This is a genomic window from Microtetraspora sp. AC03309 (assembly GCF_020826795.1).
GTDB lineage: Bacteria > Actinomycetota > Actinomycetes > Streptosporangiales > Streptosporangiaceae > Microtetraspora > Microtetraspora glauca.
Window position 1 is genome coordinate 1 of the sequence record NZ_JADDIL010000070.1, and the last position, 49895, is coordinate 49895.

Annotated in this window: 45 protein-coding genes and 1 pseudogene; 14 read left to right on the forward strand and 32 right to left on the reverse strand. The window is 70.2% G+C overall.

The annotated features are described in order from the left end of the window. Positions 1-114 precede the first annotated feature (114 nt). Positions 115-333, forward strand: coding sequence for a transposase (locus tag IMZ11_RS32370; protein WP_374463075.1), 219 nt, complete (start codon positions 115-117; stop codon positions 331-333). A gap of 149 nt (positions 334-482) precedes the next feature. Then, a pseudogene (locus IMZ11_RS32375) lies at positions 483-683 on the forward strand (hypothetical protein); the annotation flags it as partial. On the opposite strand, the gene IMZ11_RS32380 reads toward IMZ11_RS32375, so the two are convergent. From IMZ11_RS32380 to IMZ11_RS32400, 5 genes are all read right to left on the reverse strand, one after another. After that, positions 605-1135, reverse strand: a complete 531-nt coding sequence (locus IMZ11_RS32380; RefSeq protein ID WP_228646210.1) for a hypothetical protein — start codon at positions 1133-1135, stop codon at positions 605-607. The pseudogene IMZ11_RS32375 and the gene IMZ11_RS32380 overlap by 79 nt on opposite strands. Positions 1136-1219: 84 nt before the next feature. Next, the gene (locus IMZ11_RS32385; protein WP_228646211.1) at positions 1220-2521 is read right to left on the reverse strand and encodes an MFS transporter; all 1302 of its coding nucleotides are present in this window, start codon (positions 2519-2521) and stop codon (positions 1220-1222) included. 35 nt (positions 2522-2556) lie between these two features. After that, a complete protein-coding gene (locus IMZ11_RS32390; protein WP_228646212.1) occupies positions 2557-3504 on the reverse strand; it encodes a threonine/serine dehydratase in 948 nt (315 codons plus the stop codon). Then, a complete protein-coding gene (locus IMZ11_RS32395) occupies positions 3501-4337 on the reverse strand; it encodes a fumarylacetoacetate hydrolase family protein (RefSeq protein ID WP_228646213.1) in 837 nt (278 codons plus the stop codon). Before IMZ11_RS32395 ends, IMZ11_RS32390 begins: the two co-directional genes overlap by 4 nt. Continuing rightward, positions 4334-5104, reverse strand: coding sequence for a hypothetical protein (locus IMZ11_RS32400; RefSeq protein ID WP_228646214.1), 771 nt, complete (start codon positions 5102-5104; stop codon positions 4334-4336). Before IMZ11_RS32400 ends, IMZ11_RS32395 begins: the two co-directional genes overlap by 4 nt. 119 nt (positions 5105-5223) lie before the next feature. On the opposite strand from IMZ11_RS32400, the gene IMZ11_RS32405 reads away from it, so the two are divergent. After that, positions 5224-6192, forward strand: a complete 969-nt coding sequence (locus IMZ11_RS32405; protein ID WP_228646216.1) for a LysR family transcriptional regulator — start codon at positions 5224-5226, stop codon at positions 6190-6192. Positions 6193-6444: 252 nt separating this feature from the next. Here IMZ11_RS32405 and IMZ11_RS32410 read toward each other — a convergent pair whose 3' ends face one another. Further along, complete coding sequence (locus IMZ11_RS32410; RefSeq protein WP_228646217.1) at positions 6445-7776, reverse strand: NAD(P)/FAD-dependent oxidoreductase; 1332 nt, start codon at positions 7774-7776, stop codon at positions 6445-6447. A gap of 156 nt (positions 7777-7932) precedes the next feature. Between IMZ11_RS32410 and IMZ11_RS32415 the strand changes: the two genes are divergently transcribed. Further along, positions 7933-8736 (forward strand): DUF1838 family protein, encoded by an 804-nt coding sequence (locus IMZ11_RS32415; protein WP_228646218.1) that lies wholly within the window; start codon positions 7933-7935, stop codon positions 8734-8736. Between the two features lie 119 nt (positions 8737-8855). On the opposite strand, the gene IMZ11_RS32420 is transcribed toward IMZ11_RS32415, so the two are convergent. Genes IMZ11_RS32420 through IMZ11_RS32435 form a run of 4 tightly spaced genes read right to left on the reverse strand, consistent with a single transcriptional unit; the run spans position 8856 to position 12282 of the window. Further along, a complete protein-coding gene (locus IMZ11_RS32420) occupies positions 8856-9917 on the reverse strand; it encodes a nitronate monooxygenase family protein (protein ID WP_228646251.1) in 1062 nt (353 codons plus the stop codon). After that, on the reverse strand, positions 9917-10669 hold the full coding sequence (locus IMZ11_RS32425; RefSeq protein WP_228646219.1) for a CoA-transferase subunit beta: 753 nt from the start codon (positions 10667-10669) through the stop codon (positions 9917-9919). The genes IMZ11_RS32420 and IMZ11_RS32425 overlap by 1 nt, the downstream gene beginning before the upstream one ends. Further along, positions 10666-11535, reverse strand: a complete 870-nt coding sequence (locus IMZ11_RS32430) for a CoA transferase subunit A (RefSeq protein WP_061259980.1) — start codon at positions 11533-11535, stop codon at positions 10666-10668. The genes IMZ11_RS32425 and IMZ11_RS32430 overlap by 4 nt, the downstream gene beginning before the upstream one ends. After that, positions 11536-12282 (reverse strand): enoyl-CoA hydratase family protein, encoded by a 747-nt coding sequence (locus IMZ11_RS32435; protein ID WP_061259979.1) that lies wholly within the window; start codon positions 12280-12282, stop codon positions 11536-11538. A gap of 108 nt (positions 12283-12390) precedes the next feature. On the opposite strand from IMZ11_RS32435, the gene IMZ11_RS32440 reads away from it, so the two are divergent. Then, entirely contained in the window at positions 12391-13293 is a 903-nt protein-coding gene (locus IMZ11_RS32440; RefSeq protein ID WP_228646220.1) for an SDR family oxidoreductase, read from the forward strand. Here IMZ11_RS32440 and IMZ11_RS32445 read toward each other — a convergent pair. Then, positions 13281-14723, reverse strand: a complete 1443-nt coding sequence (locus IMZ11_RS32445; RefSeq protein ID WP_228646221.1) for a glycosyltransferase family 39 protein — start codon at positions 14721-14723, stop codon at positions 13281-13283. The genes IMZ11_RS32440 and IMZ11_RS32445 overlap by 13 nt on opposite strands. Positions 14724-14907: 184 nt before the next feature. On the opposite strand from IMZ11_RS32445, the gene IMZ11_RS32450 reads away from it, so the two are divergent. Together IMZ11_RS32450 and IMZ11_RS32455 are read left to right on the forward strand one after the other, a co-directional pair. Continuing rightward, positions 14908-15564: a response regulator transcription factor gene (locus IMZ11_RS32450; protein WP_228646222.1), complete on the forward strand. Its 657-nt coding sequence runs from the start codon at positions 14908-14910 to the stop codon at positions 15562-15564. Further along, a complete protein-coding gene (locus IMZ11_RS32455; protein ID WP_228646223.1) occupies positions 15561-16715 on the forward strand; it encodes a HAMP domain-containing sensor histidine kinase in 1155 nt (384 codons plus the stop codon). The genes IMZ11_RS32450 and IMZ11_RS32455 overlap by 4 nt, the downstream gene beginning before the upstream one ends. 63 nt (positions 16716-16778) lie before the next feature. Here IMZ11_RS32455 and IMZ11_RS32460 read toward each other — a convergent pair whose 3' ends face one another. Beyond that, complete coding sequence (locus IMZ11_RS32460) at positions 16779-18128, reverse strand: sensor histidine kinase (RefSeq protein ID WP_374463068.1); 1350 nt, start codon at positions 18126-18128, stop codon at positions 16779-16781. Positions 18129-18514: 386 nt separating this feature from the next. Continuing rightward, positions 18515-20095 carry a FadD3 family acyl-CoA ligase gene (locus IMZ11_RS32465; RefSeq protein ID WP_228646225.1) on the reverse strand — a complete coding sequence of 527 codons (1581 nt, stop codon included), beginning with the start codon at positions 20093-20095 and terminating at the stop codon, positions 18515-18517. A 179-nt stretch (positions 20096-20274) separates the two neighbouring features. Here IMZ11_RS32465 and IMZ11_RS32470 point away from each other — a divergent pair, with 179 nt between their 5' ends. After that, entirely contained in the window at positions 20275-21051 is a 777-nt protein-coding gene (locus IMZ11_RS32470; RefSeq protein ID WP_228646226.1) for an SDR family oxidoreductase, read from the forward strand. A 63-nt stretch (positions 21052-21114) separates the two neighbouring features. On the opposite strand, the gene IMZ11_RS32475 is transcribed toward IMZ11_RS32470, so the two are convergent. The 15 genes from IMZ11_RS32475 to IMZ11_RS32545 all read right to left on the reverse strand — a co-directional run bounded on the left by IMZ11_RS32475 (position 21115) and on the right by IMZ11_RS32545 (position 38867). Beyond that, positions 21115-21966 (reverse strand): MaoC/PaaZ C-terminal domain-containing protein, encoded by an 852-nt coding sequence (locus IMZ11_RS32475; RefSeq protein ID WP_228646227.1) that lies wholly within the window; start codon positions 21964-21966, stop codon positions 21115-21117. Next, positions 21963-23150: a lipid-transfer protein gene (locus tag IMZ11_RS32480; RefSeq protein WP_228646228.1), complete on the reverse strand. Its 1188-nt coding sequence runs from the start codon at positions 23148-23150 to the stop codon at positions 21963-21965. Before IMZ11_RS32480 ends, IMZ11_RS32475 begins: the two co-directional genes overlap by 4 nt. Continuing rightward, complete coding sequence (locus IMZ11_RS32485) at positions 23147-23605, reverse strand: MaoC family dehydratase (protein ID WP_228646229.1); 459 nt, start codon at positions 23603-23605, stop codon at positions 23147-23149. The genes IMZ11_RS32480 and IMZ11_RS32485 overlap by 4 nt, the downstream gene beginning before the upstream one ends. After that, positions 23602-24723, reverse strand: coding sequence for an acyl-CoA dehydrogenase family protein (locus IMZ11_RS32490; RefSeq protein ID WP_228646230.1), 1122 nt, complete (start codon positions 24721-24723; stop codon positions 23602-23604). Before IMZ11_RS32490 ends, IMZ11_RS32485 begins: the two co-directional genes overlap by 4 nt. Continuing rightward, on the reverse strand, positions 24723-25715 hold the full coding sequence (locus IMZ11_RS32495; RefSeq protein WP_228646231.1) for a bifunctional MaoC family dehydratase N-terminal/OB-fold nucleic acid binding domain-containing protein: 993 nt from the start codon (positions 25713-25715) through the stop codon (positions 24723-24725). The genes IMZ11_RS32490 and IMZ11_RS32495 overlap by 1 nt, the downstream gene beginning before the upstream one ends. Then, on the reverse strand, positions 25712-26878 hold the full coding sequence (locus tag IMZ11_RS32500; protein ID WP_228646232.1) for an acyl-CoA dehydrogenase family protein: 1167 nt from the start codon (positions 26876-26878) through the stop codon (positions 25712-25714). The genes IMZ11_RS32495 and IMZ11_RS32500 overlap by 4 nt, the downstream gene beginning before the upstream one ends. A 38-nt stretch (positions 26879-26916) precedes the next feature. After that, the gene (locus IMZ11_RS32505) at positions 26917-28581 is read right to left on the reverse strand and encodes an AMP-binding protein (protein WP_228646233.1); all 1665 of its coding nucleotides are present in this window, start codon (positions 28579-28581) and stop codon (positions 26917-26919) included. A 16-nt stretch (positions 28582-28597) separates the two neighbouring features. Continuing rightward, positions 28598-29836, reverse strand: a complete 1239-nt coding sequence (locus tag IMZ11_RS32510; RefSeq protein ID WP_228646234.1) for an NADH:flavin oxidoreductase — start codon at positions 29834-29836, stop codon at positions 28598-28600. Positions 29837-30017: 181 nt separating this feature from the next. Further along, positions 30018-30374, reverse strand: coding sequence for a hypothetical protein (locus tag IMZ11_RS32515; protein ID WP_061259964.1), 357 nt, complete (start codon positions 30372-30374; stop codon positions 30018-30020). 3 nt (positions 30375-30377) lie between these two features. After that, positions 30378-31124 carry an ABC transporter ATP-binding protein gene (locus tag IMZ11_RS32520; RefSeq protein WP_228646235.1) on the reverse strand — a complete coding sequence of 249 codons (747 nt, stop codon included), beginning with the start codon at positions 31122-31124 and terminating at the stop codon, positions 30378-30380. Then, positions 31121-31855 (reverse strand): ABC transporter ATP-binding protein, encoded by a 735-nt coding sequence (locus tag IMZ11_RS32525; RefSeq protein ID WP_228646236.1) that lies wholly within the window; start codon positions 31853-31855, stop codon positions 31121-31123. Before IMZ11_RS32525 ends, IMZ11_RS32520 begins: the two co-directional genes overlap by 4 nt. After that, positions 31842-34130 carry an ABC transporter permease gene (locus IMZ11_RS32530; RefSeq protein ID WP_228646237.1) on the reverse strand — a complete coding sequence of 763 codons (2289 nt, stop codon included), beginning with the start codon at positions 34128-34130 and terminating at the stop codon, positions 31842-31844. Before IMZ11_RS32530 ends, IMZ11_RS32525 begins: the two co-directional genes overlap by 14 nt. 72 nt (positions 34131-34202) lie before the next feature. Next, entirely contained in the window at positions 34203-35624 is a 1422-nt protein-coding gene (locus IMZ11_RS32535; RefSeq protein ID WP_228646238.1) for an ABC transporter substrate-binding protein, read from the reverse strand. 79 nt (positions 35625-35703) lie between these two features. Next, the gene (locus IMZ11_RS32540) at positions 35704-36465 is read right to left on the reverse strand and encodes an SDR family NAD(P)-dependent oxidoreductase (RefSeq protein ID WP_228646239.1); all 762 of its coding nucleotides are present in this window, start codon (positions 36463-36465) and stop codon (positions 35704-35706) included. 191 nt (positions 36466-36656) lie between these two features. Further along, a complete protein-coding gene (locus IMZ11_RS32545) occupies positions 36657-38867 on the reverse strand; it encodes an arylsulfatase (RefSeq protein ID WP_228646240.1) in 2211 nt (736 codons plus the stop codon). Positions 38868-38961: 94 nt separating this feature from the next. On the opposite strand from IMZ11_RS32545, the gene IMZ11_RS32550 reads away from it, so the two are divergent. From IMZ11_RS32550 to IMZ11_RS32565, 4 genes are all read left to right on the forward strand, one after another. Continuing rightward, positions 38962-39627 (forward strand): TetR/AcrR family transcriptional regulator, encoded by a 666-nt coding sequence (locus IMZ11_RS32550; protein ID WP_228646241.1) that lies wholly within the window; start codon positions 38962-38964, stop codon positions 39625-39627. A gap of 154 nt (positions 39628-39781) precedes the next feature. After that, on the forward strand, positions 39782-41401 hold the full coding sequence (locus IMZ11_RS32555; protein ID WP_228646242.1) for a class I adenylate-forming enzyme family protein: 1620 nt from the start codon (positions 39782-39784) through the stop codon (positions 41399-41401). Positions 41402-41508: 107 nt separating this feature from the next. Further along, positions 41509-41985, forward strand: a complete 477-nt coding sequence (locus IMZ11_RS32560; protein WP_228646243.1) for an ADP-ribosylglycohydrolase family protein — start codon at positions 41509-41511, stop codon at positions 41983-41985. Further along, positions 41982-42806: an SIR2 family protein gene (locus tag IMZ11_RS32565; protein ID WP_228646244.1), complete on the forward strand. Its 825-nt coding sequence runs from the start codon at positions 41982-41984 to the stop codon at positions 42804-42806. Before IMZ11_RS32560 ends, IMZ11_RS32565 begins: the two co-directional genes overlap by 4 nt. On the opposite strand, the gene nadD is transcribed toward IMZ11_RS32565, so the two are convergent. From nadD to IMZ11_RS32585, 4 genes are all read right to left on the reverse strand, one after another. Further along, positions 42715-43314 (reverse strand): nicotinate-nucleotide adenylyltransferase, encoded by a 600-nt coding sequence (gene nadD, locus IMZ11_RS32570; RefSeq protein WP_228646245.1) that lies wholly within the window; start codon positions 43312-43314, stop codon positions 42715-42717. The genes IMZ11_RS32565 and nadD overlap by 92 nt on opposite strands. Positions 43315-43470: 156 nt before the next feature. Next, complete coding sequence (locus IMZ11_RS32575; protein WP_228646246.1) at positions 43471-44238, reverse strand: permease-like cell division protein FtsX; 768 nt, start codon at positions 44236-44238, stop codon at positions 43471-43473. Positions 44239-44509: 271 nt separating this feature from the next. Beyond that, on the reverse strand, positions 44510-45130 hold the full coding sequence (locus tag IMZ11_RS32580; protein WP_228646247.1) for a hypothetical protein: 621 nt from the start codon (positions 45128-45130) through the stop codon (positions 44510-44512). A 378-nt stretch (positions 45131-45508) separates the two neighbouring features. After that, complete coding sequence (locus IMZ11_RS32585) at positions 45509-46354, reverse strand: alpha/beta fold hydrolase (RefSeq protein ID WP_228646248.1); 846 nt, start codon at positions 46352-46354, stop codon at positions 45509-45511. A gap of 230 nt (positions 46355-46584) precedes the next feature. Between IMZ11_RS32585 and IMZ11_RS32590 the strand changes: the two genes are divergently transcribed. Together IMZ11_RS32590 and IMZ11_RS32595 are read left to right on the forward strand one after the other, a co-directional pair. Then, positions 46585-48636 (forward strand): VOC family protein, encoded by a 2052-nt coding sequence (locus IMZ11_RS32590; RefSeq protein ID WP_228646249.1) that lies wholly within the window; start codon positions 46585-46587, stop codon positions 48634-48636. A gap of 60 nt (positions 48637-48696) precedes the next feature. Next, positions 48697-49215 (forward strand): hypothetical protein, encoded by a 519-nt coding sequence (locus IMZ11_RS32595; RefSeq protein WP_228646250.1) that lies wholly within the window; start codon positions 48697-48699, stop codon positions 49213-49215. Positions 49216-49895 lie beyond the last annotated feature (680 nt).

The following is a 49895-nucleotide window of genomic DNA, read 5'->3' on the forward strand; positions in this document are numbered from 1 at the left end:
ACCGGCGGCGTCTGGACCCTTGAGTCGACCACCGCCTAACCGCAGGGCACCCACCCATGCACGACAGGCTCAGACCAAGATCTTCAGTGATCTTCTAGGCAGAAGATCGTCGCACTGGCCTGCGAACTCCTCGCCTGGATGCAGATGCTCGCGCTGGAGGGGAAGGCCCGCTGCTACGAGCCGAAACGGCTGCGGCTGCGCCTATTCGCTGTTGCCGCCCGTCTGGTCCGCGGCGGCCGGCGCCTGCGCCTACGCATCGCCGCACGCTGGCCCCGGGCCGGCCAACTCGTCGCCGCCATTACCCGGCTGCAAGCGTTCCCGACACCGACCTGACCAGCGCAATCTCATCGGTGCGATCAGGAAGGGACACCCGCGGGCCCGTGGAACCCCGCCCACCCGGCGCGACAGCCGGGCCGGCAAGCTGACCAGAGCCGCGAAACCAACACCCAGCCGAACGCCTCAGCCGACCAGACGAATGTCGCGAAAGATCGAGGCTAGAGCCGTCGATCCAGGACGCCCGCGCCTTCTGCCAGACCTTCTACACCTGGTACAACAACGACCACTACCACTCCGGGATTGGCTACCACCACCCGGTCGATGTGCACTATGGCCGCGCCACCGCCGTCCGCGACCGACGCGCCCGCGTTCTGGCCGCCGCTCGGGCGTTGCGCCAGCGCACGTAGGCACCGATCGCCGCGTTCTGCTCGTCATGACTGCGGTGGTCGGTGCCGTTCAGGGCGTAATAGCGCAACGCGGCGAACTCCGACTCGATCCAGTTCAACCAGGAGCCGTAGGTCGGCAGGAACACCAGCTCAACATCGTTGTCAGCCGCCCAGGCCCGGACCCGGGGATGCTCCACCAGACCTTCGGCAGCCCAGAGGCCGCGCAGTTTGCCGCCAACGCTCTGCGCATCCATGTGCGGCACCCGGCTTGACAGCGCGATCGGCCACGCCGACGCGCGCAGCGGGCGCCGCGACGCCGTCCCAGACCGAAAGATGCCATGTCCCATCCCAACGCTGCCCCCACACCGCATCATCGTCTGAAGATTGCCCAGCTCCTCGTCGAGGAAGGCCGGCCGATCAGTGAGGGCCCTCGCGAAGCTGGCACAGGACGAGAACCGCGTCGTCGCGCTCACCGCGGCGTACATCCTCGGCCTGCGCGACGGCTGGGCGCATCGGCGCACGTCCGGAGACCCGGACGCGGGACGGTGGTCGCCGCCCTATCGGTTCACCTCCGCGGCGGGAAGGCGGTGGATGATCACCATGCTGGCGGCCAGGAGCACGATCGCGGCGATGAAGCCGCTTGCCGCGTTCCCGGTCAGGTCCTTCATCCAGGCAAGCGCGTAGGTGGCGACGAACCCGCCCAGGTTGCCGATCGACGAGATGAGCGCCATGCCCGCCGCGGCGGCGGCCCCTTGCAGGAAGACGCCGGGCAGGCACCAGAAGACGGGGTAACTGGCGACGATCCCGATGTTGGCCAGGGTGATCGCCAGCGTGACGAGCACGACCGAGGCGTCCGTCACGACGGTCACTGCCAGCCCTGCGACGGCCAGGGCGAACGGCACGATAATGTGCCATCGGCGCTCTCGCGCCCGGTCCGACAGGAACCCGTTCACCAGCAGGGCCACGATGCCGCACCCGCTGGGGACGGCGGTCAGCCAGCCGATGGCGCCGGGTCCGCCCGCTCCCGCCTCCTGCAGGATGGTCGGCAGCCAGAAGCTGATCGTGTAGGTGGCGGTCAGGAAGCTGAAGGCGACCAGTCCCAGCCGCCATACGCGACCCGACCTGAACGCGGCGCCGATGTCGTGCCCCTGAGCGGGAAGCGCGTCCCGATCGGCCTTGAGCACCGCTTCGAGCAGGTCCTTTTCGGCGTCGGAGAGCCAGCCAGCCGTCCGCACGCCGGAGGAGAGCACGAGCGGCAGCAGCAGCCCGAGCAGGACGGCGGGCACGGCTTCGAGCAGGAACAGCCACTGCCACCCCGCCCAGCCCCCGGCCCCGTCGAAGTGCGACATGATCCATCCCGACAGCGGCCCGCCCAGCAGCGAGGCGGCGGGCAAGCCGATCAGGAAGAGCCCGATGACGCGAGCGCGCCGCTGCGAGGGATACCACTGCGTGAGATAGAGCAGCACACCCGGAACGAAGCCTGCCTCCGCCAGGCCCAGCAGGAACCTGAGGAGGTAAAACTGCCAGACATCGGTCACGAACACCATAAGACCGGACAGGATCCCCCAGGTGATCATGATTCTGGCCAGCCACCAGCGGGCGCCGACCCTCTGCAGGAGGACGTTGCTCGGCACCTCGAAGACGATGTAGGCCACGAAGAACAGGCCGCCGCCGAGCCCGTAGACGAGATCGTCGAATCCGAGCGCGTCAAGCATCTTCAGTTTGGCGAACCCGAGATTGATGCGATCGAGGTAGGCGAACAGATAGCCGAGAAGGATCAGCGGCACGATCCGCATCGAGACCTTGCGGAAGAGCGCGGCGGTCGCCGCCGGTGAGGTGGAGACGGAGGCAGGGGGCATGTGAGCCTCTCAGGGGACAGCAGACGAAGGTCGGCTCAGGTGGCCAGCAGACGGGGATCGGTGTTGCCGCCGCACACCAGCACGCCGACGCGCTCACCGGGGCGCGGCCGGTAGGCGCCGCTGAGCAGGGCGGCCAGCGCGGTGGCGCCGCCGGCCTCCGCCGGGAGCCGCAGGGCACGCCACAGCGCGGCCTGGGCGCGGACGATGTCGCCGTCGTCCACGAGGACGACACGGGAGACGGCTTGCGCGCAGATCCGGTGCACGAGGTCTCCGACGTTGCGCGGCCCCAGGGAGTCGGCGGCGACGGAGTCGACGGTCACGTCCACGGGGCCTCCGGCTTCGAGCGCCGCGTGCAGAGCCCGGGAGCCGCGCGGCTCGACTCCCACGACGTCGACCCGGCTGCCGTGCCACCACGAGGCGAGCCCCGAGATCAGCCCGCCGCCGCCCACGGCGACCAGGACGGTGTCGAGTCCCGGTGTCTGCTCGTCCCACTCCACGGCGATGGTGCCCTGGCCGGCGACCGTCGAGGGCACGCCGTAGGGGTGCACCTCGTGCGCCCCGGAGTCGCGTACGTGATCCGCGCAGGCTCGCTGCGCCTCGTCGTAGTCGCCGCCGGTCACGATCACGTGTCTGGTCAGCTCGTTGAGCGCGGCCAGTTTCACGGGACTGACCGTGGCCGGGACGAAGATCGTCGCGTGCAGACCGAGACTGCGGGCCGCGTACGCGACGGCGATGCCGTGGTTCCCGCCCGAGGCCGCCGCGACTCCGGCCTTCCCGACGTCGGCGGGGGCGGACAACAGGTTGTTGAAGGCGCCGCGCGGTTTGAAGGAGCCGGTGTGCTGCAGCAACTCCAATTTCATGGTCACGCCGGTCGTGAGGCCGAAGTCCTCCCCGCGGACCTGGATGACCGGCGTCCGGCGGCAGTGGCCGGAGATCCGCGCCCGCGCCGCCCTGATGTCCGCGGCGGTCACTGGAAGGCTCACCTGACGACCTGCCGCTGATGGCCGAGACCTTCGATGTCCAGGCGCATGGCGTCGCCGGGTCGCAGATAACGGCCGTGCGCCATCCCGACCCCGGCGGGCGTGCCGGTCGTCACCACGTCCCCCGGCTCCAGCGTCATGAATCGCGAGATGTAGGAGATGAGGAAAACCGGCGGGAAGATCATCTCCGCGGTGCTGCTCTGCTGCATGACCTCGCCGTTGAGGGTCAGTGACATCGCGAGCGCGGACACGTCGCCGACCTCGTCGGGGGTGACCAGCCAGGGCCCGAGCGGGCCGAACGTCGGCGCGCTCTTGCCCTTCAGCCACTGGCCCGTGCCACCCATCTGCCAGTGGCGTTCGGAGACGTCGTTGCAGATGCAGTAGCCGGCGACAGCCCGCGCCGCCTCGGCCTCGTCGGCGCGGTGGACGCGCTCGCCGATGACGACGGCCAGTTCGAGCTCCCAGTCGACCTGGGTGGCGCCCTCCGGGATGACCACGTCGTCGTACGGGCCGGCGAGGGCGCCGGCGGCCTTGCTGAACAGGACGGGCTCGGCGGGTACGGCCATGCCCGTCTCCCGGGCGTGGTCGCGGTAGTTCAGCCCCACGGCGATGAAGTTTCGGGTGCCCGCGACGGGTGGCGCGAGCCGGGCCTGGCCGGGGACCGGCGGCAGCGACTCCACGTCGAGGGCGGCCAGGCGTTCGACGGCCGCCCGCCCCAGCGCCTCGCCCGCCAGGTCGGGGATGTGGCCGGACAGATCCCTGAGCCGGCCCGCGCCGTCGATGAGACCGGGCATGGCCGCCTCGCCCGCGGCCGGCCGGTAGCGAACGAGCTTCATCGGGCGATCCCTCCTGATCCGGCGAGGTATTCGGCTCCCACCGTGCGGCAGTCCATCTCGTACTCGAGGTCGAGCACGGGAGGGCGGTGCGGATGCCAGGTCAGGCCGTCCGTGCAGCGCAGAGGGCTCATCACCTCGTCCCACAGCACGGACTGGACGTCGTGGACCGTGTAGACCTGCACGACCCGCGGCGGGTGGCCGGACACACCCAGCCCTTCCATCCGGCTCTTCATGGCGCTCGTCACGAACCGCACCTTGGCCAGCAGGCCGCCGGCGGACACGTCCCGGTAGGCGACCATGTGATCCCGGTAGTCGCCGAGGCCCTCGGGAGACTCCGCGCTGCCCGACACCACGTACTGCACGGTGCCGGTGTCCGCCGGCACGGTGAAGGCGAACGCGTGCGCGCTCGGCTCCGGAACCGGGGCGGCGGCCGGGCAGACATTGCTGCGCGCCACCGGATTGGCGCCGTCCGGCCCGATCACCCCCCACGTGTCCAGCAGGGCGATGTACTCGGCGTTGAACGCGGTGAACGACGACTCCGTGAACGGCCGGGGCGAGCGCAACTCCCACGAGCACAGGGCGGTCAGCGGCCGGCCCGCCCCGCCGATGATCTTCTCCGCCGCGCCGAAGGCGGCGCGGAGCGGCACGGGCACCGGGAAGCGGACACGGACGATCCCGTGCCCGGGGTCCGCCACGACGCCCGCCGAGTACTGCCCGACGCCCGGCAGGTATTGGTAACCCGATCCCGCACCGGCTGCATACACCATTTTCGGTCCTCTCTTTTTCGACGCAGGAAGCATCCCATTCGCGAGGAAAGATGGCCATTAGCTGATTTCGCCGACAGCGTGCTAATTTTTCGCATGCTCCGAGCCTGCGAGGAGGCGGCATGCTCGAAACCGCGGCGATGCGCTACTTCCGGGAGGTGGCGCATACCGGCTCCATCGCCCGAGCCGCCGACAGCCTATTCATCGCGCCCAGCGCAATCAGTCGGCAGTTGCGCCTGCTGGAGGAGCATCTCGGCGCCGAGCTGTTCAGCCGCGGGCCCAAGGGCATGACGCTCACCTCCGCGGGGGAACTGTTGCTCGGGTTCGCCGACGAACAACTGACGACGGCCGAGCGGCTGCACGCGAACCTGGGCTCGGGCCGTCACAAGACCAGTGGCCAGGTCACCGTGGCGACGGTCGAGGCGCCACTCAGCAGCTTCGTCCCGCAGGCGCTGACCGAGGTCGCCGCCACGCATCCGGACATCGTGGTCAATGTCCTCGCGGCCGGGTCCAATGACGTGGCGGCCCACGTCGCCGAGAACCGGGCCGATCTCGGCCTGGTCTTCGGCCCTGTTCCCCGCTCCGATGTGACGGAGCTGGTGACCCGGCCCTTGCCGCTGTTCGTCATGGTCGCGCCCGGCCATCCGCTTTCGGCCCGGCCACGATGCGACCTGAGCGATCTCCCCGGCGTACGGCTCGCGCTCCCGGACCGGTCCTTCGGCATCCGCCAGGAGGTCGAGCGGGCCGCCGCCGAACACCGCGTCCGCCTGAGCATCGCTTACGAGACCAACTCGCTGGCCCTGCTACGAGAGCTCGCCGTTCGGACCGGAGTGGCGATCTTCATGCCGGTCGACGGCGCCCGCCCCGAACTGGACGCGGGCCTGCTCACCGCGGTCGCCATCGACGACCGGCGGCTGACGAGCACCCGGATCACCTTGATCAGCAGGCTGGCGGCGACCGGCTCGCCTGCGCTGACAGTGGTGCGCGACGCACTGGCGGTCGCGCTGCGTCAAGCGGACGCGACCGCCCCGCGGACCACCCTCGACCCCAGCGCCCGCGGGGCCGGCGTCTCCTCCGGCCGCGTCTGCTGAGCTGCGCCCTCTCGGCACTCGTCGAGGAAGGCCAGGACGGCGACCACCCGCCGCAGGTCCTTGACGAACAGGCTCACCGGGCTGACCCTGCCCTTGAGCAGGTGGCTCACTCCTCCGGAGCCGGTCGCGGCTGGAGTCCGACAACCGGCGAGATCGTCGCTCTCGGGCTGTGGCCTGTCCATGCCGCCACCGAGTTGTTGCGGGGGGCATGAGGCTGTGGCAGCCGCGCAGGCGCGGCGCCCCCGCCGGCGCTCAGGCCACGCCTAGCTTGGCGAGGATGCGGGCGGCGGCGCGCTCGCCGGACTCCAGGGCGCCCTCCATGCCGCTGTCCTCGACGCTCAGGTGCTCGCCGGCGAGCTGGAGCCGCCCGGTGTCGGTCTCGACGGCGGCCGCGAGCGTGGCCATCTGGCCGGGCAGCGGCATGGCCCACGCGCCTCCGGCCCACGGGTCACGTCCCCACGAGACGATCCGCGTGATCTCGACCGCCCCCGCGGTCGCGGGCCGTACGCGTGCGAGTTCGTCGAGGACGATCCGCCGCTGCTCGCGCTCGCCGAGCGCGTCGAGCACGCGTGCGTCGCGGCCGGTGACCCAGACGGCCAACGCGCTCGGTCCGTCGTCAGCCAGCCGCCAGGGCAGCAGCCGCTGGATCCGGTTCGTCGTCCACATCGCGGGCGGCAGGCCGTCCTCCTCCCAGAAGGGACGGTCGGCCACGAGGTGGTACTTCGTCAGCGCCGGATAGGGCAGCTCGGCGACCAGACGCGCCACCGGCTCGGGCAGCGCGGGCTCCACGGCGATCGAGCGCAGGCTCGTGAACGGGACGGCGAGGACGACGTGCCCTGCGGCGATCCGCTCACCGTCGCCGAGTTCGGCCACCATCAGGTTCCCGCTCTCGCGCACCGCGGTGACGGCGCTTCCGAGCCGTACCGGGGTGCGCAGGCGGGCGGCCATCGACTCGGGCAGGCGCGTGTTCCCGCCGACGATGTTCGACGTCTGCGGCGCGTGCCGCGTCGCCCGCTGCGCGGCCCGGAGCGCGGCCAGCGCCGACGTGCTCTCCAGGGTCTCGAAGGTACCCGCGCGGTCGGCCAGTGCGATCGCCGCGTCCGAGACGCCCGTCGAGCGGAGGTGGTCCGTCAGCGGGACGTCCCACCTGGCCGCACCGGGCGACATCCAGTCGCGGGCACCGGTCAGCGGGTTCCCGCGGGCGAGGGCGCCCGCGACGATCAGAGCGGGCGGGAGCGCCCGCTCTGCTCCGGCGAGCGGGTTGCCCTCGCTCTCCGCCCAGGTCGCCGCGGTGCCGGTGTGCCCGCCCGTGACGATGACGTGGTCCCGCATGGACACGGTGACCGGCTCCTGTTCGAGGCCGGCGGCGCGGACGTGCGCGAGCAGCCGGGCATACCCGTCGCCGATGTTGACCGCTCCGGCCTCCTCCACGCCGGTGGGCCCGTCCAGCGACCTGACCCGGCCGCCGACCCGGTCGCCGGCCTCCAGGACGAGGACGTCCAGGCCGGCGTCCTGCAGCGTGAGCGCCGCGTGCAATCCGGCGAGCCCGGCTCCGACGACCACCACATCGTGGCTGCTCCGCAAGGTCGGTCCTTTCACCGCGACGCTGTGGCGGCGCCGGAACGGACACCACCTTGACTCGAATTCCGCTTGGCGGAATGCTGTTCCGGAACATAGTTCGCCGGAGTCATCAACGTCAATATCTCGCGATCATCCGTCACCGCCGTGAAGGAGAACCCCATGACGACCGAAGCCCCCCGTATCGCGGAACTCGACGACCCGGCCCGCAACCTGGAGGCGCTGGTGCGCACTCGGGCCGGCACCGACGGCGGCGAGTACACCATCTGGTGGACCGGCGACGTCTACAGCCAGGTGCCCGGCGCCGACACCCGCAGGCTCTTCGGTTTCGTCGGCTTCAACGTGGCCCGCGCCGTGGCGGTGGACGGCGGCTACGACCTGCTCACGCGGGAGGCGGCCTTCTATCTCGACCCGGTGACCCGCGAGATCATCGAGAGCTGGCACAACCCGTTCACCGGCGAGGACGTCGAGGTCCTGCACGTCTGGAACGACCCGGTCAACCAGCGGTTCCGGGTGCAGTCGCCGTACGGGCCGTGGCACGCGCCGTACACCGATCTGGGCGAGACCGTGGTGTTCAACCTGGACATCCCGATCAGCGCCCCGTCGGCACTGCCGGTCGCGGAGTGGCCGAAGAACTCCGCCGACGACGTCTACCGCGCGGTGGAGCTCTTCCAGTTCTACACGCCGCGCGCGGAGGTGCTCGACCGGGGCGCCGCCAGCGCGCGGTGCGACGTGTCGTGGATGCGCCTGTCGGCCTGGCTGCCGTGGATGGAGATGGCGCAGCGCCCCGGCGGGCTGGTCTTCCATTGCCGCGGCACCAAGCTGGACGACTACGACGACCTGCCGTCCGGCGTGCGGGCCTACGTGGAGAAGCACCACCCCGAGTACGCCCACGCCCCTGAGGAGTTCAGCTCCCCGAACGAGACCAGCTGGACGTATTTCAAGAAGACGCGCCGACCTGCCTGAGACCGTCGCGCGGCGCGGCCAGGCCGCGCCGCTCGCGACGAAGGCCGGTACGCCCAGGGAGGATGGGGCGAACCGGCCTTCGCGTGCCCCGGCGAGGCGGGGCGGCCCGCCCCGCCGGGTCAGCCCGCCAGGTTGGCGCCGAGGCCGCGCAGCACCCCGGCGGCCTGGGTGACGATCCCGTCGATCAGCTCCTCGCAGGAGGGCAGGTCGTCGATGAGCGCCACGACCTGGCCGGAGGCCATCACGCCGAGGTCCGGGCGGCCGTCGACCATGGCCGCCTTGAGCAGCATGGGCGTGTTGGCGGCCATCAGGACCTGGGACCAGGTGAGCTCCTTGCCGTGCTTCATGGCCAGCCCGTCGCGGATCATGCCGGGCCAGGACATGCCCGAGATGCGGCGGAACTTCGCGGCGTTGCGCACCGCGCGGATCAGGCCGGACACCCGGCCCGACTGCTCCAGGCCGTTGACCAGGGGCGTGCGGAGCACTCGGTGCGGCATGCCGTCCACCTGGCGGGTGACCACGGTCTCCGACGTGCCGAGGTAGGTCTGCTTGACCGCGTCCGGGACCGAACTGTCCTTGGTGAGCAGGAAGCGGGTGCCCATGGCCACGCCGGCCGCGCCGTACGCGAGCGCGGCGGCCAGGCCGCGCCCGTCGAAGAAGCCTCCGGCGGCGATCACCGGGATGTCGACCGCGTCCACGACCTGGGGCAGCAGCAGCGTGGTGGCGACCGCTCCGGTGTGGCCTCCGCCCTCACCGCCCTGGACCAGGACGGCGTCGGCGCCCCACGCGGCGACCTTCTCCGCGTGCCGCCGCGCGCCGACCGACGGGATCACCACGACCCCGGCGTCCTTGAGCTTGGCGATCAGCTCCTGGCGGGGTGCCAGCGCGAACGAGGCGACCTTCACCCGGTTCCTGATCAGCAGGTCGATGCGGTCGCCCGCGTCCGAGGCGTCGGCGCGCAGGTTCACGCCGAAGGGCGCGTCCGTACGCGAGCGGACCTCCTCGATGGCGGTGGCGAGTTGGTCGAGCGTCATGGTGGCCGAGGCGAGGATGCCGAGGCCGCCCGCGTTCGCCACCGCCGAGACCAGCCGCGGACCCGCCACCCAGCCCATGCCGGTCTGCACGACGGGGTGGCGCACCCCGGTGAGCCGGGTCAGCGGCGTGTCCAGGACCTGCTCGATCACGCCCGGACCTCCCGGTCCCGCAGGCTCCTCGGGTCGAGCACCTCGCGGATCAGCCGCAGCTCCTCGTCCGTGGGCTGCCGCGTCTCCGGCACGTCGCCGTCGATCACGAGGTCGAACCCCGTGGCGGCGGCGACCTGCTCGACCGTGACCCCGGGGTGGGTCGAGAGCAGGCGCATCGCACCGTCGGCCGTGCCGAAGTCGAACACGCCGAGGTCGGTCACCACGCGGCCCAGGCCGTGGAAGCGGGACGCCGCCGGGCCCAACTCGGCCGCGCGGTCGTATCCGACGCCGCTGACCATGTCCACCTTCGGCACGAACACCCGGGTCGAGTGCCTGGGGATCCAGTAGCTCGTCGGGTTGCAGATCGTGTTGCCGGGGGCGCCGCGCACCCCGAGCAGCTGGGACGTGGGCCGCTCCCACGCGCCGACGGCCGAGATGTTGCTGTTGCCGTACCTGTCGATCTGGGAGGCGCCCATCATGACGTGCCGCCGCCCGTTCTGCACCAGCCAGAGGTGGTCGCGGAACGGCATCCAGCCCTCGACCGGGCCGGCGGGCGCGCCGAACGGCACCGGCTCCGCGGTGAGCATCGCCCCGCCGTCGGTGGTCAGCAGCCCCGGCTCGAAGGTGAGCCGGGCCAGCCGGGCGCCCAGGATCGAGCAGGTGCCCATCGCCGCGGCCAGGATCTCGCCGTCGCCGCGCCACGCCTCGGCGCAGGCCACCACGCAGATCTCCGCACGGGTCGCGCTCATCGTGCCTTCCCCTCCTGCTCCTCGTGCCACCGCTGGACCGCCTCCTGGTAGGCCGTCTCGTCGCCGCTCAGGAATCGGTCGGCGAACGCCGTCCACGCCTCGGGGTCGGCGGCCGAGCTCGCGTAGTGCCGCTGGAACGCCTCATCCCGGGTGCGGTCGGGCCCGCAGTCGGTGAAGTGGCCGCCGTTCGGCGTCTCCACCACTCCCGCCGTGTGCATGCGGCTGACGAGCAGCGTCTGCGGCGGGCCGTCCAGCTTGCCGGGGTCCACCAGGCGCTCGCAGCTCACGTAGCAGCGGCCCGCCGCCTTGGCGAACAGGTCGTCCATGTACGGGTCGGGGCCGAGGTACTGGCCGTTGCCCCGCGTGTCGGCCCGGTCCATGTGCACCAGGGCCACGTCGAGCGCCAGCGCGGGCACCGCGAGGAGCTCCTCCTGGTCGTCGTACGGCGAGCGGACCGTGCGCAGGTCCGGGTTGACCCGTGTGACGTCCGAGCCGAGACCCGCCCTGGTGGGCAGGAACGGCAGCCGGTGCGCGGCGGCGAGCAGGCCGAACATGAACATGCCCTCGTCGTACTCGGCGAACTCGATCGTGCCGTTCTGCCTGGCCGCCCTGAAGTGGGGCTCCAGGGGGACGGAGTCGAGCGTCACGAACGGGGCGATCACCTTGCGGACCTTGCCCGCGGCGCACAGCAGGCCGACGTCGGCTCCGCCGTACGACACGATCGTCAGGTCGTCGAGCGACGAACGGTAGATCGCGCGGACCAGGGCCATCGGCTTGCGCCGGGAGCCCCACCCGCCGATGCCGATCGTCATGCCGCTCTCCAGCGACCCGACGATCTCCTCGATCGTCATGATCTTGGTGGTCATCTACGCCCCCTCGGAGACGAAGCTGTCGCGGTGCCGGTCGCCCGCGCCCATGAGGTTCAGCTCGAACGTGAAGCCCTGCTCGAAGCGGTAGCTGCGGTGGACGTCGACCGGGTCGATGCCGTTCAGCGACTCTTTGGCCCGGCGGATCACGTAGGGGTCCTTGTCGGCGATCTGGGCCGCGACCTCGAAGGCGGCGTCCCTGAGCCGATCGCGCGGCACCACCTCGAGCACCGATCCGAACGCGTGCAACTCGGCGGCCGTGACGTTGCGGCAGGTGTACACCATCGCGCGCATCAGATGCTGCGGGACCAGGCGGGCCAGGTGCGTGGCCGCGCCCAGCGCGCCGCGGTCGACCTCGGGCAGCCCGAAATAGGCGTCATCGGAGGCCACCACGACGTCGGCGTTGCCCACGAGGCCGATGCCGCCGCCGAGGCAGAAGCCGTGCACGGCCGCGATCACCGGCACCTCGCACTCGTACACCGCCGAGAACGCGGCGTAGCAGCCCCGGTTGGCGCCCACCAGCGCCTCGAACCCGGAGGTCGCCTGCATCTCCTTGATGTCCACCCCGGCGTTGAAGCCGCGCCCCTCGGCGCGGAGCACGACGACGCGGGTCTCCGGCTCACGCCCTGCCTGCCGTACGGCGTCGGCCAGGTCGAACCAGCCGCGCACGGTCAGCGCGTTGACCGGCGGCGCGTCGACGACCACCTCGGTGATGCCGTTGCCGTGGTTCCTGGTGGAGATTCCCATACGCTACCTTTCCACCAAACATTTGTTAGAAATGACGGTAGCAGAAGGTACCGTGCCTGGACACGGTCCGCCTTACCCGACCGCCGCCGCCGGCAAGGAGAGCTGAGAATGATCTGCAAGGACCGCGTCGTCATCGTGACCGGCGCCGGGCGTGGCCTCGGCCGCGCGCACGCCCTGGAGTTCGCCCGGCAGGGCGCCAAGGTCGTCGTCAACGACCTCGGCGTGAGCCTCTCCGGCGAGGGCGGCTCTGACGGGCCCGCCCAGCGGGTGGTCGAGGAGATCCGCGCGCTCGGCGGCGAGGCCGTCGCCGAGGGCTCCGACATCGCCACCGACGCCGGGGCGCAGCGGCTGGTGGCCACGGCGCTGGAGACCTTCGGCCGGCTCGACGTGCTGGTCAACAACGCCGGCTTCCTGCGCGACCGCATGCTGGTGAACCTGTCCGAGGAGGAGTGGGACGCCGTGATGCGCGTCCACCTCAAGGGCCACTTCCTGCCGCTGAAGCACGCCGGGCTGCACTGGCGGGCGGAGTCCAAGGCGGGCCGGCAGCCCGACGCCCGTGTGATCAACACCTCGTCCGGCGCGGGCCTGCTCGGCAGCGTGGGCCAGGGCAACTACTCGGCCGCCAAGGCGGGCATCGTGGGCCTCACCCTGGTCGCGTCCGCCGAACTCGGCCGGTACGGCGTGACCGTCAACGCCATCGCTCCGGCGGCCCGTACGCGGATGACCGAGCAGGTCTTCGCGGCCACGATGGCCGCGCCGGAGGAGGGCGCCTTCGACGCGATGGCGCCGGAGAACGTCTCACCGCTCGTGGCCTGGCTCGGCTCCGCCGAGTCGAAGGACGTCACCGGCCGCGTCTTCGAGGTCGAGGGCGGCCGCATCTGCGTGATGGAGGGCTTCCGCCACGGTCCGTCCACCGACAGGGGCGCCCGCTGGGACGCCGCCGAGCTGGGCCCGGAGATCGGCGGCCTGCTGAAGGAGGCCGCCAGGCCCGAGCCCGTCTACGGCGCCTGACGGCCGGGCCGCACCTTCGCGCGGCGGCCCGGGCGGGCGCGCCACAGGCTCGCCGCGCCCAGGGCCGCGGCGATGCACGCGATCGGGACCGCGGGCAGCATGTAGCGGTGGTCGAAGTCGAGCGCGGCGATCGGCCCGACGAACAGGAACATCGCCGCGGCCCATGGCAGCAGCGCCGGACGCCGCCGCCCGATCGCGCCGAGGCCGCCGAGCAGCAGGACCAGGGCGAACAGCGGGCCGTGCAGCGCGTTCGGGTAGCGGTACGCCGCGAAGAACGCGTCGTAGGGCGCGACGGACGCCATCCCGCGGATGGCGGGGTCGTACTCCACGCGGACCTGGCGGATGAGCGGGAACGAGGGCAGCGGCCACGAGCCGACCGGAAGCGACAACGCCGGGACGACCCGCTTCGGGTGGCTCACGGGCGTCCACGCGAAGGCGAGCGACGCGTCGGAGACGACCTCGCGCAGGTAGTCGAGCGGCTGGGCGGCGATGGCGCGCAGCGCGAACGACCTGGCCAGGTCATTGTGGGAGAAGCGGTCGCCCGGCAGCCGGTTGAGCGAGGCGTCCGCGGCCCACACGTACTCCCCGGCGGCGTCGACGACGGTGCCGTTCGGGCAGAGCCGCGCCTCGTCGGCCGGCGGCCTGATCTTCGAGCAGTCGGCGAAGGTCATGGTGCGCGCCCACAGCGCCACGCCGTCCGAGCCGCTGAGCGCGAAGCGCCCGTGGTGCTGCTGATACCAACCCGCGTAGGCGACGAGCGGCAGCGTCCCCGCGATGGCCAGCGCGACCACGTGCCGCCAGCCGACCCGCCGCAGGACCAGGTAGAGCACGAACAGGGCGAGCAGCGGCGCCGCGGCCGTCCGGGTGAGCCCGGCCACCGCCAGCAGCACCCCGGCCACGGCGGCGGACCGCACCGAGGGCTTCGCCCGCCACATGAGGACCGTCAGCGCGGCGATGACGAGGAACGTGACCTGGGTGTCGGAGAGGACCGCGTGTTCGAGCCGCAGGAACGACGGGTCGAACAGCACGGGCAGCACGGCCAGCGTCGCGCCCCACGCGGGCAGCGAACGGCGGCGCAGCAGGAGATAGATCATCAGGCCCATGCCGAGCCCCATGACGTGCTGCACGCCGACCACCAGCTCGACGCTGTGGAACGGCCGGAGCAGCCGCAGGAAGAACGCGTAGCCGGCGGGATGGAACGCGCCGCCGGGCTTCAGGTGAACGGCCGTGTCCAGGTACGTGAACGAGTCGTACCAGTAGAGCTGGGCGGTGGTGTAGCCGAGCATGACGACGGCACGCAGCGCCGCCGCCAGGCTGATCACGACGGCGAAGAGGCCGTGTCCCGAGCTGAGCGCCCGGCGCGTGCGGTGACGCGCGCCGCCGCCCGCCGTGACGGGTTCGATCTGGACGCCACCCGGTGATGTGAGCATGGACGGTCCCCCCGGTCCAGGGCCGGGCGGTTCCCGGCATCGGAGGAGAACTGAAGTGGATGATCGATAAACTCGCCGTCACCTGATCCGGTTATGTCCGCGTTATGGCGTTGGTGACATGGTGGCGCGATTCGCTGGCATTTCGACGAGCGGTTCGACGGCATGGCATGGCATAGGGGGCACGTTGCGAGTACTGGTCGCCGAGGACGAGCGGATGCTCGCCGACTCGATCGCGGAGGGGTTGCGCGGGGAGGCGCTCGCCGTGGACGTCGTCTACGACGGGGAGGCGGCGCTGGAACGGGTGCGGATCCACGACTACGACGTGCTGATCCTGGATCGGGACCTGCCGGGCGTGCACGGCGACGAGGTGTGCCGGGCCGTGGTGGCCGACGCCGCGGCCGTGCGCATCCTCATGCTCACCGCGTCGGGTGACGTGCGATCCCGGGTGGCGGGCCTCTCCCTCGGGGCAGACGACTACCTGCCCAAGCCGTTCGCGTTCGAGGAGCTGGTGGCCCGGGTCCACGCGTTGGGCCGCCGGGTCCGGTCGGCCGATCCGCCGATCCTGGAGCGGGCGGGCATCCGCCTGGACTGGGCGCACCGGCAGGTGTTCCGGGACGGGCGCTACGTGCCGCTGGCGCGCAAGGAGTTCGGTCTGCTGGCCGAGCTGCTGCGCGCCCGCGGGGCGGTGGTCTCCGCCGAGACGCTGCTGGAGAAGGTGTGGGACGAGCACATCGACCCATTCACCAACACGGTGCGCACCACGATGATGAAGCTGCGCCGCAAGATCGGCGACCCGCCGGTCATCGAGACCGTCACCGGAGTGGGGTACCGGATCCCGTGAAAAGCAGCGTCCGGCTCCGGTTCGCCCTCGCGTGCGGCGGAGTCTTCATGCTCGTCGGCGCCGTCCTGGTCGCGGTGCTCGCCTTCGTCGTACGGCAGACCCTGGAACCGCGTGACGGGCTCCGGCAGCCACGACAGATCAACGCCGCGGGGCGGACCGTCTGGCCCGGCACCGACGAGTACTACATCGCCGGGCAGCGGGTCGCGCAGGTCAGGCGTGTCTACCAGGCCGACGCGATCAAGAACGTGCTGGTCTGGGGCGGCGTCGCGGTCCTCGCGGGCGGCGGGCTGGCGGCCGCGGCCGGCTGGCGGGCCGCCGGATGGACGCTGCGCCCCGTCCGGTCGGTCACGGCGCGCACGCTGCTCGTCGCCCAGAGCCACGACCTCACCGAACGCATCGCCCACAAGGGACCGGACGACGAGGTCAAGGAGCTGGCCGACACCGTCGACGTCGTCCTCGCCCGGCTGTCCCGCTCGTTCGACGGCCAGCGGCGGTTCATCGCGAACGCCTCGCACGAGCTGCGCACGCCGCTCACCATCAACCGCACCCTGGTGGACGTGGCGGTCCGGCGGTCGGACGCGAGCGAGGACGTCAAGCGGCTCGGCGAGTCCCTCCTCGTGGTCAACACCAGGCACGAACGGCTGATCAACGGCCTGCTCGCCCTGGCCGAGGGCGAGCGCGCCGTGCTCGACCGGCGTCCGTTCGACCTGGCCGACGTGGCCGAGCACGTGCTCGACCTGGCCGCCGAGGAGGCGAAGGAGCAGGGGGTGACCGTCCACCGGCTGCTCGACCCCGCGCCCACCGCCGGTGAGGCGGTGCTGGTCGAGCGGCTGGTCCAGAACCTGGTGGAGAACGCGATCCGGCACAACCACGCGGGCGGCGAGGTGTGGGTGTCCACCCGCCGGCGGACCGACCGGGTCGAGCTGGTCGTGTCCAACACCGGACTGCCCGTGCCGCCGTACGAGATCGAGACGATCTTCGAGCCGTTCCGGCGGCTGCACGGCGACCGGCTGCGCTCCGACCGCGGCAGCGGCCTCGGGCTGTCCATCGTCCGAGTCGTCGCCGAAGCCCACGACGGCACCGTGACCGCCGACCCCCGCGAGGAGGGCGGCCTCACGATCGCCGTCGAGCTGCCCCAGACGACCGGCTGAGACCCCGGGGCGTGGGACCGGGCACCGGAGCGGAGCGAGGGATCGTCTCGGGTGCCGTGCGCTTCAGGAGCGCAACGGCAGGCGGAGCACGAACCTGGCACCGCGCGGGGAGTCGCCGATCGTGAGCGTGCCGCCGTGGCTCTCCGCGATCTGCCGGGCGATCGGCAGGCCGAGGCCGGTGCCCCCGGCGTCCTTTCTCCGTGAGGCGTCCAGCCGGGCGAAACGCTGGAAGACGATCTCCCGTTGATCGGGCGCGATGCCGTCGCCGTCGTCCACCACTCCGAGCACCGCTGATCCGTCTTCGCGGGTGACCTCGACCGTCACGTTGTGCTCGGCGTGGCGCTCCGCGTTGTCGAGAAGGTTGCCCACGAGCCGGGACAGGTGCAGCGGGTCACCGTCGACCACCACGCCGGGGGTGAGCCGCTCGGTCACCGTGACCTTGCGCGCCCGCCGTACCAGCTCGGACTTCACCAGCTCGGCCAGGTCGACGGGTTCGCGTCGTTCGGATGCACCCGCGTCCAGGCGCGCGATGTCCAGAAGGCTGGCGACCATGACCTGCAGCCGCTCCAGGCTGTCCAGCACCGTACGCGCGGTGCGTGGCCAGTCGGTCTCCTCCGGGTGGAGAAGCGCCTCATCGAGCTCGGTGTGCATGGCGGTCAAGGGGGTGCGCAGATCATGGGACGTATCGGAGGCGAAACGGCGCTGCTGCTCCACCGCGCGCTCCGCCCGGCCCAATGTCTGGTTCGCCCGTTCCGCGAGCCGGCGCAGCTCGTCGTGGAACCAGGGCACCGGCACCCGCTGGCTCAGGTCGCCACCGGTGATCTCGGCCAGCTTGGACGTCATCGCGTCCACCGGTGCGAGCGTGCTGCTCACGGCCCGGTAGGCGACCAGGGTGGTGACCCCGACCAGCAGGAGCCAGCCCCCGATGAGCAGGCCCAGGAAACGGGGGCTGATGTACCAGGGAACGTCGGAGACGACCATATGGAGCCGCCAGAGCCCGTCGGACACCTGGAAGGGGAAATAGACGCCGATCTTACACTCGCCCGGGAAGGCCCGCAGGGTGCAGATGTCACTGGTCGCGATGTTGTCGGCGCGATAGATCAGCATCGTCATCGGTGGCGCGTTCGCCACGTTCGGTGTCGCCGCGACGAGGGCGCCGGAGGGATTGAACACCTGGATCCCGATGTCCGGATCCTTGGGGAGGTGGGAGACCGTGCCCTTCTGGCGTACCTCCTGACTGATCTGCACGGCCTTGGCGACAAGGTCCTTCGAATAGTATTCCCGGACATTGTCCCGTACGTTCACCAGGATGAGTGCCGCGATGACAGTGCAGATCAGCGCCATGACGGCGGTCGTCATCACCGTCAGGCGGGTTCTGATGGAGCATCTCTGCCATACGCGTACAGGGGCCATGACATCGTCACACTAGGACAGCTTTTTTCCGTTTATGGGAGATATAATCCCAAAAGAGACTAATTAGTGCGATATTCGGGGGTTCAGGGCCGCGTTTACCAGCGGCCCTGGCTGTTGCCCGCCAACGTGCTCCGGCGGAACGGCCGGGTGTGACACCGGCGCGTTTCGCCGCGGCGAGGTCGGCGTTGTGTTCGCGCCCGGTACCCGCCTCGTCGACGCGGCCCGGCCTCACCCGCCCACCTGAGCACGGTCACTCCCATGTCGCACTGGTGCCCTGCCCAGGTGCGCCCGCGCGGGCGCACCGGGCCGACCGTGTCCCAGTGGTGCGGCGTCTTCACGCTGACCCCGACGAGCGCGACCGCCACCCCGCCCTCGCGGCGCCAAGGTCAGACGCGGGACAACTCCGTCTTCTGCACCTTGCCTGACGCGTTCTTCGGCAGGTCCTCCACGATGACGACCTCGCGGGGCACCTTGAAGTTCGCCAGAAGGCCCCGGCAGTACTCCACGAGCGCGTCCGGCTTGAGATCGGCCCCGGGGCGCGCCACCACGTAGGCCCGCCCGACCTCGCCCATCCGCTGGTCGGGAACGCCGATGACGGCCACCTCGGCGACGCCCTCGTGGCGGGCGAGCACCTGCTCGATCTCGGCCGGGTACACGTTGAACCCGCCGACCACGAACATGTCCTTGGAGCGCCCCGTGATGGTCAGGTTGCCGTGCTCGTCGAGCCGGCCGCGGTCGCCGGTCACGAGCCAGCCGTCCCTGATCGCGCCGGCCGTCGCCTCGTCGTCGTCGAGGTAGCCGAGCATCACGTTGTAGCCCCGGACGAGGACCTCGCCGTCCTCCCCCGCCGCGACCGGGCGACCGCCGCCGTCGACCACCTCGACCTCGACGCCGTCGATGACCCGCCCGGCCGTGTTCGCCACGGTCTCGTCGTCGTCGTCGAGCGAGCAGGAGGTGACCGTGCCGCACGACTCGGTCAGCCCGTACGCGGTGACGACCTGGGGGAACAGCTCGGCCCGCATCCGCCGGACCAGCGTGACCGGCACCACCGACGCGCCGGTCACGGCGAGCCGGAGCGAGGACAGATCGAACCGCTCCCTCTCCGGCGCGTCCAGCATCGACACGTAGATGGTCGGCGCCCCGGGCAGGACGGTGATCCGCTCGGACTCGATCAGCCGCATCGTCTCGGCGACCTCGAACACGGGCTGGAGCACCATCGTGGCACCTTGCAGCAGGCAGGCGAACAGGCCCGCCTTGTAGCCGAAGGAGTGGAAGAACGGGTTCACGATGAGGTAGCGGTCGCCGTGGCCGACGCCCGTCCGGCCGCACCAGGACCGGTAGGTGCGGACGTTCTGCTCATGCGTGCACATGGCGCCCTTGGACCTGCCCGTCGTGCCCGAGGTGAACAGGATGTCCGCCACGTCGTCCGGCGACACCGACGCCGCCCGCGCCGCCGCCCCCTCGTCCGTGACGGATGCCGCCCCGGCGACGAAGTCCGCCCAGGAGGTCGCGCCGGTTCGCGGCTCGGCGTCGTAGGTGACCACGGTGTCCAGGTCGGGCAGGTCGGGCAGTCCGGCGGCGCCTTCGGCGGAGGCCCCCAGCATGGCCAGATAGCCGTTGCCGAGGAAGCCGTCCTCGACGAAGAGCATCCGGGCCCGGCTCCGCCGGATCAGCCACCGCGCCTCCTCGCCCTTGTACCGGGTGTTGACCGGAACCACGGCGGCGCCCGCCGCGAGCGCGCCCAGGGCGGTCACCATCCAGCGCAGGCTGTTCGGCGCCCAGATCACGATCCGGTCACCGCGCCCGACTCCAAGCGCGACGAACGCCTTCGCCGCCTCACGGACCCGCTCCCCCAGTTCCGCGTACGTCACCCGGACCGGGCCGTCCACGACGGCCTCGACGTCCGGGAACTCGCGTACCGCGCGCTCCAGGACAGCCGGAATCGTCAACGTGTCGTTCTCGATCATGAGCTCCCTGCCTCGGTGGGGATCTGTCGTGTCCCGGTGATGACATGCCGCGATGACCATCGTGTCGCCCGGATCCGCCCCCGGCCAGGGCCGTCCCGGTGGGCGGTACAAGACCCCCACCGCGACGGACCCGGCCGTACCCTCCGGGGGATCGGATTGACGTCGACGAGAGGAACGCGATGAACGCGACGGTGGACCTGAGCGGCCGTGCCGTACTGGTGACCGGGGGCACCAAGGGCATCGGATTCGTGATCGCGGAGAGGTTCCTGGCCGCGGGCGCCGATGTCGCCGTGTGCGGGCGTAACGAGCCCGACGTCCTGCCTCGCGCGGGCGGCAGGACGGCGCGGTTCTTCTCGGCGGACATCCGGGACCCCGCGGCCGCCGCCGGTCTGGTGGACAGCGTGGTCGGCGGCCTCGGGCGGCTCGACGTGCTGGTGAACAACGCCGGAGGGTCCCCGGACGCGGACGCGGCCACGGTCTCGCCCCGTTTCGTGGAGCGGATCGTGGACCTGAACCTGCTCGCGCCGTTCTACGTGGCGCAGCCGGCCAACAAGGTCATGCGTGCGCAGGAGTCCGGTGGCTCCATCATCAACATCGGCAGCGTGTCGGCGCACGACCCGCAGCCCGGCACCGCCGCCTACTCCGCCGCCAAGGCGGGACTGCTCGTGCTGACCCGCGCGCTGGCGCTCGAATGGTCGCCCAAGGTGCGGGTGAACCACATCACCACCGGGCTGATCCGGACCGAGGCGGCCGCCCATGTGTACGGCCCGGACGAGGGCGCCGCGGTCGCGGCGGTGATCCCGATGGGCCGGATGGCGGTGCCCGCCGACGTGGCGGACACCTGCCTCTACCTGGCCAGCGACCTCGCGTCCTATGTCACGGGCGCGGACATCGCCGTGCACGGCGGGGGCGAGTTCCCCGCCCGCTATCTCGCGACCCGGACGGCTACGCCGTGATCTGACATGGACGGCTACGCCGTGATGTGAAGCGGACGGCTACGCCGTGACGCGGAACGACCGCTACGCCGTGACGCGGAACCGGGCCCGGCCACCTGAAAGCGCCGTCCTGCCGTCGGCGGTCACCTCGAAGTGCACGGTCGTCCCGTCCTCCTCCGCCTCCCCGCCCGTCCAGCCGCGCGCGTCCAACCGGTCGCCGGGGAAGACGGGGGAGGCGAACCGCCCCTCCAGCTCGACCAGATCCGCGGGATGCGCGCCCGCGGCCGCCGCCAGCGGCAGGGTCACCGCGGCCAGCGTGCACAGGCCGTGCATGAACGGCCGGGGCATGCCCGCCGCCTTCGCCGCCTCCGGGTCGATGTGCATGTGGTGCCGGTCGCCCAGCAGGCGGTACAGCGCCGCCTGGTTGGACGCGGTGCGGACCTCCAGCTCGTGGTCGGCCGGCGTCTCGCGCGGCTTCGGCCGTGAGGCGCCGCGGTCCCCGCCGAACCCGCCGCGGCCGGGCGCGAACAGCGACCAGGTGGCGAGGAAGTACGCGCTCTCCACCTCGACGTCGAAGACCGCCGCGCTGCCCTTGTCCCACACGTCCGCGACCCGCGCCGTCATCGTCAGCTCGCCGGACACCGGGAGCGGCTCGCGTACCAGCAGCCGCTGGGAGCCGTGCACCGCCGTCGTGATGTCGAACGCGCCCAGCGAGCCGAGGGCGTCAGGAGCCCACTGCGCCTGCGTCAGCGCGAACGTCGGCAACACCCGGAGGCGCTCCTCGAACACCAGGTCAAGGTCGGTCGCGGCCGCGCCGACGGCGAGCGCGTAGAGGATCACATCCCGCTCGTCGTAGGCGACCGTGCGCTCGCCCAGGCTGTGGCCGGCCCAGGCGCCCGCGTTCTGTTCCCTCACGTCAGCCGTTCCCGTGCTCATTCGTCCACTCCCAAAACCAGACCGCTGGTGGGCACGCCCGTACCAGCGGTGACGATCACGTTGTGCGTCTCTGACGACGGCTGGTTCACCGACGTGCCGCGGACCAGCCGTACCGCCTCCGCGACACCGTTCATGCCGTGCAGGTACGCCTCGCCGAGCTGGCCGCCGTGGGTGTTGCACGGCAGCCGCCCTCCGACCTCGAGGTGCCCGTCGGCGATGAAGTCCTTGGCCTCTCCCCGGGCGCAGAAGCCCAGCTCCTCCAGCTGCGGGAGCACCAGTGGCGTGAAATGGTCGTACAGGATGGCCGCGTCGATGTCATCGGGACGCAGGCCGCTCTGCGCGTAGAGCTGATCGCCGACCAGGCCCATCTCCGGGATGCCGGAGACGGAGGGCCGGTAGTAGCTGGTCATCATGTGCTGGTCCTTGCCCGAGCCCTGCGCGGCGGCCCGGATGATCGCGGGCGCGTGCGGCAGGTCGCGGGCGCGTTCGGCCGAGACCACGACCAGCGCCTGGCCGCCGTCGGTCTCCTGGCAGCAGTCCAGCAGGTGCAGAGGTTCGGCGATCCAGCGCGACGCCTGGTGCTCCTCCAGGGTGATCGGCCGCTGGTAGAACCACGCCGCCGGGTTGTTCGCGGCGTGCCTGCGGTCCACCACCGCGACCCGCCCGAAGTCCTCGCTGGTCGCGCCGTACTCGTGCATGTAGCGGCGGGCGAACATCGCGACCCACTGCGCCGGCGTGGAGAGGCCGAACGGCGTCATCCACGAGTACGCGGCGCGGTCGGCGCTGGTGTCCATCGCCCGGTCCGCCTGGCCGAGGCCGTACCGCTCTCCGGACCGCTCGTTGAAGGCGCGGTAGCAGACGACCACGTCGGCGACGCCCGTGGCGACGGCCATCGCGGCCTGCTGGAGCGTGCCGCAGGCCGCGCCGCCGCCGTAGCCGACGCGGGAGAAGAACCTCAGCTCCCCGATGCCGGTGTTGCGCGCGACGTGGATCTCGGCGTTGGTGTCCGCGGTGAACGTGACGAGGCCGTCCACGTCGGACGGCTTCAGCCCGGCGTCGGCGACGGCGGCGAGCACCGCCTCGCAGGCGAGCCGTAGCTCGCTGCGCCCGGAGGCCTTGGAGAACTCGGTGGCGCCGATGCCCGCGATCGCCGCGGCACCGGAAAGGGGGCTTGCGCCGTTCACGCGTTCTCTCCCTTCGGGAGCCGTACGACGACGGTGCCCGTCACGTGGGGACCGAGCGCGTTCACGCCGCGCACGGAGACCTCGACCCGGTCGCCCGCGTCGTCCTTCGCGGTGACGCTGCCGGTCAGCACCATGGTGTCGCCGGGGTAGTTGGGCGCGCCGAGCCGGATCCTGATCGCGGTGACGACCGCGGCGGGGCCGGCCCAGCGGGTGACGAACCGGTCGACCAGGCCGTTGCTGGTCAGGATGTTCATGAAGACGTCCGCGGAACCGCGCCCGACCGCCAGCTCGGGGTCGTGGTGCACGTCCTGGTAGTCGCGGCTGGCGATGGCGGTCGCGACGATCATGGTCCTGGTCAGCGGGATCGACAGCTCGGGGAGCTCGTCGCCCACCGCGACCTCGTCGTACGTCCGGCTCGCCGCCCGCCCGGTGGGCTTTCCCGTGGACGCGGTCATGACACCACCGGCCCGGCGGCCAGCACCGCGCCGAGGCGGGCGAGGTCCGCGCTGGCACCGCCCAGGGTGCCCGAGATCTGCTTGCCCCAGAGGAAGTAGCGGTGCACCGGATAGTCGATGTCGACGCCGATGCCGCCGTGGACGTGCTGGACGCGGTGGACGACGTTCAGCCCGGCCTCGCCCGCCCACCACTTGGCGACCAGGACGGCGGCCGCGGCGGGCTCGCCCCCCTCGATCGTGGTGACGGCCTGCCAGAGGGCGACCCCCATGGCCTCGATGTCGATGTAGCAGTCGGCGAGCTGGTGCTGCACCGCCTGGAACGTGGCCAGAGGTCGGCCGAACTGCCTGCGCTCGCTGAGGTAGCCGGCGGCGAGCCGCAGCGCGCCCCGGGCGACGCCCAGCTGTACGGCGGCCAGCGCGACCGAGGCGTGGTCGACGGCCCACTCGAGGACGCCGGAACCCGGCGTGCCGACCGCCCGCGCGGGCGCGTCGTCGAGGGTCAGGTTTCCGCTGAGCTCGTGGGTCGTGGTCTCCGCGCGCTCCCAGGTGACGCCGTCCGCGTCGGCGGCGACCAGGAACAGGCCGGTGCCGGTCTCGGTCCGGGCGGCGACCAGGACGTGGGCGGCGCCGAAGGGCGCCGGGACGACCGCCTTGACGCCGGTCAGCCGCCAGCCGCCGCCGTCCTGCCCGCCGTCCCGCCTGGCCGCGCACCTGGGGTCGCCGGGCGCGTGCGGCCCGAACTCCTCCAGCGCGACGGTGAGCCGCGACGATCCGTCCACGGCGCCGGGCAGCAGGCTCGCGCGCTGCTCGGCGGTGCCGTACGCGGCGATCGTGAGGGCGCCGACGGCGTTCGCCCACAGCGGGACCGGGGCCACGGCACGGCCCTGCTCCTCCAGCAGGACGCACAGCGCGCCGAGTCCGAGCCCGGCTCCGCCGGCCTCCTCGGGCGCGGCGATGCCGAGCAGGCCCGCCTTGCCCAGCTCGGCCCACAGGCTCTCGTCGAGGTGCGACGGCGAGTTCTCCACCTCGCGCACCCGCTCGGTGGTGGCGCGGTCGGTGAAGATCTTCCGCGCCAGGTCGCGGACCGCTTCGAGCTCTTCGTCAAGGGTGAAGTCCATCAGTGACCTTCCTGGGCGACCGGCCGGAACACCGGAAGCGACAGCTCGGGATCGGCGTCCAACCAGTCGAGGACGACGGGCATGTCGATCTCGACCTCCTCCGGGGTGACGCCGACCAGGTTGGTGATCAGCCGGGTGCCTTCGGCGAGTTCCACGACCGCGACGATCATCGGGAAGTCGAACGCCGGATGGCGGGGGTGGTGGTTGACCACGAAGCTGTAGACGTGCCCGCGGCCGGACGCCTGGACGGTGTCCCAGTCGAACGAGCCGCACTCCGGGCAGCAGGGGCCGGGCGGGTGGCGCAGCGTCTCGCACGCCGCGCACCGCTGGATCACCAGCCGGTGCTCGCGCGCCGCCTCGAACCAGAACGTGTTGTCCCTGTTGAGCGCCGGGCGGGGCCGCAGCGCCCTCGGTTCCGGCTTCTCCGCGACCTCCCGCTTCTCGTCCGGCTTCTCGTTCCGCCTCTCCGCGGGCTTCTCCTTCGGGCGGAACCGCAGGGTGCGCCAGCGCTGGACGGCCACGATCTCACCGTCCTGGTCGTGGTACGTCTTCAGGGTGGTCACGAAGCGTCCCGTGCCCAGGCCGGTGACCTTCTCCGGGGAGATCGACTCGACGACCTCCCGCATGCCGATGTGGTCACCGGGCACCAGCTCGCGGTGGAACTCGAACTCGGAGTCGGTCGCCACCACCGAGGTGTAGCCACCCTCGGCGAGCAGGGCGACCAGCTCGTCGAAGCCGCCGCCGCCCTTCGGCGCGGCGGTCGCGGCGTACCCGCGCATCGTCCACGCCTGGACCATGGAGGCGGGCGCGACGGTCCCGTCCCTGCCGGTGGCGCGGGCGGCCTCCTCGTCCAGGTAGATCGGGTTGTCGTCCTCCATCGCCTCGACCCAGTGCCGGATCATCGGCTGGTTGACCGGGTCCTGGCCGGGCCTCAGCGGGTTGATCTCGCGTCCGACGAAGGCCCGCAGCCGGTCCTCGTACGCCTCGTTCATGCGCCGCGTCCCAACCGGGGAAGGCCGAGCCCCTGGGTGGCCACCATGTCCCTGAGGATCTCGTTGACGCCGCCGCCGAAGGTGTTCACGATGCCCTGGCGGGACAGCTGCTCGATCTGCCCGGCGAGCACGGCTCCCGGCGACTCGGGGCGGATCCGCCCGGCCGCGCCGAGGATGCCGGTGAGGGTGCGCTGCACGTCGATGTGGGTCTCCGTGCCGTACGCCTTGGCCGCTCCGGCGTCGGCGCCGGACAGGACGTCCCGCGCCACCGCGCTGGTCATCTTCCAGTTCAGCAGGCGCATCGCCTCCAGCTTGGCGTAGGTGCGGGCGAAGTCCCGCTGGACCCACGGCAGCTCGATGGTCCCGTTCTCCTTCGCCCAGGCGAGGACGTTCTCCCAGAGCTGGATCATGCGCCCGCCGAGCGCGGCGAGGCCGATCCGCTCGTGGTTGAGCTGGTGCGTGATCAGCCGCCAGCCGCCGTCGACCTCGCCGACCACCTCGGTCGCGGGCACCCGGACGCCGCCGTAGTACGTGGCCGTGACCACCATGCCGCCGACGGTCTGGATCGGGCTCCAGGAGAACCCGGGCGCGTCCGTCGGGACGATCAGGATCGAGATGCCCTTGTGCTTGGGCGCTTCCGGGTCGGTACGGCAGGCGAGCCAGACGTAGTCGGCGGTGTTCGCGCCGCTCGTGAAGATCTTGCTGCCGTCGACGACGAACTCGTCGCCGTCCCGGACCGCGCGGGTCGTCAGGGACGCCAGGTCGGTTCCGGCGTCCGGCTCGGTGTAGCCGATCGCGAAGACGATGTCACCGGACAGGATGCCGGGCAGGAAGCGCTTCTTCTGCTCCTCCGACCCCTTGCTCATCAGCGTGGGGCCGACCGTGTTGACGGTGACGAACGGGAACGGCAGCCCGGCCCGCTGAACCTCGTCGAAGAAGACGTACTGCTCCTCGATCGACCGGCCCTGCCCGCCGTACTCGGTGGGCCATCCGATCCCGAGCCAGCCGTCGGCGCCGAGCCGGCTGACCACCTCCCGGAATCGGTCGCCTCCCACGCCCTGTTCGCCGACCCGGCGGCGTTCGTCCTCCGGCATGAGGCCGGCGAAGTAGCCGCGCAGCTCCATGCGCAGCTGTCGTTGCGCGGCGGTCTCGCGCAGATCCATGTTCCGCTCTCCTACGTGGTTGCTGGGCCGTGACGGGGCTACGGCAGGAATCTCTGGCGGCCGTTGGCGTAGAACTCCTCGCGCAGCGCGGTCCTGTCCTCTCCGGTCATCAGGGTGTAGTGCGGCTCGCCGCGGCCGACCCAGCGGTACACCGTGTCCCCGGTGTCCTCGATCCGCCAGCCGTCGTGCTGCATCTCCTTCTTGCGGAGCTTGTTGGACCCGGTCGCGGGCAGCGCGTGCGACACCCGGACGTAGCGGGGCGCCCCCTTGGTGCCGAGGTCCGCCTGTTCGGCGAGGAACGCGGGCAGGCCGAGGTCCTCGAAGCCCATCCCCTCGGGAATCTCGATCGCGGCCATCACCTGGTCGCCCGATCGCGCGTCCGGCACCCCGAACACGGCGGCGGCGACGATGTGGGGGTGGCGGCGCAGGACCCGCTCGCTCAGGAGCGCGGAGATGTTCTCCCCGTCCACCCGGATCCAGTCGCCGGAACGCCCGGCGAAGTAGATGTAGCCGGCCTCGTCGACGTAGCCGAGGTCGCCGGTCCAGTACCAGCCGTGCCTGACCCGCTCCGCGTTCGCGGCGTCGTTCTTGTAGTAGCCCTCGAATTTCGCCGCGCCCTCGGTGTTGACGATCTCGCCGATCGCCTCCTCCGCGTTGGTCACCCGGCCGTGCTCGTCGAGCACCGCGCGGGGACGCGGCTCCCTGGTCTCCGGATCGACGACGACGACGCCTGCGTGGGCGGGGCGTCCCAGCGCGGCGGCCGGGCCCTCGGGCGCGAGCCGGATCATGCCCGATCCCTCGCTGGACCCGTAGCTCTCGATGAGCCGGCAGCCGAAGCGGCGCAGGAACTCGGCCTGGTCCTCGGGCGACGCCTCGGTCCCGAACGCGTGGGTGAGCGTGTTGTCCGCGTCGTCCGGTCGTTCCTGCGTGGCCAGCACGTACGCGATGGCCTTCCCGACGTACGTGAAGAACGTGACGCCGTAGAAGCGGACGTCGGGCAGGAAGCCGGACGCGGAGAACTTCGGCACGAGGGTGACGCACGCGCCCGCCGTCAGGGACGGCGCCCACAGCGCCATCACCGCGTTGCCGTGGAAGAGCGGCATGCAGCAGTAGGTGATGTCGTCCCTGCCGACGCCGTACTTCTTGCAGTTGGAGTAGCCCAGGTCGGTCAGCCGTCCCTGGGAGCAGATGGCGGCCTTGGACGCGCCGGTGGTGCCGGAGGTGAACAGCAGCAACATCCGCGTCGCCGCCGTGATCCCGGGATCGCGTACGGGCTCGCACGCGTGCGCCGCGACCTGCCCGGCGTACTCGTCGCCGTCCACGAGGAGGAAGCGATCGCGGTCCACGCCGATGTCGAGGCCGTCGAGCAGCTTCAGCCCGGCCGCGTCGGTGATGACGAGCTGGAGATCGGTGTGCCTGACCTCCTGCTCCAGGTACGCGCCACGGCGGGTGGAGTTGATGCCGACGATCGAGGCACCGCTGAGCGCCGCAGCGCCGAGCCAGAAGACATACTCCGGCACGTTGTCGAGCAGGACCCCGATGTGGAACGGACCTTCGATCCGCAGCGCCCCGGCGAGGGAGGCACGGGCGGCGCTCTCTCGTACCACCTCGTCCCAGGTCCAGGTCCGCTCGCGGGTCCGCAGACCCGGGCGGTCGTCCCCCACCCGGGCGAGCAGCAGGTCGGCGATCGTCTCGTGTCGCACTGTTTCGGTTCTCTCCTCAGGACTGCGCGTTCCGTGCGGACGGCACGGGTGGCTGCGCGATCAGGGGACCCGTGAGCACGCAGTGGGTGCCGCCGTAGATCGCCGTCATGCACTTGTTGCAGTGGATGCACAGGGACGTGACGCTGTCGTCGGCCTTGATCCTGTTGATCAGGTCCGGCTCCCGCAGCAGCGCGCGGGCCATCGCGACGAACTCGAAGCCCTCGCTCATCGCCTGGTCCATGACCTGCTTGTTGGTGATTCCGCCCAGGAGGATGAGCGGCATCTTGACCGCGGCGCGGATCTGCCGGGCGTCCTCCAGCAGGTAGGCGTCCTTGTACGGGTAGGCACGCAGGAAGTGCTTGCCGACGATCTTGACGCCGAGCTTCACCGGCTGCTTCATGACGGCCGCGAACTCCCGCAGGGGCGCGTCACCCTTGAACAGGTACATGGGGTTGAGCAGCGAGCTGCCCGCGGTGAGCTCCAGGGCGTCGAGGGAGCCGTCCTGCTCGATCCACTGGGCGACCTTGATCGCCTCGTCGAGCCAGAAGCCGCCGGGCACGCCGTCGTCCATGTTGAGCTTCGCGGTGATCGCGATGCGGTCGCCGACCGCGTCGCGGACGGCGCGGGTGATGTCCCGCGACAGCCGGGCCCGGTTCTCCAGGCTCCCGCCGTACTCGTCCTTGCGGTGGTTGACCTTGGGGCTCAGGAACGAGCTGGCCAGGTAGTTGTGCCCGAGGTGGATCTCGACGGCGTCGAACCCCGCCTCGATGGCCATGGTCGCCGCGTGGGCGTGGGCGGCGACGATGCGGGTCAGGTCGTCCCGGGTCGCGGCCTTCGTGAAGCTGGTGGTGGTGGCGTGGAAGTTCCGGTTGGGCGCGAGCGCGGGGAGCCTGTTGGACTTGGGGTTGGCCACCGGACCCGCGTGACCGATCTGCGCGGCGACCGCGGCGCCCTCGGCGTGCACGGCCTCGGTCAGCTTGCGCAGGCCGGGCAGCGCCTCCGGAGTCCACAGGATCTGGCGCCGGTCGGTCCGGCCCTCGGGGGCGACCGCGCAGTAGGCCACCGTGGTCATCCCGACTCCGCCGGCCGCGTGCCGGACGTGGAACTCGATGAGCTCGTCGGTGACGAGGCTCTTGCGGCTCAGCCCTTCATAGGTGGCCGCTTTGATGATGCGGTTGCGCAGGGTCACCGGACCGAGCTTCGCCGGAGCGAGCACGTCCGGCACGTCGTGGGCCCTGGGCGTTGTCTGAGTCAAGGGGGATCCTCCGTCCGGACTCCATCACGGGAGCACGGCTGACGTTAGTGAGCGGAGGATCCCCCGTCCCCGGCCAATCCCGCTGAACGGGAGGGTCACGGGGCGCGGGCGCGCCTTCGAAGCGCCTTGGACGCGCTTCGAAGGCGCTTCGAAGGCGCTTCAAAGACGTGTCAGAGACGCCTCAGAGACGGCGGTCCCCGATCGCGGCCGCGATCTGGTCCGTGTGCGCCTGCCCCTCAAGGAGCTGGCGGAGCAGCCACAGCCGCAGCACCCGCGCCACCGCGGCGGCGAGGTACAGCGCGGCGCCCATCACGGTGAGCGCGGCGAACGCGGTCGCCAGAACCTGGAACGAGCCCACGTTGCGCAGGTCGTCCTGGGCCAGCGAGTTCACGTACGAGATGAACCCGCCCACGACGCCGGCGATCATCAGGAGCACGCCCAGCACGCGCGTCCACGCGTCCCCGCGTGACCCGTCCGTCTTCAGCTTCATGTCCGCCACGTCCGACGTGAACTTCTCACGGCGTTCCTCGGTCAGCATCGCTCAGCCTCCTAGATAGCTGCTTGAGAGTTGGTCCTCGATCTCGTCGGGCCGCCCGACCGAGACGACGCGCCCGTGCAGCATCAGGGCGGCGGTGTCGGCGATGGGCAGCACGGCACGGGCGAACTGCTCCGCCACCAGGACGGACAGGCCCTCGGCGACGAGCTGCGCGACGGTGTCGTACATCTGCGTCACGATCATGGGCGCCAGTCCCATGGACAGCTCGTCGAGCAGCAGGACGGCCGGGTCCGTGCCGAGGGCGCGGGAGAGCGCCAGCATCTGCTGCTGGCCGCCCGACATCGAGCCGGCGAGCTGGTGGCGCCGCTCGCCGAGGATCGGGAAGCGGGAGTAGGCCGCCTCCTCCATGGCCGAGAGCTTCGCTCCGGTGCCGGTGCCGACCCAGAGGTTCTCCCGCACCGTGAGGTTGGGGAAGATGCCCCGGCCCTCGGGGATGGAGCACACTCCGAGCCGGGCGGCGTCCTCCGCCGATATGCCGTTCATCCGGCGGCCGGCGAACCTGAGCTCGCCGCCGGTGAGTGGCAGCAGGCCCGCGCAGACCTTCATGGTGGTGGACTTGCCGCCGCCGTTGGGGCCGAGGAGCGCGACGACGGAGCCGGGACCCACCTTCAGGTCCACGCCGTGCAGCACCTCGATCGGGCCGTAGCCCGCGCGTACGCCCGCGAGTTCAAGGAGCGGCGCCGGTTCCGCGTTCTCCCCGGTCAGGGGCGCCGTCTGTCGTGCCGCGCTCACGCCGTGACCTCCTCGGTGCCGATGTACGCCGCGATGACCTCGGGCGACTCCTGGATCTCCTTCGGCGTGCCGGACGCGATGACGGCGCCGTAGTCGAGCACGTGGATGGTCGAGCAGAGCTTCATCACCAGCGGCAGGTCATGCTCGACCAGGCAGATCGCCAGCCCCTCGGCGGCGAGGCCGGCCAGCAGCCCGGCGAACGCCTCGGTCTCCTGCTCGGTCTGGCCGGAGGCGGGCTCGTCCAGCAGCAGTACGCGGGGCGAGGTCATCAGCGCCCTGGCGACCTCCACGACCCGCGCCCGTCCCGTCGGTACGTCGGACATCTCCAGATGGGCGATGTCGCCGAGGCCCGTACGCGCGAGGACGCGGTCGGTCTCCTTGTCGACGTCGACGCGGTGCCGCGTGTTGGCCCGCAGGATGTCGCCGGCGACCCTGACGTTGTCCCGCACCGAGAGCGACAGGAACAGCTCCAGCCGCTGGAAGGTGCGGGCCATGCCGAGGTGCGCCCGCCTGGCCGGCGCCAGCCGGGTGATGTCGGCCCCGTCGAGTAGAACCCGGCCCGACGCGGGCTTCTGCAGCCCGGTGACCGTGTTGAACAGCGTGGTCTTGCCGGCGCCGTTCGGCCCGATCAGCCCGGTGATCCGGCCCTCGTCGACGCCGATGCTCACGTCGTCGACGGCGGTGTTGCCGCCGAACCTGACGGTGATGCCCCGGGTCTCAAGCAACGACATGGACGTCTCCCTCCTCGGCCGCCCGCGGCGCCGGGACGCGCGGGGCGCGGTCGACGCCCGGGGGCAGGCCGAGCTCGCGGTCGAGCCGGCGCCGCAGCTCCTCGGTGTACGGCTCGTCGATCCCGGCCAGTTCCAGCGGCGTGCTCCTGCGGCGGGCGAGCTCCTCCTCGGAGAGCACGGCCTCCGGCATGATCATCTTTCCGAAGACGGGCAGCATCATTCCGAGGCAGGCGCTGAGGATCGCGAACCACCAGTTGCCGATGACGCCGGTGAGGGTCAGGACGTACAGCACGGCCTCGGCGACCGCGCCGCCGATCAGCACCGGCTTGGCCTTCCGCAGGGACCGGTAGCCCTCGATGATGTCGTGGACGGTGCCGCTGGGGTTCTTGCCGACCCCCATGCCGATCAGCGCGGTGGCGACCATCGCGAGCTGGCCGAGCGACTTGTAGATCGTCTCCATCGCGGGAGTCGCCGCGGCGAGGTCGTTGAAGGTGCCCACCATGATGGTGAAGCCGACGCCCGACATCAGTCCGCCGAAGAGGGCGCCGCTGATGTAGCCGATGCCGCCGACGACGGTGAGCATCACCAGGCCGAGGCTGGCCATGACGGCGAAGTTCTCCCCCGCCACCGAGCCGCTCGCGCTCGCCATCAGCACCCCGCCGAGACCGGCGATGGCCGCGGAGATCATGAACACGCCGAACTTCAGCTTGACCAGGTTCTGCCCGAGCATCGCCGCCGCCGCCGGACTGTCCTTCATCGCCGCGAGCCGCCTGCCGTACCCGCTGCCGCGCAGCGCGACAAGGCCGACCGCGATCAGCGAGAACAGGGCCGTGGCGGTGAGCAGGAACGTCTCGGGGTCGCGCAGGTCGAGCGGGCCGATCTTGAGCGGCGGGACGATCAGCGTGCCGTTCGGGAAGATCGAGAAGGTACGGCCGAAGAGGGTGTGCTCGACGGTGTCGCGCAAGACCATGGTGGACAGGAAGACGCCGAACGCCATGGTCGCGAGCGCCAGATAGAGGCCGCGCAGCCGCAGCGCCGGCAGCGCGACCAGCCCGCCCACGACGGCGGTGACCAGGACGGCGAGCAGGATGCCCCACAGGGTGAGGCGGGCCGCGAGCCCGGTTCCCGAGACGCCGAAGTGGAACGCGACGATCGTGGCGACCGCGCCGAACGAGAGAGGCGCGAGGTTCAGCTCTCCCGCGTAGCCGGTCAGCACGGTGAGCGACAGCGCGATGATCGCGAACGTCATGCCCAGGGCGAACGTGGTGACCGACGTCTCCTCCATCAGGAGCGTCAGCAGGAAGACCACGGCCACGAGCACCGCGCCCCACACCGCCGCCTTGCGCACGGTCGGCACGCGGTACCGCTCGCGGGTGCGGATCGCGGCGCCGCGCAGCCGGTCCTGGGGAAGCACGATGAGCACGACGAACAGGATGATCATCGGGAGCGACACCCGGAAGTTCCCCGACCACGTCCAGTCGGTCGGGAAGTACGCCATGACGTACGTCGCCGTCATGCCGAGGACCATCGCGCCGACGAAGGTGCGGGGGATGCTGCGCAGCCGGCCGAACATCGCGGCCGCGAACGCGTCGATGACCAGCAGCGTGAGCGCGTTCGCCTCCAGGGCGCCGCCGCCGATCGGGGTGATCAGGACGCCGGCCAGCACGGCGAGGGCCCCGCCCATCGCCCAGGAGAGCGCGGCGACGCGGTCGGGGTTGTGCCCGTTCAGCCGGAGCAGGTCGGGGTCGTCGACGGCGCCGCGCATGACCACGCCGACGCGGCTGCGGGTGAAGAGCAGCCGCAGGCCGACGGCGATCGCGGCCGCCACGACGAGGCAGATGATCTCGTGGACCCGGATGACCACGCCGGCGAACTCGATCTTCGCGCCCGAGCCGAAGAACATCTCCATGATCCGCGCTTCTTCGGGGTGCCAGATCCACTGGGAGAGGTACAGCATCCCGAGCAGGATCGCGACGGTGACTACGATCTTGGTCACGTCCGCGGTGTCCCGCAGCCCCTTCATGATCAGGGCGTGGAGTATCGCGCCCATCGCGGGGCCGACGACGCCCACCACCACGACCAGCGACAGCCACATGGGCCAGCCCCAGCCGTACGTCAGCTGCCAGTAGAGAAACGTGCCCAGCATGGCCTGCGCGCCGTGGGCGAAGTTGAAGATCCCCGAGGTGTTGTACGTGAGGACCAGGCCGGAGGCCGCGATCGCGTAGACCGACCCCAGAACGAGCCCGAGGATCGTGAAGGTCAGGAACGTGGTCATGGTTGCCCTAGGTGAGAGTGGCAGGAACGGGCTGGAGGCGGGCCAGGGGGACGGCCCGCCTCCAGCGAGGGATCAGACCTGCGGCTTGATCACGTTGGGGGTCAGGAACGTGGTGGCCATCCGGTCCTCGTCGAGCTTGGTGCCCCACGTGGACGGGTCGGTCTTGAGCAGGTTGTCCTCACCGCACTCGAACTCGCCGACGTTCGCCGGGGCGACCTGCTTGTACGTCGAACCGGTGAGCTTCACCATCAGCGCGCAGGTGGCCGGCTTGTTGCCGCCCGGGTCGGTCGGGGCGTGCAGGCCGCCGCCGGTCCACTCGTGCACCTGCGAGAGCTTGTTGACCATGCACTGGCGGGTGAGGTCGGAGCCGCAGTCCCTGGCCGCCGTCGCCCACAGCAGGAAGGCCGAGGTCGCCTGCATGCCGAGCAGGGCGACCTTGCCGCCGTCGGCGTTGACCAGGTCGAGGTACTTCTTGACCGCGGGCACCTTGTCGGCGTTCTCGAACGGCTGGAAGATCAGGCCGGCGTGGATGTTGTCGCCCACGCCCTGCGTGTTCCACTTGGCGACGGCCGAGCTGTACCAGGTCGCCTCGAACACCAGCGTCGGGTGGGCGCCCACCCGGTCCAGGGACTCGAGGAGGCTGAACGCCGCCGGGTCGGGCGACTTCGACGTCCACAGCGCCTTGACGCCGCACGACTTGAACTTCTCCGCGAACGGCACGTAGCTCGGGTCACCCTCGGCGTTGAGCTGGACGCCGCACTTCTTCGGTGTGATGTCGATGCTCTTCAGCGCGGACTCGATCTTCTTGCTGCCCGCCGTCACCGCCGGGGAGGTGGAGGTGATCAGGTCCATGCCCGCGGCGAAGTCGGGGAACTGCTTGGCCGCCAGGCGCAGGGGCGCGACGTTGAAGTAGTCCACCGGGTAGGGGACCGACTCGAACTTCATCGGACCCATCGCCGCGTTCGGGCCGACGGTGAAGCCGGCCACCGTGGGCAGGTTGCAGCCGACGCGGTACTGCTCGGCCGACTCGTCCATGGCGAAGCCCTGGCCGACGAGCATGAAGTCCTGCTTGCACGCCTTCTGCATCACGGTCGCGGCCTGCATGTACGCCGCGTCGTACTGGTTGCCCTTGATCTGCCGGCCGTTGATGCCACCCTGCGCGTTACACCACTTGATCATGGTGCTGACCGCGTCGCCCATCTCCTTGGAGAGGCCGGGAGCCTTGGGGAAGCCCCGGTCGTCGCCGTAGCCGATGGTGATCGTGGTGTCCGTGACGCCCTGCTCGGTCGCGCCCTTGGCGTCGCCCTTGCCGCACGGCGACTCCAGCGTGCCGAACATCTCCTTGGCGCCGGAGTCCGCGGCCGCCGTCGCGCCGCCGTCGCCGGTGGCACCCGGTACCGCGGCCGATCCCCCGCGCTCGCTCGCACACCCGGTGGCCAGCACCGTGAGCGCGACGGCACTCGCCGCCACACGGGCGATCGTGTTGCCTTTCATCCGGACTATCTCCTTTCACCGGCCGCCATGCGGCGGCCGGGGACCTGGGGGGTGAACGGGGGATTCGTCCCGACGGGACTCATCCGAAGTTGGCCTGTCCGCCGTCGAGTGGCACGGTGGCACCGGTGAGATAACGCAGGTCGGGACCGACCAGCGCGACCACGGCCCGCCCGATGTCCCGCTCGCAGTCGCCGACGTAGCCGAGCGGGATCGTCCGGCGGAACTCCTCCGCCTCGGCGGGGTTCGCCTCCATCCATCGCGCCAGTCCGGGCGAGAGCGCGTGCGGGGCGATCGAGTTGGCGCGGATGCCGTCCCCGCCCCATTCCGCGGCCACCGTCCTGGTCAGCGAGCGGAGCGCCTGTTTGGCCGCCGCGTACGCGCCGTAGGTCGTGGGATCCCACCGGACCGTGGCGGAGGTGATCAGGTTGACGATGCTGCCGCCGCCCCGCTCCTTCATGTGCGGGTGGCAGGCCCGCATGAACGCGAAGGCCGCGAACGGCCCGCTGCGGAAGCCCTTCTGGAAGGCGGCGTCGTCCATCGACAGGAGCGGTCCATACGAACCCGAGTACGCGTTGTTGACGAGGATGTCGACTCCGCCGAACCGCTCGACCACCTGCGCGACGACGGCGGGGACGGCCTCGGTGTCGCTGACGTCGCAGAGGAAGGGTTCGGCCTCCGCTCCGCGTTCCCGGATCAGATCACAGGTCGTGTCCAGCTTCGGCAGGGTCCGGCCGAGCACCGCGACGGACGCGCCTTCCGAGGCGAGTGCGAGCGCGATCCCCTGTCCGACCCCCTGGCCGGCGCCGGTCACGATGGCGATCTTCCCGTCGAGGCTTCCCATTGATCTCCCGTTTCACCCGGCGATGGCCGCAATAGTGATGTGACCCAGCCCACCCCGAGCAGGCAGTCCCGCTCACCGGGAGCAACTCTTCGACGACGGTGCGGACGCCGCGCGGGGATCCCGGTGACCGGGAAAGAGCGCCGCGAAATGACCGATCGACGCGTCCGCTCGGCCGAGGGTCGGGAGTCTCCCTACTCGAGGGTGATGTCGACCCGCTCGAGCGTGCCGCGGGTGAAGGGGTAGGGCGCGGGATACTCGCCCACCGGAGACCCGGTGCTCAGGCCGATGTCGAACGTCTCGTCGATGGAGAAGACCGCGGGAGGCGTCACCGCGATCCGGTCCTCCCCCACCGCGACGCCGTCCACGACGAGGGTGACGGTGCCCCCCGCGGCGATCCCGCCGTCGTAGGAGAAGACCACGTCGATCGTGTGCCGCCCGGCTCCGAGACCGTCATCGCCGGTGAGCCTCAGGTACGCCATCGCGAAGGTGCGGTAGACGAAGACCGGCCGTCCCGCGTCGTCGAGGTGGAGCGCCCAGCCGGCCGCGCGTCCTCCCATCGTGGCGATCACTCCGTACGCGCCGGGGGCGTCGACACGGATCACGGCGCGCAGTGACCAGGACCTGCCGACCACGCGGGGGGCGTTGGACTCCGGGATGCCGACGGCGCCGGGGTGGTAGGTGAACCGCCGCCTGCCGCGCGCCAGATTGGGCATCCGGGTCCGCGCGACGCGCGCGTCGCGCAGCGGGAGGATGCCGGCCCGCGCGGCCTCCCGATCGAAGAGCGCCCGCATCCTCCGGAGCTTCCCGGGCTCGGCGGCGGCCAGGTCGTCGGCCTGGCTGAAGTCCCGTTCGAGGTCGTAGAGCTCCCAGACGTCGTCCTCGAAGGGCCGGTCCGCGCCCGGCCTCCCGATCGACCACGGCAGGCCGCCGTGGTGGGCGGAGGCCATCCACCCGTCGCGGTAGATCGACCGGTGCCCGTACACCTCGAAGTACTGCGTGGTGTGCCGCTCCGGCGCGTCCGCGTCGGCGAAGGTGTACACCAGGCTGGTGCCGTCCATCGGCACCTGCACGACGCCGTCCACCTCCGTGGGCGGCTCGATCCCCGCCGCCTCGAGGATCGTCGGCGCGACGTCGTTGACATGGGAGAACTGCGTGCGCAGGCCGCCCCTGCCGGCGATCCCGGCCGGCCAGGTGAGCACCAGGGGGTTGCGCGTGCCTCCGAGGTGCGAGGCGACCTGCTTCACCCACTGGAAGGGCGCGGTCAGCGCCCACGCCCACCCCGCCGGATACTGCGGGTAGGTGTTCGGCCCGCCGATCTCGTCGAGCAGGTCGAGCTGAGAGGCGACGCTCTCCGGCAGTCCCTGAAGCGCGCCCATGTAGTTCACGCTGCCGGGGACGCCTCCCTCGGCGCTGCTGCCGTTGTCCCCGACGACGTAGAAGAACATCGTGTCGTCGAACCGCCCGCTCTCCTTGAGCGCGTGGACCAGCCGCCCGATCTGCGCGTCGGTGTGCTCGAGGAACCCGGCGTAGACCTCCATCAGGCGTTCCGCGACCGCCTTCTCCCCGTCGCCGAGGCCGTCCCACGCCGGAATCTCGCCGGGCCGCGGCGTCAGCTTCGTGTTCGCGGGCACGACGCCGAGCCGCTTCTGCCGTTCGAGTGTCTCCTCGCGCAGGACGTCCCAGCCCCTGCCGAACCTCCCCCGGTACTTCTCGCTCCACGCTCCGGGGACCTGCAGCGGCGCGTGGGTCGCGCCGGGGGCGAGGTAGAGGAAGAACGGGCGGCCGGGGGTCAGCGACGTCCGCAGCCGCAGCCAGTCGACGGCCCGGCCGACCAGATCCTCGGTCAGGTGGTAACCGGGCACGTCGGGCCGGGCCACCGGGGTCGTGCCCTCGTAGAGCGTCGGGTCGTACTGGTCGGTCTCGCCGCCGAGGAAGCCGTAGAACGTGTCGAACCCCTGCCCGGTGGGCCAGCGGTCGAACGGACCGACCTGGGTGGACTCCCACGGCGGGGTGAGGTGCCACTTGCCGAACGCGGCCGTGCCGTAGCCGTTCCGCCGCAGGACGGTGGCGACGGACGCGGCCTCCGGCCGGAGCACGCCCTCGTATCCCGGGTGGCCGTTGGCCGAGTTCAGCACCGTACCGACACCCGTGACGTGCGGATCCCTGCCGGTGAGCAGGGAGGCCCTGGTGGGTGAGCAGATCGCGGTCGTGTGGAACCGGTTGTAGCGCAGCCCCTCGACGGAGAGCGCGTCGAGCACCGGCGTGTCGATCGGACCGCCGAAGGTCCGGGCCGCCCCGAACCCGACGTCGTCGAGGAGGACGACCACAACGTTGGGACGCGTGGTTCCCGTCGCGCTCGTCGCCGTCCCGTCGATTCCGCCCGGAGTCCGCCCGCTCGTCACTCGACCTCCCGATATCGGTAAGGCACGTGTCTTACGGCAAGATAAGACATGTGCCTTATCTGATCAATAGCCTCTTTTCCGAACGGCGTCTCCCGTGACTCCGGACGAGGCGGGTGCCGACGCGGCTCTGGACCAGGACACCCGGATCCGGCTGATCGAGGTGGCGGAGCGGCTCTTCGCCGAGAACGGGATCGCCTCCGTCTCGCTGCGCACGGTCGGCGTGACCGCGGGCCAGCGCAACAACTCGGCCGCCCAATACCACTTCGGCTCCAAGGACGGGCTGATCGCGGCCATCGCGCACCACCGCTCCGCGCCGATCACCGAACGGCGCATGAAACTGGTCGAAGAGCTCCGGGCGGCCGGCGAGCCGCCGGGCGTCGAGGCGCTCATCCGGCTGCTCGTGGCCCCGCTCGCCGAATCGACGACGCGGCCCGGACGGCAGAGCTGGTATCTCCGCTTCCTCGCCGGCGTCATCGACCATCCGATGATCCAGGACCCCCGGGAGTACGGCGGCCAGAAGCATCCCGGCATCGGGTACATGCTGGCGCAGCTACGGCTCCGGCTGCCCGGCCTGCCCCAGGCGGTGTTCGAACGCAGGACCCGGTGGATGGCCGTCATCGTGATCCGGGTTCTCGCAGACCACGAGCGCCGGCGGTCCTCACCCGCGGGTCCCACCGCCACTCTCGACGAGGTCGTCTCCGATCTCACCGTGAGCATGGCGGCCCTGCTGCGGGCACCGGACGCGCCGGGCGGAGACTGAGAGAATATTCGTATCGCAGTCCCGGTGACCGGGAAGACCCGTTTCGCGGCGCGTGCGGAAGCCAGAATGGGCGGCCAACAAGACGGATTCCCGCCGGCACGAGAGGCAATCGATGTCCACGTCGACAGATCCGAGAGCGGCAGCGTTTCAGATCATGGCCCGCCTGACCGGTCCCGGCGGCGATTTCGAACTGGCCGAGGAGGACGTCCTCGGCGCACGCATGCAGGTCTACAAGAACCGTGCCAGGTCACTCGGACAGGTCCTCGCCGACTCCGCCCGGTTCGGCGACCGCGACTACATCGTGACCGCGAGCGAGCGGCTGAGCTTCACCGAGCACCTCTCCCAGGTCGCGTCGCTGGCCACCGCCCTCCGCGACGAGTACGGCGTGCGCCCCGGCGACCGGGTCGCCATCAACGCGGCCAACTCCCCCGCCTGGATCGTCTCGTTCTGGGCCACGGTGACGCTCGGCGCCGTGGCCGTCGGATACAACGCCTGGTGGTCACGCCGGGAGGTCGCGTACGCGCTGGACCACAACGAGCCCACCGTGGTCATCGCGGACGCCAAGCGCGCCGCGCTGGTCGAGGACGACGTGACCGTCCTGACCATGGAGGACGACATCCCCCGGCTGGCCCGCCTGCACCCGGACGCCGTCCTCCCGATCGCCGACGTCGCCGAGGACGACCCCGCCGTCATCCTCTACACGAGCGGGACGTCGGGACGGCCGAAGGGCGCGGTGCACTCGCACCGGAACGTGACGTCGGTCATCGAGTACCACCGGATGAACGACGCCATGATGCGCGCGTTCGGCGACCCGTCCGACCCCGCCGACCGGCGTTATCTGCTGGCCCTTCCGCTGTTCCACATCGCCAGCCTGCACAACCTCGCCGTGCCCCGCCTGGCGACCGGCAGCGCCGTGGTCATGCACCAGGGCGCCTTCGACGTGGACCGCGTGCTGCGGCTGATCGAGAAGGAGCGGGTCACCAACTGGGGGGCCGTGCCCACGATGGCGCACCGGCTGATCGAGCACGGCGACCTGTCGAAGTACGACCTCTCCTCGCTGAGGTCCTTCGCGCTGGCGTCCGCGCCGTCCTCGACGGCGTTCAAGGAGCGGCTGCGCCGGGCGTTCCCCCCGGCCAAGGACGCCCTGGTCGACAGCTACGGGCTGACCGAGACCTCGACCGCCGTGGCCGCGGCGACGCCCGCCGACCTCGCGGAGGCGCCCGGCACGCTGGGCCGTCCCATCATGACCGTACGGGTGGAGATTCGCGACCCGCTGGGCGAGCCGCTACCCGAGGGCGAGGAGGGCGAGATCTGCGTCCGCAGCCCGTTCAACATGCTCGGCTACTGGAAGGACCCGGAGGCCACCGACCGGACCATACGCGCGGACCGGTGGCTGCACACGGGCGACATCGGCGTGATGGAGCAGGGGCGGATACGCCTCACCACCCGGCGTTCCGACCTGATCCTGCGCGGTGGAGAGAACGTCTACCCGGCCGAGATCGAGAACGTCCTGGCGGAGCATCCCGCGGTGCTGGAGTGCGTCGTGATCGGCGTCCCCCACCCCGATCTCGGCCAGGAGGTCATGGCCGTGGTCGTCACCGACGGCGAGCATCCGGTCAGCGAGGACGACCTGCGGGCCCACGCCCAGGGGGAGCTGGCCTACTTCAAGGTGCCGTCCCGCTGGCGGATCACCACGGAACGGCTGCCGCGCAACGCGACCGGCAAGGTGGTCCGCAGTGACGTCGAGAACTCCGTGAGCGACCGCTCCTCCTGAGCGATCTGGCCGGAAACCCGGCGGGACCCCGCCTCGGCAGCGGGGTTCCGCCGTTTCGGTGAACCCCTGCCGGACGTACGGACTCACCCCGGCTGCACCGCCACCTGGTGGAGACGCTGTCGATCGCCACCCACCGGGCCCCGGAGTCCATCGCCGCGGCCTGCGTCGTCGCCGCGATGGCCGCCTGGGCGATCGAGGGCGTGAGCCTCGACACCGTCCTCGCGGCGGCCGAGACGGAGGCCGGCTGGGTCGCCGATCGGTACGGCGAGCCCACCGCCGTACGCGCCGCGCTGGCCGGAACCTGGGCTCCCCCGGCCGACGGTGTCACCCTCGACGCGCTGGAGACGGCCGCCACCGTGGTCCACGTACTGGGCACCACGACGGACCTGGACTCGGCGTTGCGCGCGTCCGTCCTCCTCGGCGGCGACACCGACACCGTCGCCGCGCTGGTCGGCGGAATCCGCGGCGCGATGGCTCCCGACGAAGTCGACGGCCTCACCTGGCTGCCCCTGGTGGACTTCCCACGACCCTCCGACCTGGCCGAACGGCTGCACCGGCTGCGCGTCGCCCGGTACACCCGGTGATCGAGGAGATCGCCGCCGGGATCCGCGCGGCGGCCCGGCCGATCGCCGTACTCGCCGGATCGGGGGTGTCGCAGTCGGCCGGGGTGCCGACGGGGCAGGATCTGTTGCGGGGGCTGGCCCGGCGGCGTGGTGAGGACGCCGGCCCCGATCCGGTCACCTGGTACCTCGGGGCGCTCGAAACCTTTCCCGACTACTTCGGAATGGTCGGGGACGGTACGGATGCCCTGCCTGATCCGATCTTCGACCGGCCCTCGACCACGCCCGCGCATCGGGCGATCGGGCGCATGGCCGCGGCCGGCTTCGTCGGACCGATCCTCACCACCAACCTTGATCGCCTGCTGGAGCGGGCGCTGCGCGAGGCGGGGGTGCCCTTCGACATCGCCTACGATCTCGACGCGCTGGCGCGGATCGGCCTTGACGGGGTGGTTCTGCTCAAGCTGCATGGTGACTACCGGGACATCGGCATCCGGCACACCGCGCGCGCCGCGCACTCCTACCACGGCGTGATCGACGACCTGCTCGACCGGGTGTTCGCCGGCTTCGACCTGCTGGTCTGCGGCTGGTCGGCGAGCTGGGACGTACCGCTCCGCCGTGCGCTGCGCCGGGCGGAACGGGAGCGGATCTGGTGGCTTCAATGCGGGCCGCCGTCCGAGGCGGCGCAGCGGATCTTCGCGGTGCGGCGTCCGACGGTGGCCGCGGTGGAGGGATCGGACGAAGGGCTGACGGAACTCAGTGCGCTCCTGCTCGGTACAGACCGCGACGCACGATGTGGTCCGCCACCGGGTCGGGCACCAGATTGCGGATCGGTTGGCCACGGCTGACCCGCCGCCGGATCACCGTGGAGGAGATCTCCCAAACCGGGACGTGGAGCAGCATCACGCGGCCGCGGAGCGGCAGAGCGCCGTCGGCCAGTTCGTACCCCTGCCGCGAGCAGAACACGAAGTGCGCCAGCTCCTTGAGGGACCATGCCTCGTGCCAGGTGCCGATCGACCCCAGGACGTCGGCGCCCGCGATGAAGTACAGCCGGGCTCGGGGGCCGTACAGGCGCCGCAGCTCGCGGAGCGTGTCGACGGTGTAGGTGGGACCGGTCCGATCGATCTCCATCCGGCTCGCCGAGAACCGGGGGTCGGGCGCGACGGCGAGCTTCGTCATCGCGTACCGTTCCTCGGCGTCCGAGACCTCGCGCAGGTCCTTCTGCCAGGGGCTTCCCGCCGGGATGAAGACGACCTCATCGAGGTCGAGCCGGGGGGCGGCCTCGCTGGCCTTCAGCAGATGCACGTTGTGGATCGGGTCGAAGGTGCCACCCATGATGCCCAGGCGGACAGTCATGGCTCAGTATCGACGTCCGCCGCCCCGCCCGCAGTTGCCTTTCGCGATACGAAAGTGATCCGGGCCCGCGCTCTTCGGGATGATGGATGAGTTGCCACACATTGGGGAACGATCGTGCAAGCCCACCAGCTCGCCTCTTCCTTCGCCGTTATCGACTCAGCGACCTTGTTCGGCGTCCTGATAGGCGAGCACATCCTGCACGGCGATGACGAACGTCACGCCTTCCATCGCCTTCACCTTGGCGACGAACGCCTTGATCTGGGTCAGATCCGGCACCCTGACGATGAAGGACCCGGACATGTCCTCAGGAGCCATGCCGAGCGTTTCGCCATCATTGCTCTCAAGCCATTGCGCCCATGCCTTGCTCCGATCAATGAATTCAACGGACTTCACTTCGGGCATCGCCCGGAGCGCTCTACCAATGGCGTCCCTGTTCGCCTCACTGCCGTCGCAGTTCAGGAGGGAGATCGTGACTTCATCGCGTTTCTTCTCCGCTTCCGCCCGCTTCCGCTGCGCGTCTTCGGGGCGCTGGTCCGGTATGACCTGCGAGACTCCCGGTAAGGCTCGGATCTTCCCCTTGACTTCGGGGAGGTCGCGATGATCAGCCAGAACCACGCGGAAAGACTCCGGGAGGGCTGAGGGTTTCATCCCGCGCTTCAACGCACCGATGAGCCCACTGTCCGGGGTGCTCTCCTGGCGGTTTCTGAACCGTACGTCGGTCACCTCGGGCATCGCGCGGATACGCTGTTCGATCACGCGCTTCTCCGGGTCGGTGGCGACCCCCCTGCCCTCACACGCGCGATAGAGGTCCTCGGCCGCACACAGGAAGACGGACATCGCCTGTCGATTCGGGTTCTCCCCTCCAGAGGAGAGCATTCGATATCCGGCGAACGCGATCACTCCGCAGACGAGCAGAATGCCCACCAGGAGCAATGACGACCGGCCGCGGCGCCCTCGCGGACCACCGTGGGGCGGTGCTTCCATCTCTCCGGCGTCTCCGGGGTACTGATCCACTGCGGCAGTATCCCGTCATGCCAACAAATATCGGAAGCGTTCTCCGGTATCCGGCGGTCTTCTGTGATCTCGGAAAGGGCGCATCAGGCCACTGCGGGGTATCCCCTCGCCCGCCGGCCTGCCGAAGACGCTGCCCTGAGTCCCCTCCGCCGGTGACTCTCTTCCTCCTCGCGTGGTGTCGTCAGTCGAACCAGACGACAAGACGCACGCCGTCAGGCGCGAACCGCTGCGCCAACGCCCGCATCACCTCGAAGACGTGTTCCCACCCAGTGCCCGGGCCCAGCACGTCCAGTCGTGTCACCGGGCCGTATTCGAGTGTCGCCCCGGCAACCTCCCAGCGCCCTGCCGGGGCCTCGACGGGCGAGGCGCCCAGCGGCGGCATGCCGTACTGCTCGACAACCTCATCGGGCCACTGGTCATCGATCCGATACCGCTCGATCATCCAAGGTCTTGGGTGGATCTCAAGCATCCCCCGTGCGGCCGGACGGACTGTCATGTCCAGCTCACGAAGCTCCGCCCACGAGACCCACGTGCAGCTGTGTATGGCGTCATCGAGCCGTGCATCGCGCTCGTACTCGGTACGAACGGATTCCGACACGTCGGCCGGGAGGCCACGCTCGGCCGCGACCGGGGTCCAGCCGAGCCAGTCACGGACGCCGAAGAGACAACCGAACGCCGCGTAGTCACTGCCCTCATAGAGCACGTCGAGGCGCATGCACACTGCCCACGCCTCCCCCTCATGCCAATCCTTACCAACGGACAGGTGACGAACCTCGATAAAGCCGTAGATGTCGGTGCCCACGGCGACAGGGTAAACGGATCCAGATCTCTGCCGCCCGCTCAGATGATCATCCCGATCACGCCACACAGGAACGTGTATGCCACCGCGACGCCGATCACCTGTGTGATCCCTCGTGAGCCTGCTGATGTGAGGTAGCCGTGCGGTCGTCGACGTCGCCCGACCCTGAAACCGCGCATTGAGGCGACCGGTCGACCCCGGCCAGGACGGCTTGCGGGTTGGCCGGGGTCGAGGTGAGGCGGTAGGCCATGATGTCGTGCTGATCGCCGGCCGCGCCGAGCGAGTCGGGATCCGCATGGTCTGACGGATGGACGACGTCGGCCTGTTCGCCGTCGCGGCATGACCGCCGACCATGTCCCGATCACCCGAGCAGTCGGCGAATCACTGCTCGATGAAGGCGGAGACCAGGCGGTTGAACTCCGCCGCGTGCTCGATCTGCGCCCAGTGGCCGCAGCGGTTGAGCAGCACCATGCGGCTGTTCGGGATCCGGGCCACCAAGTGCAGGCTGTTCTCGTAGTGAACGACCCGGTCGTCACGCCCGTGGATCATCAACGAGGGCGCGGTGATGGTCGCCTCCCGCCCGGCCAGGTGCCAGTACGGCGACGGCTTGGGAGGCCCGTTGAACTGCGAGTTCCAGCTCTCCAGGTGGTCGGGGCGAGCTAGCGCGGCCGCCGAACGAGCTGCGGCCAGTTCGTCGGTCGCGACCGTCTGGTCGAAGCACATCACCTGAACCAGCCGCTTCATGTTCTCCGGCGTCGGCTCCCGGTAGGCGTGCAGCAGGACCTTGAGGCCCTCGGTGATGCCGCCACCCGGCGAGAAGATGCCTTGCAGGGGCGCGGGCGCGCCCATGGTGATCAGGTGCGAGACCCGCTCCGGGTGCAGGATCGCGGTCGAGATGGACGTCACCCCACCCATCGAGTTGCCGACCAGGGCGGCCTTCTCGATGCCGAGCTTGTCCAGGAAGTCGATCAGGACCTTCGGGTGATCGCGGCCGGTCTCCTCGGTCTGGGTGTCACTCTCGCCCCACCCGGGCATGTCGACCGCGATCACGCGGAACTTCTTCGCCAGCGCCCCGATGTTCGGGGCGAAGTTGGTGAGTCCGGTGGCGCCTGGACCACTGCCGTGCAGCAGCACGACCGGGTGCCCCGTGCCGGCCTCGACGTAGTGGATGCGGAAGTTCGGGACGTCGACGAATCGATCGACCTGAGTGGTTTCGGTGTCAGTCATGCCCTTCTTTTAGGGCTAATGGGCCGGGGCGGCGCCAAGGTGTTCCAGACACTGGAACCCGGATTGTGAGGCCACCGCGGCTATCCCCTGAACCGCCTGAAGCGGTGGTTGCGCGTGTGTCTCAGAGGATCGGTTCCAGCGGCCGGAACACGGCGGCGGGCTGACGTGACCGGCGGCACATACTCATCGGCACCGACGAGTCCGTCGCGAAACCGCTCACAAGGAGACACATGAGCAAGATCGAATCCCTCGGCTACGTCGTGCTCCGGGGACCGCTCCAACAGTGGAAGGAGTTCGGCACCGAGGTGCTCGGTGCCCAGTTGGTCGCCGGACCGGACGATTCGACCGCACTGCTCCGGACCGACGAGCGCGCGTTCCGCATCGTGGTCCAGGACGGGCCGGCCGGGCACGACGCGCTGCTGGCGATCGGGTTCGAGGTCGCGACGCCCCAGGCACTGGACGATCTCGTCGCCGACCTGACCGACGAGGGGATCGAGGTCACCGAGGACGCCGAACTGGCCCGTGCCCGCCGCGTCCAGCGTTTGGTCACGTTCAAGGACGGCGACGGGTTCCTCATCGAGGCGCACGTCGGTCACGAGATCAGCAATGAGCCGTTCGTGTCGCCGCGCGGCGTCAGGTTCGTGTGCGGCGAACTCGGTCTCGGCCACGTCTTCCTTTTCTCTTCTGACGCGGCGAAGGCCTCCCCCTTCTACCGGGATGTGCTCGGTTTCCGTCTCAGCGACACGGTCGTCATGGGCGGGAACGAAGCGTTCTTCCTGCACTGCAACCCCCGCCACCACACCGCGGCCTTCGGGACGTTCGACGGGATTCCTTCTGGGATCGGGCACCTGATGATCGAGGTGGGCACGCTGGAGCAGGTCGGCCGGGCCCTCGACATCGTCCAGAGCAGCCCCTACCCGGTGCAGATGAGCATCGGCGAGCACACCAACGACCGGATGACCTCCTTCTACGTCGTCACCCCGTCGGCGGCCAGCATTTCCGGTTACGACATTCAGGCACTCGCCTCCGACGGAACTGTTGTAAAGGAGGTATCCGCCACCGGGCACGAGGCGGTGATCACAGGGCTTGCTGATGCAACGCATTACCGCTTCCAAGTGCGGGCCCGCACAGTGCATGGCGCGGGGCCTTGGCGGCAGAGCGCACAGATCACAACACAGACGTCGCCTGAGAGCGTTCAGCAGTACATCGATGCCGTACGGCAGTACCACGAGGTCCAAAATTCGATCAAGGAGGGTACCGCCCCGGATGTCGAATCCGCCCTGGAAGGGCGCAGCCAAGCAGCCCTGGTCCGAGCCATCATCCACAGCGTGGGCGGCGACCTGTCGACATGGGTGAGCAACGCTGCCGACCATGGTCTGACGCAGCGCAGTTCAACTGTGACGATCGATGAGTCGCTTGTCACCCTGTTCACGGACACCGGGCGCATCGTCGTCCATGCCAAGACCGATATCGAAGTGACTTATGTGAGCCAGGAGGGCACGGCAGACGAGAAGATCAATTCAGAGCGCTTCCAGAGCACCCGGGACTACGTGTTCCGGGCAGGGACGGACGCAAGCCTGACGGGGGAGTCCGACGGGCTTTCCACAGAAGATGCTATTCAGGGCGGAGAGGGGAATGCGCAACTCTTCAGCGCCACAGCCACCATCCCCGCTGGCGCGCCGTCCCTGCCGGTCGACGGCAAGGGCTTCCCTGTGGTGGGCTCTCAAGATGGCCCTTCCAACCCACCCGCGCCCTCATCGCTGATCGACCGCAACGGGATCAAACTCTGGGCCCTTGAACATGCCTATGACGAACCCGAATACGAGAACGATTGCACTAATTTCGTATCCCAGTCCATCTATTTCGGTGGGCGAGCCAGGATGTCAGTGCCGGCAGGGCCACTCTCCGGACTGACGGAACGAAAGGATCCGTACTACTGGTATCAGAACTGGCCACACAACCTCCTGACATCCTATTCATGGACCGGAGTCAACCTCTTCTACAAGCACTTCGTGCAGTTGCGCGGGCGTGCCACTTTCGTCCCCAGTTGGTCGCAGGTGCAACCCGGAGACATCTTGCTCTTTTCGATCAAGGGAACGAATTTCGGTCACGCCTCGGTCGTCACCCGTAACCGCCCAGGCATAGGAACGCCCGCCTGGTACGGCATCTACTACGCTCAGCACACTGGCGCAGGCGCCTATCGCTCCCTTGTTAAGGGGTTCGCGTGGTGGAAGGATCACTATCCCCAGGGCAAGGTGTACGCCATTCGCATCAATAGATGAACACTTGATGCCAGGGGTGCGGCAAGACTTCGCCGCACCCCTGGCACGATCGGAGAATAGATGTCCCAGAATCAGCGGAAAGGCGTCCGGCGCATGTCGAGATTATGGTGGATCGGTGTTTCCGTAGGCGCGCTCCTGCTGTCCGTTGTTGTTTACGAGAACTGCCCTGACTGTCAAGTGGCGGGCTGCCATGTGATCAACCCTGTGCGACGGCACATCCCCTTACCACGGGAGAGTGCGAGCCCCACTGAAGTTGTCGAAGCATATCTGAGGGCAGTCGTCAGCCGTGACAAGGAAGCTGCGAAGAAGCTGTCGTCCAGCAACTTTTTTAATTCGCAAGAATCGCTCTACGAGAGCCCCTTCTGTGACTGGGTGGACATTTCTGAAGTGCAGATTAAAGCTGACTCGAATGTTGATGAGGTGGGCATCATCTATGTTACGGTAAAAGCTAAGCTGAAAGCTCGGGTGGGGTTCTCGCTCGCCACCGACGACGAGGGGTTCTCCTATTGGAGCTACTCGGTCGGAAAACGTTCTGCCGCCGATCCCTGGAGAATCTTGGATTATGGTATGGGCGTATGATCCGCACTTCGGCTACGGGCCGTCCCACGACGGAACTGCTCCGCGATGATGACCAGGGCCTCGCCAGCGCGTGCTGCCGTCGCCGACCGCCGAGGAATGCGCCCAGGTGCTGACCGCGCAACGTGGTCGCCACCCTGAACCGGGGGCATCACCAGCTTCACCGAGCCGGGCTCTCCCCGTGATGGGAACACACCTTGGTCGAGGCGCGGCGCTCACCCCACCCGATGACCCGCTGGCGAGCATGTCGAGACACGCCCGCTGGTGGACAGCCACCCCGTCGTGGCCGAAGCAGTTGAGCTGTTCCAGTCGCTCAAGTGTGGCAATCCGTGCTCCTGCGGGCGGGCGGCGGCGCGAAACGCCGCCAGCGCCCAGGGGAGACATGCGGCGTGGCCGGTGCGCAGGCCCTCGGCCAACGTGAGCGCCGTGGCCAGCAGGTCCAGGTCCGGCCTTGCCTTGGCAGCCTGCATGGCGAAGCCCATGATGGCCCGGTAGGCATCCACGTAATCACGCAGCTGGACGGTGTAGTTCTCGGCGTTGAGCAGCGCCTGAAGGAGCTTGCCGTATGGACGATGATCTCGTCGTCTAGAAGACCGCTGAAGATCTTGGTCTAAGCCTGTCGTGCATGGGTGGGTGCCCTGCGGTTAGGCGGTGGTCGACTCAAGGGTCCAGACGCCGCCGGT

Excerpts from the sequence above, each read along its gene's own strand:
- nadD (WP_228646245.1), bottom strand. The coding sequence starts at position 43,314 with ATGACTGTCCGCCTGGGCATCATGGGTGGCACCTTCGACCCGATCCAC.
- IMZ11_RS32595 (WP_228646250.1), top strand. The coding sequence starts at position 48,697 with ATGTCCCAGAATCAGCGGAAAGGCGTCCGGCGCATGTCGAGATTATGG.
- IMZ11_RS32540 (WP_228646239.1), bottom strand. The coding sequence starts at position 36,465 with ATGGGAAGCCTCGACGGGAAGATCGCCATCGTGACCGGCGCCGGCCAG.
- IMZ11_RS32440 (WP_228646220.1), top strand. The coding sequence starts at position 12,391 with ATGATCTGCAAGGACCGCGTCGTCATCGTGACCGGCGCCGGGCGTGGC.
- IMZ11_RS32465 (WP_228646225.1), bottom strand. The coding sequence starts at position 20,095 with ATGATCGAGAACGACACGTTGACGATTCCGGCTGTCCTGGAGCGCGCG.
- IMZ11_RS32470 (WP_228646226.1), top strand. The coding sequence starts at position 20,275 with ATGAACGCGACGGTGGACCTGAGCGGCCGTGCCGTACTGGTGACCGGG.
- IMZ11_RS32385 (WP_228646211.1), bottom strand. The coding sequence starts at position 2,521 with ATGCCCCCTGCCTCCGTCTCCACCTCACCGGCGGCGACCGCCGCGCTC.
- IMZ11_RS32535 (WP_228646238.1), bottom strand. The coding sequence starts at position 35,624 with ATGAAAGGCAACACGATCGCCCGTGTGGCGGCGAGTGCCGTCGCGCTC.
- IMZ11_RS32460 (WP_374463068.1), bottom strand. The coding sequence starts at position 18,128 with ATGGCCCCTGTACGCGTATGGCAGAGATGCTCCATCAGAACCCGCCTG.
- IMZ11_RS32490 (WP_228646230.1), bottom strand. The coding sequence starts at position 24,723 with ATGGACTTCACCCTTGACGAAGAGCTCGAAGCGGTCCGCGACCTGGCG.
- IMZ11_RS32425 (WP_228646219.1), bottom strand. The coding sequence starts at position 10,669 with ATGAGCGCGACCCGTGCGGAGATCTGCGTGGTGGCCTGCGCCGAGGCG.
- IMZ11_RS32555 (WP_228646242.1), top strand. The coding sequence starts at position 39,782 with ATGGCCCGCCTGACCGGTCCCGGCGGCGATTTCGAACTGGCCGAGGAG.
- IMZ11_RS32445 (WP_228646221.1), bottom strand. The coding sequence starts at position 14,723 with ATGCTCACATCACCGGGTGGCGTCCAGATCGAACCCGTCACGGCGGGC.
- IMZ11_RS32495 (WP_228646231.1), bottom strand. The coding sequence starts at position 25,715 with ATGAACGAGGCGTACGAGGACCGGCTGCGGGCCTTCGTCGGACGCGAG.
- IMZ11_RS32475 (WP_228646227.1), bottom strand. The coding sequence starts at position 21,966 with ATGAGCACGGGAACGGCTGACGTGAGGGAACAGAACGCGGGCGCCTGG.
- IMZ11_RS32485 (WP_228646229.1), bottom strand. The coding sequence starts at position 23,605 with ATGACCGCGTCCACGGGAAAGCCCACCGGGCGGGCGGCGAGCCGGACG.
- IMZ11_RS32395 (WP_228646213.1), bottom strand. The coding sequence starts at position 4,337 with ATGAAGCTCGTTCGCTACCGGCCGGCCGCGGGCGAGGCGGCCATGCCC.
- IMZ11_RS32400 (WP_228646214.1), bottom strand. The coding sequence starts at position 5,104 with ATGGTGTATGCAGCCGGTGCGGGATCGGGTTACCAATACCTGCCGGGC.
- IMZ11_RS32405 (WP_228646216.1), top strand. The coding sequence starts at position 5,224 with ATGCTCGAAACCGCGGCGATGCGCTACTTCCGGGAGGTGGCGCATACC.
- IMZ11_RS32585 (WP_228646248.1), bottom strand. The coding sequence starts at position 46,354 with ATGACTGACACCGAAACCACTCAGGTCGATCGATTCGTCGACGTCCCG.
- IMZ11_RS32525 (WP_228646236.1), bottom strand. The coding sequence starts at position 31,855 with ATGTCGTTGCTTGAGACCCGGGGCATCACCGTCAGGTTCGGCGGCAAC.
- IMZ11_RS32430 (WP_061259980.1), bottom strand. The coding sequence starts at position 11,535 with ATGACCACCAAGATCATGACGATCGAGGAGATCGTCGGGTCGCTGGAG.
- IMZ11_RS32515 (WP_061259964.1), bottom strand. The coding sequence starts at position 30,374 with ATGCTGACCGAGGAACGCCGTGAGAAGTTCACGTCGGACGTGGCGGAC.
- IMZ11_RS32590 (WP_228646249.1), top strand. The coding sequence starts at position 46,585 with ATGAGCAAGATCGAATCCCTCGGCTACGTCGTGCTCCGGGGACCGCTC.
- IMZ11_RS32530 (WP_228646237.1), bottom strand. The coding sequence starts at position 34,130 with ATGACCACGTTCCTGACCTTCACGATCCTCGGGCTCGTTCTGGGGTCG.
- IMZ11_RS32500 (WP_228646232.1), bottom strand. The coding sequence starts at position 26,878 with ATGGATCTGCGCGAGACCGCCGCGCAACGACAGCTGCGCATGGAGCTG.
- IMZ11_RS32415 (WP_228646218.1), top strand. The coding sequence starts at position 7,933 with ATGACGACCGAAGCCCCCCGTATCGCGGAACTCGACGACCCGGCCCGC.
- IMZ11_RS32435 (WP_061259979.1), bottom strand. The coding sequence starts at position 12,282 with ATGGGAATCTCCACCAGGAACCACGGCAACGGCATCACCGAGGTGGTC.